Origin of the sequence: uncultured Capnocytophaga sp., from assembly GCF_963525585.1 — a bacterium.
Lineage (GTDB): Bacteria > Bacteroidota > Bacteroidia > Flavobacteriales > Flavobacteriaceae > Capnocytophaga.
In genome coordinates this window covers 1-57671 of sequence record NZ_CAURLX010000008.1, presented here as the reverse complement: position 1 = coordinate 57671, position 57671 = coordinate 1, and the positions used below count along the sequence as shown (strand labels likewise).

Here is a 57671-nt window from a genome sequence, read left to right as displayed (position 1 = left end):
CATTTCAGGAAACAGCCTTAACTACAGTTAAGGTAGAAGCAACTTTCCCTCCTACATTGAGCTTTGGAACAGACGCTAGTACGCACCAAGCTATAGAACCATTTCCTTCGGCTACTCTTCAAGAAATTATTGTTCCAGAAACCGTTACACAAACTTACCGAGACAAAGATGGCTGGCATAACTATGCAAGGCTTATCAATAAAAATAAGGCTTTCAAGCACTTGGAGATTACTCCTAAGGAAGTAACTCTTTTTGTAGATGAAGTAAAGCAATTAGAAATAGTTTCTGGGAATGATGATTATGATTTGCAAAGAGAAGAAGCTACTAAAGAAATAGCTTTTATAGGCATCACAGATAATCAAAAAATATTAGGCATAAGAGGAAAAAAAGCGGGAGCTTTCAAGGTAACTGTCATTGATAAGGTAACTCAAGAGAAAGTAGAACTCTCTATTACAGTACTTAATCCGTTTGTATTATCCCCTAGAATATTGAATATCAATGTTGGAGAAACGGCTACAGTTATTGTAGATGGTAATGGAGAGTACGAAATTCCTACCAATTCCTATGTATCTCTCACCTTGTCCAATGATAAGAAAAAACTTTTTGTAAAGGGAATAAAAGCAGGAGAAACTCAAGTAGAGATTAAAGATAAAAAAGCCAATAGGACTTTAAATCTTACTATTAAGATAGCCGAAGTAGCTCCTTCTGTAAAAGAATTTAGCCTATCACAACAGCAACTTACTCTTAAGGTAGGAGAGGAAAAAACAATTGCCATTCAAGGTAATGACACATATGAATTAGGAACAAGCCAGACCTCTCAACTGACGCTTTCCTCTGATAATAAATCACTTACAATTAAAGCAATCAAATCAGGAGAAGAACGTATAACTATCAAGGATACAAAAGCTAATAAAATAATTTCTATCCAAATAACTGTTTTCAAAAAATTAAAACTTACACCTACAAGTATTTCTTTAAAGGAAGGAGAAACCAAATCAGTTACCATAGAAGGGAATGGAGATTATGTTGTGATTAATGGACAATATGCCAGCGGGAGCCTTTCTGAGAACAAAGAAACACTTCAGATTCACGGAAAGGCGGTAGGGAATGGGAAAGTACTTGTTAAGGATAATAAGAGCAAAGAAGAGGTGTTTGTAGAAGTAACAGTAACAGAAAAAATTAAGGAATTTTCTCTTTCCCCTACAATGTTAAATCTTACAGTGGAAGAAACAGCTATTGTGATTATAGAAGGAAACGGAGAATATGAAATTCCTACCAATTCCTACGTATCTCTTACTTTGTCCAATGACAAAAAGAAGCTTTCTGTAAAGGGAATAAAAGCAGGGGAAACCCAAGTAGAGATTAAAGATAAAAAAGCCAACAAGTCCTTGACTCTTACAGTAAAAGTAGTTCAAGTAGCTCCTCCTATGAAAGAATTTAGCCTATCACAACAGCAACTTACTCTTAAAGTAGGAGAGGAGAAAACAATTGCTATTCAAGGGAATGATACCTATGAATTAGGAACAAGTCAAATGGCACAATGTACTCTATCTTCAGATAAGAAAACACTTACTGTAAAGGCTATAAAAGCAGGAGAGGAGACTTTGAAAATAAAAGATGTAACAGCCAATAAAGAACTTATGGTACAATTGGTTGTTCTCAAGAAGCTGAAAGTTACCCCTACAAGTGTATCTCTTAAAGTTGGAGAAACTCAGTCAGTTACTATAGAAGGAAACGGGCAATATGGGGTAATCAGTGGACAATATGCTGATGGCAATCTATCAGAAGATAAGCAAAGCTTACAAATTAAAGGAAAGAAAGCAGGTCAAGGAAAGATTATTCTAAAGGATAGGCTTTCACAAGAGGAGGTAGAAGTAATGGTTACTGTTGCTGAAAATCTCAAAGAATTCTCGATTACTCCTACTTCTATTACTTTAAATGAAGAAGAAACCAAAACTGTAACAATAAAAGGAAATGGAGATTATGAAATTACCAATGATGAATACGCTGAGGCTATGTATAATGAGGAAAAAGCAGAGGAACTTCAGGTGTATGGAAAGCAACCTGGTAAAGGGAAAATAAAAATATTGGATAAAAAATCAGGAAAGGAAATCTTCCTTCAAGTAACTGTAAAAGAAGATCTTAAAGAATTTGAGATAGATCCAGAAAGCCTAAATATTAAGATAGGAGAAACTGCCACTGTGAATATTATGGGAAATAATGACTATACCATAGGAACAAGTCCTTATTTCTCTACAAAACTTTCTAATAATAAAGAACAACTTATTATAAAAGGAATAAAAGAAGGAAGTGGTACAATTACTATTAAAGATAACAAAGCTAACAAAACACTTCAGCTTACAGTTGCTGTAACGGCTGTACTTAAGCCTTTCAGAATAGAACCCTCTAGGATAGATTTTAAGGTAGGAGAAACCAGATCGGTGGCTCTTGAGGGAAATGGTCAGTATGAGTTTGGAACCAGCTCCTTAGTGGAAGTTCTTTCTTCTACAGAACATTTGGTTATTTTCAGAGCTAAGAAAGAAGGAACAGGAGTTGTAACTATTAAAGATGTAAATGCTAATAAAACACTTGACTTAACTGTAAAAGTTACCAAAGCCTTAGTACCTTTCAGTATTTCTCCTTCCTCTGTACGTGTAAAAGTTGGAGAATCCCAAATAGTAACCATTACAGGAAATGGAAGATATCAACTTAGTAAAACAGAAAATCCTTATGCCGAACTTACTCTTAATGAAGTAGCTGGTACTTTAACCATTAAAGGAGTTAAAAAAGGAGAAATAGAGCTCTACATTCGTGATTTAAATAGTATAACGGAAGAAAAAGAAGGCAAGAAAGGAAAAAATGATGGGGATTCTGAAGATAATAAGGAAGCTGAAAACTATGAATCACGTAAGCTAACCATTACTGTAATTCCTGCTACGGTGGAGAAGCAATATAATTTAAGTTGGGATAAATATTCTATTGATAAATGGTTGGATACAGATGCTCAAGAAGTGGATATGACTCAGATAGATGAATTAAAAAGTATAGGAATGGTAGGAGAAGCTGCCTTCAAAGGACTTACTAACCTCAAAAAAGTGATTCTACCCAATACTATCGAAGTTATAGATAGAGAAGGTTTTGCTAATTGTACAGCCTTAACTTCTATTAAGTTAGGAGGAGATAAATTAGAAGAAATAGGAAATAATGCTTTCTCTGGTTGTACAAAACTTACAAGGATAGATATTCCCAAGAATGTATATAGAATAAGAGGAGGAGCTTTTGATGATTGTAATGCTTTACAGACTATTATATTACGCCATACTGAAGTAGCTCCTTTCCATAACGAATTAGGTTACCTGAATGTTACTATTTATGTACCTGATAATCTTGTTGAGGAATATAGAAAAAATATGGACTGGGAACCTTACAAAGATAAAATTAAACCTATTTCTGAACTTACTGGAAGAAAAATAAGAAAATAATCACCAATAGAGCTTTTCTGGAAGAAATTTATTCTTTCAGAAAGCTCTCTTTAATAAACAACAATGAAAAAAATACTTATACATTCCTTGTCGGTGTTATTACTCTTCACCGCTTGCCAAAAAGAAGCTCCACAAGAAGAAAAAGAGCCCAACATTCCTACTCCTGAGAAGCCACAACCTGCTCCAGCTCCTCCAGTGAAGGGAAAAACAACAGAAGAACAGCTCTTAGGAGAATGGCGACTTCTTTCTATTAAGGATAGTAATGATCCTCTGAATAGAGAAATATCCAATTGTAAAAGGCAATCTTCTATTACTTTTGAAAAAAATTATGAAGCTTCTGAAATTTCCTATTTCTTGGATAAGGAATTAGGAGAATGTAAGCACAAATTGCATCAATATACTGTAAATATTCAAGGAAACAAGCTAACTCTTAAGGAAGGAACACAAGAAGATACTTATACATACCAAATACAAGGAGATATTCTTACACTTGCTTACCCTTTTAAACAGAATGATGGAAATATTATTACTGTAACGACCTCTTATAAGAAAAATTACGAATATAATCCTAAGAAAGAGCTTGTAGGAACTTGGTATATTCATTCTTTGAAGCGTGCTGGATATAATTATAATGATGTATTGGAAAATGGGAATTGTATGACTAAGGAAAAAATTGTATTTACAACCACCGATGTTAAGATTTATCAGTATGATTTAGGAAGTGTCAAGTGTAAGGAAGTTATTTACCAAGGAACCTATGAAATCTCTGATGATTTAACAAGGATTATAGTTACTTCCAAGAGAAATGGAGTAAAAGGATACAGGGAATTCTTTTTAGATAATGGAACCTTAGAGGTATTTGGATATATTTCTAATGGTGATTTAGAACAAAAATTCTATCGAAAGGATAAAAAATATAATGATGAATAGCAGAAATTCTCTGAAAATCCTTTTTTACTTACTTTCCTGTACTTTATGGGCGCAGGAGGATTTAAAGAAAGTAATTGCATTGGACTCAGTGGTTGTTTCAGCACAGATAGAACCTCAATCGGTGCGTAAATCTGTCAAGAATGTACAGGTGATAAGCAAAGCTCAAATTCAGAAAATGGGCGCTGTAAATCTTGCTGATGTACTGAATCAGTATATTAATATCACTGTTCGCCCTGATATAAATACAGGAAAACAGACAGTATCATTCTTGGGACTTGGAGGCAATTATTTTAAAGTCTTGGTAGATAATATTCCTTTAGTTAGTGAGAATGGCTTTGGAAATAATACGGATCTTTCTCAGGTGAATCTCGAAGATGTGGAGCGCATCGAGATTGTAGAAGGAGCGATGGGAGTTACTCACGGAGCTAATGCAGTTACAGGAATTCTTAATATTATCACCAAGAAGAAAAGCAGACTTCCTTGGGAGATAGGTTATACATTACAGGAAGAAAGTATAGGTCAGGAATATAATTTTTTGAACAAAGGGAGACATATACAGAGTTTTAAAGCTTCTCATAGCTTTAATGATAATTGGTATGTATCAGTAGGGACACAGCGTAATAAGTATAGTGGTTTTTGGAGTGATTACAAAGGGAAAAACTATTCCAGAACAGATGGTAGAAGGGGTTACAGAACTTCTCCTTTTGAGACGCTCCAGAGTAACGCCTTGTTGAGCTATCGCAAGGATAGGTTCAATCTGTTATATAAGGCTGAGTATATGAATGAAAGATTTGATTTCTATGATCGTACAGCAGAATTTGTATTTAGTCCTATCTATGGAGGTTATCGCTTTGGAAATGATCGTAGGGATTTCTATCAACGTTATTTTCATCATTTGAACTTGAATGGGCAATATTCTCAATGGTTCTATAATTTTTCTTTTTCTTATCAATATCAAAAAAGAGAAGAAGAAAACTTTCGATATATGATTGATTTTCAAAAAGAAATCAATAACCAGAAGAGGAAAACGCATTCTATGAAGGTGTTCTATTCTACGGGAAGTGTAAGTCATTCTTTTGCAAATAAAAAATATAATTGGCAACTTGGATATGAACTTACTCATAATATAGGCTTTTCTTTGCTTAATGATGAAGGACAGACTCTCAAAAAGGTTGAAAAAGAAATAGATAACTATGATATCTATTCTGTTTTGGAAGTGAATCTTAGTGAACGGTTTTCTCTCCGTCCAGGAGGAAGATTTTCTTATCAGAATCTTTTCAGGAATCAATATGCTTACTCTCTGGGAAGCCGATATTCTTTTGATAATCATTGGGAATGGAGAGCATCAGTAGGAGAGTCCTATAGAACACCAAGTTTTGAGGAACTTTATACACGGAGCGTCTTTATGGGGCACGCATTTTTAGGTAATGAAAATCTCTTGCCTGAGAGAGGAATTTCAGCAGAAACGAGCCTAAAGAAAACTTCCTTATGGGACGAAGATGGAATGCTGGTGAATAATCTAGGAATTAGTTTTAATAATATCAAGGACAAAATTCATAATGTTCTTCTGGATATGAATAATGGAACTCCACACACTCAGTATATTAATATTAGTCGATACCAGAGTTATAATTGTGTTATTTCAAATAACTTAAAACTCTCTCAGTGGGAAATCACCTTGGGAGGCTCTTTTGCTTGGATTTCTCAAAAAATTGATAATCAGAGATATAGAACAGATGATCGTTATCTGTTGAATATCAATGCAAATACGGGTGTTTCCTATACGATTAAAAAATGGGATACTTCTATCTCGGCTTATTACAAATTTATAGGTAAATCTCAGATGTGGCAGATGTCCAGCACAGGTTATGTTATAGGAGACCTAGACCCTTACGGATGGCTTGATATATCTCTTCAGAAGAAATTTTTCAATAGAAAAATAGAACTTACCTTGGGAGCCAGAAATCTCCTCAATACGATAGATGTAGGACTTTATAGGCAGACCCTCTCAGGAGAAAAAACTCGCCTGAATTACCCTATAGGATACGGAAGGAGTTACTTCTTAAAGCTTACTTATAATCTGAATATAAATTATTAATTTTGTATTATTATGAAAAGATATGTTTTGATGTTAGCCCTTCTAGGAGGGGTTCTAGCAAGTTGTTCAAAGAATGAAGAAGAAACCAAAAAGCCTCTAATACCTGAGGTTCCTCAAGCACCTCAAGGAGGTCTTGTAGAAGCGGGGAAAGCCTACACTGTACTCCCTGAAGTAGGGGGAGCCAATCAGCCTAATCAGGTGTATGTGGATTTGAGTTCAGGGAAAATGACCAAAATCAAGAGAGATACTTGGGACTTAGCTTTCTACTGTGGAGAGGATTTTAGGGTGCTACTCAATGCCTCTTTGGCAATGTCGGTAAAGCCAACAGAATATACCGATATCACTAAGTTTGTAGTTCCTGACCGCTCAATTCTTTTTGAGGATGATCCTAGGTTCCCCGCACAGAAGCTCATCTCAAAGCACTTGATTGATGATCCTAGAGGAATTTTGCAAGAGCAAACAGGATTAGAAGGGACTGGTACAGCTATCGCTCAAGTTTCCTCAACAGAAGAAGCGAATAAAGTATATTTGTTAAATATGGGTAGTGAGATAAGCACAACAACTCCAGAGGTAGGAGGGGTAAACTTGCAGGGGGCACATCGAGGATTTATGAAAATCCGTATCACACGAAGTGGAAATGACTATAAGATAGCTTATGCTAAGAATGATGAATTGGAGAAAATAAATACTCTTACAATCACCAAAAATCCCGAATATAACTTTATTTTCTTAAACCTCTCCTCAGGGAAAACAGTGCAAGTACAGCCTAAAAAGAAAGACTGGGACTTGTGCTTTACTCCCTCAACAAGTTGGTTTAGCACACAAAAGGAAAAAATTGCATCTCCTTCTAATAGTGTAACTTATTTTCCTGATATGATTATAAGTAACTTACACGGCGGTACTAAAGCTACCATTTTCCAATCTTCTGATAAGAGTGAAGAAAAACGCAATCAAGAATATAGTGCTTATAATAAAGAAAAAGCCTTAAGAATAGACTTTTCTCAGGAGAAGTATAACAATCAAATGATAATAGGGAGAAACTGGAGAGATAATCAGTTAGGAAACCTTGTAAGGAATGAACTTTATTATTTGATCAAGGATGGAGATGGAAACCATTTTAAGCTTAAGATATTATCAATGAAGAATGATAAAGGAGAACGTGGTTATCCAGCTTTTGAGTACGAATTATTAAAATAATAAGGGAGAGTGGAGCAATCCACTCTCTTTCTTCATAAAATTTATAAATTTTGAACCCATTCCACCAAGGCGTGAGGCTGAATAACGAATTTTTTCCCTGTTTTTAGCTCTTTACACTCATAACGTTTGATTTTTTTATTGCCTTTTTGGAAAATACGCCCATCGTCCGTACGAAAGAGATTGGCAAAAGGAATTTCAAATACATAATATTTTACTCGTTCTTGTTCATCATATTGTCGCATAGCTAAAGTCAGGTGTACATCAGTATCACTACTCGCAGAGGGGTTCTGAAAGTGAATAATAAGGTAAGAAAGCAATTCTGTAGGGAATATCTCAGGACGCAGGAAAGGCTTCATCAGTGCTTGAAAAGTAGTTTTCCACTCATTACCGTGGGGTTTTATCTGCTTACCATATTTGTTAATGGCTACAAGGTGGGCAATTTCGTGAATAAGCGTCATCAAGAAACGATATTTGTTCAGGTTGGCATTAATGGTAATTTTGTGTTGCCCATTAGGAAGTCGCTGATAATCACCGTGCCTACTTTGTCGCTCATTGACAATTTTTAGGTAGATACCTAAGTTCTTAATGAGCTCAAAACACGGAATTACCGCCTCAGAAGGTAAGTATTTGTATAAAATGGCTTCCATAATGAGTGCAAAAATAGTGAATTTTTTTTGCAAAAATATTTTTTTAAGACAAAAAAATATATCTTTGCCATATAAAGATAAAAGAACACTGTAAAAGAGAATTGCAGTGTTCTTTGTTTGTATATTTTAAGAAAAAAATATAGTTAAAGGGAAAAATAATATTTTATACACAAATAAATAAACATAATATTAAATAATACTTGATTTATTGAGAAAAAGTTGTAATTTTGCTTCACTTAATTAACAACAAAAATAAGTAGGAATCAATAATTGACAATTTAATAATAAAAAAATGAAATTCACAGAGTACAAAGCCTTAGAACTGACCAAGATAGCCCAAGAAATATTGCAATTTTGGAAAGATAATGATATCTTCCAAAAGAGTATAGATTTCCGCAATGGGAAGGAACCTTTTATCTTTTATGAAGGTCCCCCTTCTGCTAACGGATTGCCTGGTATTCACCACGTAATGGCGCGTTCTCTAAAGGATATTTTCTGCCGTTTCCATACCCAATTGGGTGAGCAGGTGTTCCGTAAAGCAGGTTGGGATACCCATGGGCTACCAGTGGAGCTAGGGGTAGAAAAGGAATTAGGCATTACCAAAGATGATATTGGTAAAAAAATCTCTGTAGCTGATTATAACAAAGCCTGTAAGGAAGCAGTGATGCGCTATACAAATATATGGAACGACCTTACCGAAAAGATAGGCTATTGGGTAGATTTGGACGATCCTTATATCACTTATAAGCCCAAATATATGGAAACGGTATGGTGGCTTCTTAAGCAATTGTATAACAAAGGTTTGCTCTACAAGGGCTATACCATACAGCCTTATTCGCCTAAGGCGGGTACAGGGCTTTCCTCTCACGAGCTTAACCAACCTGGTTGCTATCGTGATGTAAGTGATACGACCATTACCGCTCAGTTCAAGGTAAAGGATTTCTCTTCTAAAGCGAAGGAGGAACTTGGTTCTCCTGAGGGTACCGTGTATATATTGGCTTGGACGACCACACCTTGGACTTTGCCTTCTAATACCGCTTTGGCAGTGGGTAAAAATATTGACTATGTCTTGGTACGTACCTTTAACCAATATACTTTTGAACCTATACAAGTAGTGTTGGCTAAGGAATTGGTAGAAAAACAGTTTGGAGCAAAGTTCTTCAAAACTTCGGAAGAGGCAGATTTTGTAGCTTATGCCAATGACGAAAACCGAAAGAAGATTCCTTATGAGATATTGGCTGAGTGTAAGGGAGCAGATTTGGTAGGTACTACCTATGAGCAGCTTATTCCTTGGTTCCTTCCTGCAGAGAACCCAGAGAAAGCCTTTAGAGTGATATCTGGAGACTTTGTAACTACAGAGGACGGTACAGGGATTGTACATATAGCGCCTACTTTTGGGGCAGATGACGCCCGTGTAGGGAAAGAAAATGGCATTCCACCTATGTTGGTCAGAGATGAGAATGATAACTTAGTTCCTTTGATAGACTTACAAGGACGTTTCCTCAAAGGAGACAAGGTGCCTGAACTTTTTGCAGAAAAATATATCAAAAACGAATACTATAAGAGTGGGGAAGCTCCCGAAAAATCTTGGGATGTGGAGCTTGCCATATTACTCAAAACAGAAAACAAAGCCTTTAAGGTAGAAAAATATGTTCATAGCTATCCTCACTGCTGGCGTACAGATACACCAGTACTCTACTATCCGTTAGACTCTTGGTTTGTTAAGATGACTGCTGTAAGAGATCGCTTGGTAGCACTTAATCAAGAGATTAACTGGAAGCCTAAGGCGACTGGAGAAGGGCGTTTTGCCAACTGGTTGGAGAATATCAACGATTGGAACCTTTCCCGCTCCCGCTATTGGGGAATTCCGCTACCTATCTGGCGTACAGAGGATACCAAGGAAGAAAAAATCATTGGTTCCGTAGAAGAGTTGATTACCGAAATCAACAAAGCCATAGCGGCAGGGGTGATGAAGGAGAATCCGTTTAAGGATTTCAAGGTAGGGGATATGTCTGAGGCAAATTATGACCTAATAGACCTACATAAGAACATAGTAGATGAGATTACTTTGGTTTCCGACTCAGGCAAACCCATGAAGCGCGAAAGTGACCTGATAGACGTATGGTTTGACTCAGGGTCTATGCCTTATGCGCAGGTACATTATCCTTTTGAAAATAAGGAATTGATAGATAGTGGTAAGGCTTTCCCAGCAGACTTTATTGCCGAAGGGGTAGACCAGACCCGTGGGTGGTTCTATACCCTACATGCGATTGCTACATCAGTATTTGATACTATTTCCTATAAAAATGTGATGTCCAATGGTTTGGTATTGGACAAAAATGGGCAAAAGATGTCCAAACGCTTGGGTAATGCCATAGATCCGTTTGAGACCTTGGACAAGTATGGCGCTGATGCTACACGTTGGTATATGATCTCCAACGCCAACCCTTGGGACAACCTCAAGTTTGACGTAGATGGGATAGAGGAAGTACGCCGCAAGTTCTTCGGTACGCTTTACAATACCTATTCTTTCTTTGCTCTCTATGCCAACTTGGACGGCTTTACCTATGCTGAGGCGGAAGTGCCTTTGGAAAAACGACCAGAGATAGACCGCTGGATTCTCTCCGAGCTCAATACCCTTATTGCCAAGGTTAAAGAAGCCTTCTTGGATTATGAGCCTACTCGTGCTACTCGACTTATTTCTGACTTTGTACAAGAGAACTTAAGTAACTGGTATGTACGTCTTTGCCGTCGTCGTTTTTGGAAAGGAGAATACGAAGAAGACAAGATATCCGCTTACCAAACCCTCTATACTTGTTTGGAAGTGGTGGCTAAGCTCTCCGCTCCAGTGGCGCCTTTCTTTATGGACAGACTCTACCGAGACCTTAATGCCGTAACAGGTAAGGACAAGGCCGAATCCGTACACCTAACTGATTACCCAGAGAGCCAAGCCGCTTATATAGATAAGGCTTTGGAAAGCAAGATGGAGAAGGCACAGAATATCTCCTCTTTGGTACTTTCTCTCCGTAAGAAAGAGATGATCAAGGTACGCCAACCCCTACAGAAAATCCTTATTCCTACCCTTAGTGAAGCCGAGAAAGCCGAGATATTGGCGGTGGCAAACCTTATCAAGCACGAGGTGAATGTGAAGGAAATAGAGTTTATCGATGATGCTTCAGGTATTTTGGTAAAACAGATTAAACCTAATTTCCGTACTTTGGGACCAAAGTACGGAAAGCAGATGAAGGATATAGCGGCGGTGATCAATGACTTTACCCAACAAGATATACAAGCCTTTGAACGCCAAGGTACTAAAGAGATTACCCTTGCAGGACAAACGCTTACTTTAGATCTAACAGATGTAGAAATCACCTCTCAGGATATAGAAGGCTGGCTCGTAGCAAGTTCCTCTACAGGCTTAGTAGTAGCTTTGGATGCTACTATTACCGATGAACTACGTGCTGAGGGTATCGCCCGTGAACTAGTGAACCGTATCCAAAATATTCGTAAAGATACAGGGCTTGAAGTAACTGATAGGATTCGTGTCCTTTTGCAACAGCAAGACACACTTGAGCAGGCTGTTCGAGCCAATGAAACCTATATCAAAGAAGAGACCTTAGCCAACGAAATTCTTTTTGCTGACACTCTACAAGGAGAAGAAGTCGCTTTTGATGATATTGTGACTAAGATAGCGGTGGAAAAGGCTTGATTTGGATTATAGTAACCATTTTCGTGACCTCACAAAAATGGTCTATAATAAGAAAAATTAGTAAATGATATTTCAATCAAATATGATAAAAGTAACCAAAGTAGAAAAGCTCTTTCCGAGTATAGAGGAAGTTTTTGAAGCACCTAAAGAGTGGTTTAAGTATGTTTTCTTTCCTTTATTGACAGTGGAAATAGAGAACGAACAACAGCAAAAAAGCAAAGCACACTTTGTCTCTATGTATGCTTGTGGTTTGGCTGAATATGAGTCAGAACGTACAAACTGTAATTGGTTCTTTGTGCGTTTTGAGAAAGCAGGGGACAAATACCGTTTTGACGGAGAGATGGATTGGTTGCCTAACTTTTCTGAACTGCCTCAGTGGTATCAAAACGCTGTAGAAGACTATGTTGCACACAAAGACCTTTACCTTAATAGCGGAGTAAAACATAGTTATGACCCTTCACCCTATAAGGATAATTTAGAGAAATGGGAAGCAATCAGTGGGGATTATGCCACTTATATGGATACATTGCTAAGCTATTGGGTGACTCGTGATAAATACCAAGAAACGGGCAAGTTTATCGCTGGTAATCACTATACACAAGGGTATAGCGGACACGAACGTGAGATATATGAGCTTACTCCCTATGATGAAGACGAAGAGACTTACGAGGATTTAGATGAATATTTGGAATATCGCTTAGATACAGAATCTTATCTCTGTGAAGAGTATGATATTTCCCTAGATGATAAGGACTATTTAGGCTATGTAATAGGATATAACTATTTACAATATAGTGCTGATACGATTTCTCTTTTTATCTCTTCTGACGAAAAAGAAGTGTATAACTGGTTTAGTTTTACTTAAAATAATATTATGGAACCTACTCAAGAACAAATCAAAGCCTTAGTAGCCACCCTTAACAAGGCTACTCTTAAAGAAGTCATTACTATAGAAACACGAGAGGTAGAAAGCCTTGCCCTTATTGATAGTAAGTTTGGAGGTTATCCCTATGTGCCTAAGGACGGACGTATTCCCAGAGATAGTGAAGGGAATCCTTTCTTTATGGTAGCACAAATCAATTGTGAACAGTTGCCTGAAAATAACATCTATCCTAAGAAAGGGTTGTTACAATTTTGGATTATTGATGGTGACGACCTCTTTGGGTTGGATTTACAAAATCCTTGTAGTAATGCGGGTAAGCGTATTCTCTATTTTCCTAAACCTACCGATGGACTTTCTTTGGACGAGGTAAAGCTCCAGTATGTACTCACTGAGGAATATACCCCTATGACCCCTTATAAGGAATTGGCTTTGACCTTTACCAAGAGAGAAGAGGGGATTACTCTATCAGATGTGAATTTTGACCGTCTTTTTACTGATATGTGGAATGAGACTTTTTCAGATAAGATAGAAACGATATGGGATCTGCCCCAAGAAACCCGAGAACTACTTGGAGAGCTACTTCCTGAAGGAGCAGAACATCGTATAGGTGGGTATCCTTATTTTACACAGCAGGATCCACGGGAGGAGGACTCACCATTTACCGAGCTACTCCTTCAGATGGACTCTGATGGTGATCATATTATGTGGGGGACTATGGGAGTTGCTAATTTTTTTATTAACAAAAAAGATTTACAAAATTGTAATTTTGAGGAAGTTTTGTATAATTGGGACTGTTAATAGCTAAAATTTATAAGTAAAATTAATAATTATTTTGTATCTTTGCACAATAAAAAAATAGTCTTTTGATAAAGTATTAAGAATAAAAATATAATAAGTATAAATAAACTATTTTATGGAGATAAAAGTTCGTTATTCGGATAAGGATTTGCAAGAATTTAAGGGGATTATTGAAGAAAAATTACATCAGGCACAAGCTGATTTGGAGTTTCTACGCAATGCTTATCTCAATGGAGCTGATAATAGTGTAGATGATACATCTCCTACCTTTAAGGCTTTTGAGGAAGGGTCAGAGATGATGAGTAAGGAATCCAATATGGCTCAGGCTACTCGTTTGGAGAAATTCATTCGTGATCTTAAGAACGCACTTATCCGTATTGAGAATAAAACCTATGGAGTATGCCGTGTAACAGGAAAACTTATTGATAAAGAAAGGCTTAAAGCAGTTCCTCACGCTACTCTAAGTATAGAAGCCAAGAATATGCAACAATAATATTAAGAAAGAATCATAAATTCTAGAAAACTTGCTGGTTAATGGATATTATACAAGGAACTACCATACTGATAGATAAGCCTTTGCACTGGACTTCTTTTCAAGCAGTCAATAAAATTAAGTGGGCAGTTATAAAAAAGTATCGCCTAAAGAAGTTCAAGATAGGGCACGCAGGAACCTTAGATCCCTTGGCTACGGGTTTGTTAATTCTCTGTACAGGAAAGAATACCAAGCAGATTCCTTTTTTGCAGGAAACTTCAAAAGTTTATACGGGAGTAATGACTCTTGGAGCAACTACTCCCTCGTTCGATATGGAAACTTCTATTGATGCTCATTACCCTGTAGAACATATTACAGAAGAGTTAGTAGCAGAAGTCTGCGCTCAATTTACAGGAGAACTTATACAGGAACCTCCTCTATTTTCGGCTATAAAGAAAGATGGAAAGAGATTATACGAATGGGCTAGAAAAGGGAAAGAAACAGAAATTCCTCTGAGAAAAATCCTAATTCATTCTCTTAAATTAGAATTGAATGAAAAAAAACAGATTTCTTTTGAGGTTTGTTGTAGCAAAGGGACTTATATTCGTTCACTTACCAATGATATAGGAAAGGCTTTACATAGTGGAGCTTATCTTTCGGAATTGAGACGTACTCAAATAGGCGATTTCCGAGTGGAGGATGCTCTTTCTCCCGAAGAATTTGTCCAATTGTATATAGAAAATGAAAATTTTTCAACTATTTAAAAGAGAAATTCAATCTCTAGGAATGTCGCGTAAGGAAAGTGCTTTTGTGCTTACATTACTCTTTATGCTTATTCTAGTAGTTGCTTTTATTTTTGTTAAAGTTAATAATAGAACTCAGGAAATTTGGATTGAAATTCCACCAAAAGAAGAGCTTACAGAGCTCCTTAAAGAAGAAGAACTCACGCCCAAAGAGGATATAGAACCAGAGGCAGTAACAACTCGTGCTTATAACCAATCTGATGCTTCTATTCGTCATTCGGAAGATTTTAAGACTCTTGATGAACTTCTTTCTCAAAATATGCAAAATCAGCAGGAGGCTTCTCCGCAACAAGAGGAAGAGGGAATAGAAGAAAAGCTTAAGGAAACTTCTCCTAAAAAAATAGATGATGGGCTTTCTTTCAAAGAATTGGAAAAATACAAACAGAACACCTCAGCCACAAAAACAGCTAATAAGCGAACATTGATCTCTTATTTCCTACAAGGAAGAGAGGCTATAACAGAACTTCCGAACCCCGTTTATACTTGTGAAGAATCGGGAAAGGTTGTTATTAATATCACGGTGGATGCACAAGGGTATGTTATTCAAGCAAATTATAACAAATCATCTTCTTCAACTTCTAATGGTTGCTTGGTAGATAATGCTATTTATTATGCTCAAAAAGCACGTTTTGACACAGGGGATAAGCCTAAACAAACTGGAACTATAACCTATCAATTTCAATAATTTAATGATAAGAACAGCAACTCCTAATGATGCTCCATTAGTAGCTCCATTAATCTATCAAGCGATGCCAGAAGTCCTAACTAAACTTATAGGAACAGACAACAAGAAAGAAGGAATTCTTTTCTTAGAAAGGCTCTTTACTCAGGAAAAAAATCAATATTCTTACCAGAATACACTAATTTATGAGAAAAATAATGAAATATTAGGTTCATTAGTTTATTATAATGGAGCTCTTATAGATATGTTATCCCAGTCTGTTTTTGATTTTGTTAAAAAAGAGTATGGACGAACAATTACCTTAGAAAAAGAGACCTCAGCGGGAGAATATTATATTGACACCCTTAGTGTTGTCCCCAAAGCACAAGGAAAAGGAATTGGTTCTTCTTTGTTTTTTCATCTTAAAGAGCTTTTAAAAGGCGAAACAATAGGCTTGCTAGTGGCAATGGATAATCCTCAAGCAGAAAAGTTATATAATAGATTAGGATTTATTTATCAGGATATAAAGCTATTAGGAGGAAGTCCTTATAAACACTTGATTTATAGAGAATAAAAATGTCTATTGTGTTTTTTTAAGATTAAAATATATTTTAATATAGGCTGAAATATTGATAATTAATTTGTACATTTGCATAAGATAATTTTGGATTACTATGAATATACAAGAACTAAGAGAAAAAATAGAAAATGCTTGGGAAAATCGTAAGCTTCTCTCAGATGAGGCTACAATGACGGCAATTGATACGGTTATAGACTTACTAGATAGAGGAGAATTACGAGTAGCTTCCCCTTCGGAAGGAGGCTGGGAAGTACACGAATGGGTTAAGAAAGCGGTGATTCTTTATTTCCCGTTCCGGAAAATGGAGACCAAAGAAGTCGGTATCTTTGAATATTATGATAAGATTCCGCTTAAGCATAATTATCAGGACAAAGGAGTACGAGTAGTTCCTCCAGCAACAGCTCGTAGAGGAGCTTTTCTGGCTTCAGGAGTCGTGTTGATGCCTTCATATGTAAATATCGGAGCTTATGTAGATTCGGGAACAATGGTAGATACTTGGGCAACTGTAGGTAGTTGTGCTCAGATAGGTAAGAATGTCCACTTGAGTGGAGGAGTTGGGATAGGAGGCGTATTGGAACCATTACAAGCCTCCCCTGTAATAATAGAAGATGGAGCATTTATAGGTTCTCGCTCTATTGTAGTAGAAGGGGTACGTATAGGTCAAGAGGCAGTTTTAGGTGCTAATGTGGTATTGACAGCCTCTACAAAAATCATTGATGTAACAGGAGAAAAACCACTTGAAATAAAAGGGTATGTACCCGAACGCTCGGTAGTAATTCCAGGAAGCTATACTAAAAAATTTCCTGCAGGAGAATATCAAGTACCTTGTGCACTGATTATAGGAAAAAGAAAGGCTTCTACGGACTTGAAGACTTCTCTCAATGAAGCCCTAAGAGATTTTAATGTATCTGTTTAATAAATAAGGAGGCTAGCAATTACTAGCCTCCTTTTCTTTGACTAAATTAGTCATCAATTCTTACAAATTTTCCTTTGGAATTAAATTCTAACTCTAATCCTCCTACTAGTTCTACTTCATATCCATAACGCTTCTTTTTTATATCCTTGATAGCCTTGTTAGGATAATTTTTGCTGATATACTGCTCAATAGAGGAAGGAATAATTTTTGTAGGGATGGTAGTTCCTCCTGATTTTACCTCTTTCCAGTCGCCATTAGGATAGAATTCTATTTTTGTTCCATCATTGAATACGGTAGTATAATCATCAACTTTAAGGAACTCCATATCTTTCCATACTGAAGCAATGTCAGCCACAGCATAATGAGTTTTTATAAAGTCTTGTGCTTTCTGAGGTAATTTGTCGAAAGAGATTTGTACATCATCTTGAGCAGAAGCAAAATTAATTGCAAGAAGAGTTGTAACTACAGTTACCATTTTTCTAAATCTGTTCATAAGCTAATAAATTTTAAATTTAATGAGGCAAAGATACTATTAATTTCTGAGATAAAAAAATAAATAGAGGTTTAATTAATGATAGATTCCTGAATAACTCGTTGTATTTTGGCACGAATATTTTCAGTAATAAGTTTTTTATTATCAGAATTAGGAAAAGTACGGTTGGAAAGAAATATATAAATAGTCTGTGTCTGAGGGTCAGCCCAAGCAAAAGTACCGGTAAACCCAGTATGTCCGAAACTCTCAGGAGATACACAATCACAAGTAGGACCTGATTCTCCTTTAGGTTGGGGTTTATCAAATCCTAATGCTCGACGGTTTCTCTCGGAAATAAAATAAGTTTTATTAAAAGTGTCAAAAGCATTTGCTGAGAAATAACGAATACCTCCATAATATCCTTTTTGGAGATAGAGTTGCATCATTTTAGCAACATCATTAGCAGTGCCAAAAAGCCCTGCGTGCCCCGCGACACCTCCAAGCATAGCAGCTCCCTGATCGTGTACATAACCTCGAATGAGCTGTTGTCTGAAATTTTTATCATCTTCTGTAGGAGCAATCTGTGTTTTGGAGAATTGTCGTAAGGGTAAGTAAGTGAGCTGATAAGCTCCCATACTATTGTAAAAATCTTTTCGAACAATTTCATTTAGGGGCTTCCCTTTTTGAGTTTCTATATATTTTTGAAATAGATAATAAGAAAGATCACTGTAGAGATACTTTTTCTTCTTGATTAATTCACTTTGAGCAATAGAGGCAAGAATGGTATCTTGGTAGTTCTCCCTTATAAATAGATTTTCAGCTACTTGTGTTGGGTATTGCTTACTGAGATTACTATTATAGACTTCAGGGGAGAGTACTTTCGTATTTTTATCTATAGTCTTAGTATAAAAAGGTAGCCAAGACTGTAGTTGCCCATAGTGGGAGAGAGCTTCTTTAAGGGTGATATTTTCCTTATTTGTTCCTTTGAGCATAGGAAGAAGCGTGGCTAAGGGAGTATTTAGCTTAATCTTTTGTTTGTCATAGAACTCTATAAGTTCAGGGAGAGTAGAAAGAATCTTAGTAAGGGAAGCAAGGTCATAGAGAGTATTGTTGGTTACTTGCTCAGAAGATGAGTTATAAGTACAACGTCCAAAACTTTTGTTATAGACTACTGTTCCATTTCGAGCTACTAATACCTGTGCAGAAGGGGTCATCTGTTTTTGGATGGCTTCATTTACAATAGAATCTATTTTGTAAAAATGATTGGAATTAATTCCTGCATTTTCAGCAATTCCGTAACCGAGTCTCTTAAGACTTTTGGTAGCGAAATTTCTTCCAAAAAGAATTTCCTTATGAGCAGTAACAGGAAGTATTCCCTCAAAAGGAATTGCCCCATAGATAAGCTGAGCTGCTTTCTGCTGAGCTAAAGGTGTATTCTGGTAAGCCATTACAATAGCTCCTATTTTCTTTATTTCAGAAATGTCAAGTAGAGCATAAGGTTTTACAAAAAAAGTAAGAATAACTTCCTTTTGTTCTACTATTTTTTCAAGTAGCGCAAGTTCTTGAGCTGTGAGCTTATAATCAGCCCAAGGATTAGCATTAGAACGATGTACTCCAATAATAATACGATTATAAGGAGCCATTTCTTTGCTTAAAGCTTCCCAAGAACCACTTTTTAGCTGTACAACATCTTGATAATAACGCAAATGCTTGAAAAATTCCCAGCCACTATCATCTCCGAACTTGATATAAGCCGTTTTCTTAGAATCTAGGTCTTTTAGTGGGAGTATATTTTTGTTATTCTGTACTAGAGTGATTGCTTTTTCATATATTTTCTCACAAAGAAGTTCATCTTCTTTCTTGTTGAGGTCTTTGGTGAGATTTGTTAAGGATATAGGGGTATAATGATGGAGCCCAGCCCAATATTTTCCCTTGAGAATCTTTTTAACAGAATATGCTAAGCGATATTCGTTGATAATACCTGTATTATAGGCATTTTTTATGGCTTCAATTCCTTTGATCGGGTCAGAGGACATCAGCAAAACATCATTTCCTGCTAAGAAAGCCTGCAAATCTACCTGAGCGGTATCAGTATAGTCTGCAACCCCCTTCATACCAAGAGCATCAGAGAATATAAGACCCTGAAAATTCATTCTTTGCTTGAGGATACCCGAAACTATTTTATAAGAAATAGAGGCGGGTTTTCCCTCATCTAGAGCTGGAATATTAAGGTGCCCCACCATAGCAGAAGTTACTCCTGAATGGATAAGCTGTTCAAAGGGATAGAATTCCGTACTTTCTAGTCTTTCCTTTGAAAAAGAGATAGTTGGGAGGGTTTTATGAGAATCTTTTTCTGTGTCTCCGTGTCCAGGGAAATGCTTAGCACAGGCTAATACACCTACACTTTGCATTCCTCTGGTAAAGGCGATTCCTTTCTGAGCAACATTGAATTTACTTTCCCCAAAAGAGCGATTTCCAATGATTGGGTTTTTAGGATTAGTATTAATATCAATATCAGGAGCAAAATCAATATGAACTCCTAATCGCTTGCAATGTTGGGCAATATGTTTTCCTGTTTGTTCTACTAAGTTATTGTCTTTTAGAGCCCCTAAAGTCATATTCCAAGGAAATGCATATACAGAATCTAATCGCATAGCCAGCCCCCATTCCGCATCCATAGCAATGAATAAAGGTATTTTTGCTACGGATTGGAATTCATTAGTTAGTTTAGCTTGTTTTACAGGAGTTCCTTTGGAAAAAATAATTCCTCCAATATGGTGTTTTTCAATGAGTTCCTTTATGGGTTTATTTTGCTTAGATGTTTGATTGCTAAAGGCTTGTACCATAAATAGTTGTCCTATTTTCTGTTCAACACTCATTGATTTATAGATACTATCTACCCAACGAGTTTGAGCCAGTTCATCCTTAGTACGAAGAGGGTCTATATTTTGAGAAAAAGATAGAAAGGGTAGAAGTATAAATAGAGTTAAAAATCTCATTCTTTAAATAAATTATTTATTTGTTCAATAGTAGTTTCTATATCACCTGATGTTGTTAAGGATACAATGCTGGTTCCTATAATAACTCCATCGGCATATTTGCGCATTTTTTTTACATCTTCATTGGTTTTTATTCCAAAACCTAAAGAGATAGGGAGCTGGCTCTTAGAACGAATTTGAGAGACAAAAGACTCCAATCTATCCAAATCTACTTGTTGGCTTCCTGTAACACCAAGAGAACCAATTGCATATACAAAACCATCTCCTAAAGAAGTAATCTGAGAGATTCGTTCTTCAGAAGTAACACTTACCAAAGGAATAAATGCAATATGATGAGCCTTAAGTTTTTCAGAAATTTCTTTTGATTCCTCATAAGGTAAATCGGGAATGATAATCCCTTTGATACCTACCTGAGCACTTTTTTCAATAAATTTATCAATTCCGTAAGCAAAAATAAGATTATAATAAACCAAAAAGATAAGTGGCTTAGAACATTTCTCTTTTACAGAAAAAAGTAAATCAAAGACGGTATCCGTTGTAACTCCTGCTTGAGAGGCTGTAAAAGAAGCCTCTGAGATGAGTTTTCCATCTGCTAGAGGGTCAGAATAAGGAATGCCTATTTCTAGCAAATCAAGGTTTGTTTCACTTAAACGAACTAAAAATTCTTTAGTAAAATCAAGGCTAGGGTACCCTGCAACTATATATCCTATATTGACATTTTCTTTTTCCTCAAAAACTTTTCTAATACTATTCATATTTTTCTCCTTTTAATATTGAAAAAACAGTGTGCATATCTTTATCTCCTCTACCAGAGACATTTACGATAATTGTTTCAGGTCTATCCTTGGAAAGGGTTGGGCATAATTTTTCCAAATAAGCTAAAGCGTGAGCACTTTCTATAGCAGGAATAATTCCCTCTTTTCGTGTAATTAATAGGAGGGCATCCATTGCTTCTTTATCAGTGATAGGTGCATAAGTAGCCTTTTTTGTTTCAAATAGGTAGGCGTGTTCAGGACCTACACCAGGATAGTCTAATCCAGCAGAGATAGAATGTACGGGGCTTATTTGTCCATATTGGTTTTGAAGTACATAAGTTTTCATTCCATGGATAATTCCTTCTCTACCTAAGGATAGGGTTGCCGCATGCATATCGGTATCAATTCCATAACCACCAGCCTCAACACCATAGAGCTTAGTAGTTGAGTCATCCAAGAAAGCCGAAAAGATTCCTATAGCATTGCTTCCTCCTCCTACACAGGCAATTACGTGGTCGGCGTACTTACCTAAGGCTTCTATTTGTTGCTTGGCTTCTTTACCAATGACCGATTGAAAATCCTTAACCATCTTAGGATAAGGATGAGGACCTACTGCAGAGCCAATGACATAGAATACTGTTTCTATCTCTCCAACCCAAGATTGGATAGCGGCAGTAGTGGCTTCTTTGAGCGTTTTAAGTCCCTCTTCCACAGCAATTACCTTTGCACCGAGAAGCTCCATACGAAATACATTTAGCTTTTGTCGTTCTATGTCGACAGATCCCATATATACTTCACATTCAAGACCTAATAAGGCCGCTGCTGTTGCTGTTGCTACTCCATGTTGCCCTGCACCTGTTTCAGCTATTACTTTCTTTTTACCCATTCTTTTGGCTAGCAATACCTGACCTAAAGCATTATTAATCTTATGAGCTCCTGTATGATTGAGGTCTTCTCGTTTTAGATAAATATCGTGATGATAATATTCACTAAGATTTTTTGCATAGTATAGAGGTGTCTCTCTTCCTACATAATTTTTTAGTAGATATGTTAGTTCTTCTTGGAAAGTAATATCTTTTTTGGCTTCCTCATAGGCTTTTTCTAATTCTATAAGGGCAAACATAGCTGTTTCGGGAACAAATTGCCCTCCAAATTTGCCAAAATAGGCTTTTTCATTAGGATGTTGGCTCATTAGATTTTATTTTTAAGATGATTTCTTCAATTAGTTTTCTATTTTTTCGGTTATTAGTCTCTACCTTACTATTGACATCTAATACAGAAGGCGAAAAAGAAAGAGCTTTACAGATGTTTTCTTTATCAATTCCACCAGCAAGGATGAAGGATTTAGCAGGTAAGCTATCAAGTATTTTCCAATCAAAAATAATGCCATTGCCTCCTGCTTGAGTACCTTTTGCATCAAATAAAGGAAATTCAATATAAGGAAGAAAATCTTTTATTTCAGGAAGAGTGTCTTTGACAGGGAAAGCTTTCCAAATTTTTATTTTTTTCTCTTTATACTTTTTAAGTGAAAAGAAAAGCTGTTGGCAATATTCAGGAGTCTCATTACCGTGAAGCTGGACGACATCTATCTGAACATCTTCAATTGCTTGTAAAATACTTTCAATAGAGGCATCTAGAAAAACTCCAACTACTTTCTTATGAGCCTGATGAACAATTATTGCTATCTCTCTTGCAAGCTCATAGGAAATATATCTAGGACTTTTCTCAGTGAAGATGCATCCAAAATAGTTGATAGCTAAGTCTTTGAGTTCATCGATTTCTTCAAGAGAACGAATTCCACATATTTTTAGAGCTGTCTTTCCCATTTTATTAGAATAATAGTCCTTTCATTAGAGCTTCTCCTATAAGAAGTGCATCTACATTCAGGCTTTTAGCGTACTCTATATCTTCTTTTGAAAGGTAACCACTTTCGCTTACAAAGAGTAATTTTTCTCGTTTTTCTTTAGGAATCAAGGCAATAAGGTTTTCTGTGGTTTGCAGAGAAACTTCAAAAGTATTGAGATTGCGATTGTTAATTCCCAAAATCTCAAGATTAGGAATGGCAAGAGCTCTTGAGAGTTCTTGTTGGTTATGTACCTCTACTAATACATCCATTCTTAGGTTTTGAGCCAATTGGTGTAAATAATTTAGTTCATCATTATTTAGCATTCTTACAATCAATAAGATAGCAGAGGCTCCTAAAAACTTACTATGAGCAACTTGAAAAGGAGTATATATAAAATCCTTACGTAAAATAGGAATATGAGAATACTCTTTTGCTACTATTTCTATAAAAGTATTATCTCCTTTAAAATAAGCTTCTTCTGTTAAGATGGAGAAGGCTGCAATATTATTACTTGCATAATGATTCGCTTGCTTTAATAGGTCAAAATTATCAGTTGCTATTTGCCCCTTGGAAGGTGAAGCTCGTTTGATTTCGCCTATAATCTGTAGTCCCTCTTTTTTTAAAGCATCTTTGAAAGAAGGGCGCTCAAATGATTTTTCTTCTTGCTTGAGTTGTAAAGCTCTCTCTTGCTTAATTTTATGTAAAATATCTTCCATAAAGGTCTAGTTTTTAATCATATTATTTATATATTTTTTGTAAAATTCGAATACTTTACCACTACGGATAGCCTCTTCTATCAAAGGTTTAGCTTCAGCAGGATGTTTAACCACATCAGCTGTATATAGAGTAAACATAGCATTAAGAATCACAATGTCGGATTTTGGAGAATGTTCCTCTCCTTTGAGGGTTCTAAGGAGAATCTCAGCATTTTCTTTAGGGCTTCCTCCTTGTATATCCGTATGAAAAGCACGCTTGAAGCCAAACATTTCAGGCGCAATCGTGTATTCCAATATTTTTCCTTCTTTTACTTCTACAATTTTGGTTTCATCACAAAGAGTAATTTCATCTAAGCCATCATTTCCTCTTACTACCAAAGCATGTTTTCTTCCTAATAACTGAAGAGTTTCAGCATATAAGCGTTGTACTGGTTCGTGATAAATCCCTACTAATTGGTACTTAAGTCGAGTATTCGGATGTAAAAGGGGACCTAATATATTGAAAACAGTACGAATACCTAATCGTTGGCGTACTTCTTTTACTTCTCCTACTAATTTATGGAAAAAGGGAGCGTGGAAGAACGCTAATTGTTGCTTCTCTAAAAGACTTAACTGAGATAATAGAGATTCTTCTAGAGGAACTCCTAATTCGTTTAGCACATCAGAGCTACCACTTTGGCTAGTTACAGAACGATTTCCGTGCTTGGCTACTTTAACTCCCATTGCAGCTACAATAAAAGCTACTGTAGTGGAGATATTAATTGTCTTGAATCCATCACCTCCTGTTCCACAAAGGTCTATCATAGGACTATCATCAACAAAGGTAGTGCTATAGTTCAAAATATTCTTTACAAAAGCCGTTAAGGACTCAGGATAAAGACTTTTTTCAGAGATTAAGACTAATAGAGCCCCTAATTGTACAATATCATATTGCTTTGTATGAATCACAGCACAGATTTCCTTGAAATCACTATCTGTTAAAGGGATACTCTCTTGTAACTTTTTAAGAGATTTACTAAAGACTTCATTGGCATATATTTTTTGTGTTTCCTCAAGAGATACTGTTTTCTGCAGAGGTTGAGTATATCGGATAAAATTCTTAATGATATCCTTACCATATTCAGTGAAAAAGGATTCTGGATGGAATTGGATACCATAAATAGGTTTTTCTTTATGTTCTAAAGCCATAATCACTCCATCATCAGATTTGGCAGTAATAGTGAGTTCTTTGGGAAGGTTTTTATCGCTTACATATAAAGAATGATAGCGCATTACCTGAAATGATTTAGGCATACCTTGGAAAAGAAGAGAATTCCCATTCTCTACAGTAAGTAAAGAGGTTTTCCCGTGAAGAGGAACTTCCAGACGTTTAATTTCAGCTCCGTTTATCAATCCAAATGCTTGATGTCCCAGGCAAATACCAAGAATAGGTATATTGTCTATATTTTTAAGAATCTCCAAGCATATACCACTATCCTTAGGGTGCTTAGGACCGGGAGAAAGTACAATCCGTGAGGGTTGTAATCTCTTAATTTCCTCTAAGGTAATGGCATCATTACGCACAGTTTTTACCTCTTCATTAGTAAGTTCTTGAAGATATTGGGCTACATTGAATACAAAAGAATCGTAGTTATCTATTAGTAAAATCATTGTTTGTTACAGTTTTTAGTAAATACATTAATCACAGAAGCTCTTTTGTGGCAAATTTCTTCGTATTCTTTCTCAGGAGAAGAATCATATACAATTCCAGCTCCTGCTTGGACAAAAATTTCCTTAGCTTTCTGATTCTCAAAATTTCTATTCTTAAAAAAAGCACTTCTTATGAGTATAGCCAATTGGATATTCCCATTAAAATGAAGAAAACCAATTCCTCCTCCATAGATATTTCTTTTATAGATTTCTAATTCATTAATGATTTCCATAGCTCGTATTTTAGGTGCTCCACTAAGTGTTCCTGCAGGAAAAACAATAGAAATAACGTCAAAAAGGGAGACATCGGGGAGTTTTATGCCAAATACATCGGATTCAATATGCATAATATGTTCATAACGTAGAATATGCATCATATTTTTTACTACAACAGAGCCTTTTTCAGCAAATTTTCCTATATCATTACGCGCTAAATCTACTAACATTCGATGTTCTGCACATTCCTTGGGGTCTGAAAGGAGTTCTTTTGCTAAATATTCATCTTCGTTGGCATCTTTTCCTCGTGGTCTGGAGCCTGCGATAGGAGCGATGTGAATACGGCTTCCTGTCATTTCTACTAAAATTTCAGGGCTTGAACCGACTACATCGCCATATTTTGTAGGAAAGTGGAACATATAAGGAGAAGGATTGGCAAGAGAGAGCTTCTGATAAAAATCCAAAGAATCCATATCACTTTCCAAGCATAGTTGCTCACTGAGGACAACCTGAAAAACATCTCCAGACTTTATATATTCCTTTGCCTTTTCAATAATTTCTAAAAAATGTTTTTTCTCTTGTTCTACATTTGTTAGAGTTTTATAGTATGGTGTAGTATTCTCTTTTTTATCATCTGAAGAAATATTTGCCTGCTCTAGGAAGTGAAAGTATTTATCTTCATCTCCATAAGAAGAAAATACCTTATTAATCTTTGAATAATGTAAATAGGCTTTTGCATTGGCAAATACAAAAGCAGGAAATTCATATTGAGAGTTACTTTTATGTTCTATTTTTTCAAAAAAATGAATAGTTTCATAGGCAAAAACACCAAATAATCCTGCAAAAGGAGCTATAGAAACCTGTTGCTGGTAATAATTCTCTAAAGAAGAGTAACTATACTGATAAGCATCTATGTAATCACAATCTATTCCAATGATAATCTGGTTATCATCCTCTGCTAGATAAGAATTTTTATATTTTTTACGAATAATATTGTAATAGAAAAGGGGAGACTTTGTTAGCATATTAATTGTCTTTATTAATGATTATTTTCAATGGAATATTCTACTGAAATAAATCGCAAAAATAAGAATTAATAACTAAGAAAGCAAGAAATAAAAGTTTATTTTTTATTAAATATAAATTTATACTTTAAAATGTTCTAGTAAAATAGGCAAATGTTCGTTAAACCAACGGAATCGATTGATGGTCATAATATGTGTTCCTCCTTTTATTGTGATGCAATTTTTTATATATTTAATAGGGAAAACCCAATCTTTATCTCCTTGGATATGAATAATGGGTATAGTAGTTGGGGTAACTTTCCAATTTAAAATAGAAATAACAACCCAAGAAAGGTAATTAGGAGTGGTTATACTTATATATTTCTTATATAATCGTTCATATCTTTTTGTTTTTTCCCAAAGTCGTAAAGAAGCAATCCATTTGATAGGGAAAATATAATGTAATTTCATATTTTTACATATTTTCATCCAAAGCGGGAGTTCTTTTTCTGATTTTATAGTAGAAACGAGAATAATTCCACGGCAATCAGGGATAATTTTTGCTATCTCCTGTACTAAAATTCCTCCAAAAGAAACTCCTAATAGAATAGGAGAGGGGAGAGTGATTTTCTGGGCTATCCTTTGTGCATACTCTTCTAAAGATTCCCTTTCATTGGGTTCTTCCCAATCCAATAAATGCAACTCATATAGTTCAGAATCTTTCCAATGTTCGAAAATACGAGAAGAGGCTCCCATACCAGGCATACAATAGATAGGGGTCTTCATAAAAATATATTTTTAAGATTTTATATTGTTTATGTTAATAAAAAAGTGCTGACATTACCTTGAGCTACCCACTGCATATCATATACCTCATCGGCAAGGGCAGGATCTGTCTCTATCTGTAGACCTTGTGCCTCAGCCTTGATCGCCAGTAGGTTACCAATGGTGAGCTTACTGTTGAGTTTCTCTAAGAGCGTTTTTACGCCACTTATAGAAAGTGCTTGGGCTACCTGTCCTTGGAAAGGGAGTTCCATCCAGATAATCTCCTTAGCCTCTACATCCAACACCCCAAAAAGGAGTCCCTTCTGTAAGGGCTGAGTAATACGCACCTGATGAATCACCGCAGAAGGGTCATAAGCAACCCCTGTACGTTCGGATACTTTCATCTTATGCTTGCTATCCATCCAACCTACGACTAAGTTAGGCGACAAAGCACCATTGGAATACGCATTGCAGGTAAAAAGTACATATTTAGCCTTGTGCTGGCGTAGGGTATTGACATCAATATTGATATACTCGGCCGTACCTACCTTATCAGGAATACTGCGGATATCCCCACTATGCTGGCAACCTAAGGTGGTAAGATTGTGGAAATAGCAGATGTCTGTTCTGTCTTTATAGATAATACGGCAGGACAAGTCCATATCCAAGTCTTGAGCTGGCAGGTCTTTCCCCCATTGCATAAAAAGGCGTATCTCATTACCCTCTAATGGGAAACGAGTACCCATAAGGGTTGCATTGAAGTCATGTACATTATGGCTTCTATCACCTATAGGTAGCGGTATATGGTAGAGTTGTGGGTCTATATAGATAAAATGGTTCTTATTTTCCTCCTTAGCGAACTGATGCTGTATTGTCCATAAGCAAAGATCTTCTATCTTAGCCTTCATCTCAGCCAACTGTTCCTCATTATAGCTTCCCACAACCAAAGGGTGCTTAGGGATTTCTACTCGAGTTCCCAAAATAGTCTGTACGCTGCGTTTGCCCTCTTTGCTAAAGTACAAATCTGCATACATATTTAGGGTAAAGAGTAGGCGACTAGGCACTTGGTCTATGATTTCCTTGAAGGCATTGAGTGTCTCGTCAGCTCCCAGCCAAAGCATACAAGCAAAGAGAGAACGAGCAAAGACCCCAGGACGCTGTTTAAGCAAGGAAAAAGCCTTTTCGCTATCCATATTCAGGTAAGCAGCATTCAGCTCGGCTTGCCATACACTATAACGCTCATTATAGAATACGTCCAAAAGAGTAGCGAGCTTTTCAAAGCCCTTCTTCTTGCTGTATTCCGCCAAGCGTAAGGCACGGATAAAGCGCACCCACATCTCACGCTTAGGGTGCATGATCTCACACGCCTTTTCCGCTGAAAGCGGTAAGGCATTGAGCCAACGCGCTACTCTTGCACATTCTTGGCGAGAGTATTTGAGCTTGAGTCCTTTTTGCGCCCTTTCTTTGGCAGAGAGGCGTTTGTCTAAAATTTTTGTGATATGGCTATGATTTTGCGCTTCTTTCTTGATGATGGTCTTAGGCTCTACAATTTGTAAAAAGCTGGTTTTCTTATACCACAAATAGCGCAATATATCGGTAGGGGAGCTAAAGCAAGCTCCTGCCTCAGCCTCCTTACCCTGAGCAATATAGCTATCTACCACCAAGACAAGTGTCTCCTTCATACCAATATGAGTCTCAGCAGCCAGCGAGAAATAAGGTAACAGCAGCTTAAGGGAATCGGCCTGAGTGGCATCCAAGGCTGTTTTGGAACTTAATAGGTTTTGGAAAAAGGTATTGGCCTCCGCCTCACGCCATAGGTCAAGGATCTTGAGCTTGCTACCCTGCTCGGTATGTTCTATCTTACCAGTCTCAAAAGGGGTTCCACAGAAAGGGCAACCATTATAGCGCCACAGTGGGAAAGTACCATAAGGAATATAGTGTCCACAAGCTAAAAAGCGCTCATGTTTGGGAGTGAAATATTCTCTATTGTAGTCCTTAATATCATTTGCTTCGTAGTAATCATCATAATCATACCAATAGCTGACATAGTTGTCAGACTTTATCAAATCAGGATATTGATTATAGAAAGCAGTGATGAGGTGATCTATGAAGCTTTCCTCTGTAGGCACTTCCCAGTTTTTGATAAGGGGCGCCCAGTTGAGTTTTACATGAAGTACCTCTTTTATCACCTTGACAACAGACTGACGATACTCATTGGTAGTACCATTGATAGCATGCAAAAGGTCTTCAGTAACCCCAAAACCATGTTGGTGTAGGGCAGCTACTAGTTCCAAGGTACCTGGCTGTATGGCTCTTTGTGAGACCATAGTATCAGGAATATAAAGGGCGTTTTGCCTAATGGCAACTTTTTGTATGTTGATTGTTTTTCCCATAGTGTGATACAATAAAAAAGAAAGGTAATCACAGAAGTAAATCTTAACCTAAAAGAGAGAAGTAACTTCTATTTGACCTTTCTTAGTTGTTTTTGTAGGACAGACGGGATTCGAACCCGCAACCAGGGAGTTAGAAGCTCAGAAGTAAATGGTAATTGACCTCACAAGGAAATAATCTTACCATTACCTGCTCTACCCAATTGAGCTACTGTCCTAATATTGTTAAAAATAATTTTATTCTTTCTATGCAGAAAAGATGAATTACTTCTGGTGTAGAGTGTAGAGATCTTCTTCTTCAGGAGTCATCTTTTTATTGGGGTCAGGCAAATAGATGAGTACTTGAGCATCTACCTTGTAATATTCCTTTCCTCCATTTTCTCCTATAAGAGCAATGGTTTTATCAGCACCATTCCATTCGAATTTTCCTTTATAGGTAGTAGGTTTATGATCAGGGAATATTACAGTTTTGGTATATTCATTATTGTTACTCAATATGATAGTTGTATCAACCAATTCCTTAGTTTCTGTTTGTATAACTCCTTCATAACGAATACCTTGTTCGGCGGAGGTATTGGATTGCACAGAGGTTTCTTCCTTTACCTGAGAAGATTCCTTGGGAGTATTGTTACAAGCAAATAAAGAAAATAATGAAAAAATATAAAAATATCTCATATTTTGAAAGTTAAATTAATTAATAGTTTTTCGAATAGAATATCTTTTTTCGGGATCTTTGTTTCTTAAAATAAGCTCAGCTAGGAAGCCGACAAGGAAAAATTGTGTTCCAATAATCATTGTGGTTAGGGCTATAAAAAACTCAGGTCTGTCGGTAATAAGCCGATGAGTAGGATTGATAAAAAGTTTATCCACTCCTAGGTAAAAGGCAAAGTAGAACCCAATAAAAAATATCAATATTCCCAAAGCTCCAAAAAGGTGCATAGGACGCTTGCCAAATTTAGATAGGAAAGCAATAGTAAGCAGGTCTAAAAAGCCATTAATAAATCGTTCTATCCCAAATTTGGTATGCCCATACTTTCTAGCCTGATGTTGTACGACTTTCTCTGTAATTCTTTCATATCCAGCAGATTTTGCCAATACAGGAATATACCTATGCATTTCTCCTCTCACATCTATATTCTTGATAACATCTCTTCGATAGGCCTTTAGCCCACAATTAAAGTCGTGTAGGGAGAGTCCAGATACTTTTCTAGCAGCCCAATTAAAGAGTTTTGAAGGAAGATTTTTTGTGAGTTTATGATCATAACGCTTTTTCTTCCATCCCGAAACAAGGTCAAATTTTTCTTCTGTAATTATTCGATAAAGCTCAGGAATTTCCTCAGGACTATCTTGCAAATCAGCATCCATTGTAACTACTACTTCTCCATTAGCTTCAGCAAAACCTGCATTCAAAGCCTGTGATTTTCCATAATTTTTAAGAAAACGAATACCTCTTACATTTTTATCCTGCTTACTTATATTTTCTATAACTTGCCAAGAGGAATCAGTACTTCCATCATCTATGAATATGATTTCATAAGAAAATTTATTAGTAATCATCACTTTTTGAATCCATTGATGTAGTTCTAATAAAGATTCTTCTTCATTGAATAGAGGAATAATGATAGATAATTGCATCTTATTTTCTTTGAATAATCTTAAAAAATGAGCTTCCTAAAAGAGATATAATTAACCCAAAAAGTATATTTCTCATTACAGAAGAGTTAAATTGCACCCAAGCAGACTTGTTCTCTTCCATACTGACCTTCATATTTTCTAATTCTTGGATCGAGATATCAGGGTTATTCTTGCTAAAAGCTTCTAACTGAATCTGATTAAGTATATCCAAAAGTTCTGGATAGATATATTTTATCATAAATATCCAAAATATTCCTGTGATAATAGCAAATAAGATAGAAATACCTAATCCTATTTTCATCATTTGTCGAAAACTTCTGTTTTTACTCTGATAAATACCCATAAAAACAGAAAAAACAAGTAAAAAAATAGGGATAACCCCAAAAAGAATTACAGATAAGGGGCTTCCATTATAAGAATTGGTAAAATATTGTAATAGAGTAAGTCCAATACTTATAATTCCCGAAAGAATCCCATAGAAAAGCATAATGGATCTAGCATTTCTCATAGAGATTTTGTTTTTTCAGCCATTGTTTCTAAAAGTTTAGTAATGGGTGATTTCACCATTAAGGCAACCATAGGGTTAAATTCTCCTTCAAAACTATATGAAACACTAGTCTCCTTATCATTAATAGGAGAAAAAGAAATGTTAAGAGCAAAAGGAAGTTTTCCTTCTTTTGCTCCATAGGTAATCTGGTTATATGGATTTACCAACTTCTTCTCTAGAAAAATTTCAGGCATTCCCTTTAGAGAGAAAGAGAAAGAATTTTCATCAGGTGAAGAAAAATGAGCCAGATTATCAGGCATTAGGGATTCAAAGAGAGAAGGATTTTCTAATTTTTGAAAAATAGAGGCTATCTCTTGTGAAACGATAATAGTAGGGGCATTTATCTTCATAATTAATTCCATTTATCAGGAGCCAATCGCCAGTGAGAAAGCGTTTCTATATCCTCTTGTGATATATATTTTCTTTCTTTAGCTTCCTCCAACAGATATTCATACTGACTAAGAGGGTATAATTCTACTTTTTCTTTGGAGAAATTCTCTGAAGCAATAGAGAACTGATAGAAGAAAATTGCTACCATTCCTAGTACTTCTAATTCACTATCTCTCAGGGCTCTTACAGCATTGATGCTACTCATTCCTGTACTGATAAGATCCTCTATAACAACTACTTTTTCTCCTTTAGAAAAACTACCTTCTATTTGATTCTGCCGTCCGTGTTTCTTAGGTTCTGGACGCACATATACAAAAGGTAGATTTAACCGATCTGCTACCAACATTCCTATTCCAATAGCTCCTGTGGCAACACCCGCTATAAGCTGAGCTTCAGGATATTGAGCCTTGATATAAGCAACCATAGCATTGGCTACCCTTTCTCTTGCATTCGGGTAGGAAAGTAGGATACGGTTATCACAATAGATAGGAGATTTCCATCCAGAAGCCCACGTAAAGGGCTCCTTAGGACTTAGCTTAATTGCATTAATTTCTAGCAATAAACCAGCTATTTCTTTTGCTATTTCTATTTGAGATTTCATAAGAGTTATATTTTTTTCTTAACAGCTACTTCTTGATAAGCTTCGATAATGTCTCCTTCTTTGATATCATTATAGTTCTTTATTTGTAATCCACAATCATATCCTTTGGAGACTTCTTTCACATCGTCTTTGAAACGCTTGAGAGAGGTTAGTTCACCAGTGAATATAACCACACCTTCTCGGATTAGGCGTATTTTAGAGTTGCGGAATATCTTACCATCGGTAACCATACATCCAGCAATGGTACCCACTTTATGAATTTTAAATAATTCACGAATTTCTACGGTTCCTGTAACTTCCTCTTTCATCTCAGGGGATAGCATACCTTCCATTGCTGATTTCAGGTCATTAATAGCATCATAGATAATAGAGTAAGTTCGGATATCTATTTCTTCTTTTTCAGCTAAAGCACGTGCATTGGTCATAGGACGAACATTAAATCCTACAATAATAGCATTAGAAGCTGAAGCGAGAAGAACGTCAGACTCTGTAATAGCTCCTACTCCTTTGTGAATAATAGATATCTGGATTTCCTCAGTAGATAATTTTTGGAAAGAATCTGTAAGAGCTTCTACAGAACCATCCACATCCCCTTTGAGGATAATATTGAGTTCCTTGAAGTCTCCTAGAGCAATACGACGACCAATTTCATCAAGGGTAATATGTCTTTGAGTACGAACTGATTGTTCGCGAAGTAATTGGGTACGTTTAGCGGCAATCTGTTTTGCTTCTTTTTCATCTTCAAAAACATAGAACTTATCTCCTGCTTGAGGAGCTCCATCAAGTCCTAGTATAGATACAGGAGTAGAAGGGATAGCTTTCTTAACAGCTTTTCCTCGTTCATCGTGCATTGCACGGATTTTTCCAGAATGTGTTCCTGCAAGTACATAATCTCCTACTTTTAGGGTTCCTTCCTGTACTAGAACTGTAGAAACATACCCACGTCCTTTGTCAAGGAAAGCTTCCACTACAGTACCCAATGCGTGTTTGTTGGGGTTTGCTTTTAGTTCAAGCATTTCAGCTTCAAGAAGTACTTTATCTAGTAGATCACTTACTCCAATTCCTTTCTTAGCTGAAATATCTTGTGATTGGATTTTTCCACCCCATTCTTCCACAAGAAGGTTCATATTAGCCAGATGTTCCTTTATTTTTTCAGGATTAGCTGTAGGTTTGTCTATTTTATTGATAGCAAAAATAATAGGAACACCAGCAGCCTGAGCGTGGCTGATAGCCTCTTTGGTTTGAGGCATAATATCATCATCAGCAGCGATAACAATAATTGCAATATCAGTAACTTGGGCTCCACGTGCACGCATAGCTGTAAAAGCCTCGTGACCAGGAGTATCAAGGAAAGTAATATGTTTCTGACTTCTCTTTAATGTTACAGAGTAAGCCCCAATGTGCTGTGTAATTCCTCCACTTTCTCCTGCAATTACATTTTCATTTCGGATATGATCTAGGAGAGATGTTTTTCCATGGTCAACATGTCCCATTACAGTAACAATAGGAGCACGGGTAACCAAATCCTCTGGACGATCTTCTTCTACAGGAATAGCTTCTTCTATATCTGCAGTAGAGAATTCTACTTGGAATCCAAATTCATCAGCCACAATGGTAAGTGTCTCAGCATCTAATCGCTGGTTCATTGTAACAAAAATACCTAGAGACATACAAGCTCCAATTACTTTATTCACAGGAACATCCATCATTACAGAGAGTTCATTCACTGTAACAAACTCTGTTACTCTTAGGATAGAGCTTTCCTTCTCTTGTAGAGCTATTTCTTCTTCAGTTTTAAGTCTGTGGCTATCTCGTTTCTCTTTACGATACTTAGCTCCTTTAGATTTTATAGATTTACCTTGTAGTTTTTCAAGAGTTTCTCTAACTTGCTTTTGAACTTCTTCTTCAGTGGGTTCTGTTTTTACAAAAATCTTATTTTCCTTCTTAGGTTTTTTGTCTTTTTCCTTGTAGTTGTTTTTTTGAGAAGGAGAATTAGATATATTCTCTTTGTCCGACTGAATACGTTTTCTTTTTTTCTTTCCTTGCTTATCACCATTAGTGGTGGTAGCAGTAGCTTCTTTTTTATCTTTTTCTTTTGTTTTCTTCTTCTTGGGACGATCAAATTGAGACAAATCAATTTTTTCTCCTACGAGCTTAGGACCTGTTAGTTTGGTATATTTGGTTTCAATAATTTCAGGTTCAGGAAGTTCTTTTTTCTCTTCCTTTTTAGGAGTTTCTTTATGGGAGGATGGAGCTTTTCCAGAGAGGAGTTCTCTGTTTTTGTTTATAAGTTCTTTATCTTGTTTGGAAAGAGAATCTTTGGTTTCTTTCTTATCTTTTTCCTTTTGTTTGTGTTTTTCTTTCTTGGAATTTTTGTCCTCAGAGGTAATGATTTCATCCTCTAGAGTTTTTTTCTCTACTTTAGGAGTCTCTTCAGCTTGAATAGACGTTTCTTCAGGAGTAATAGAAATAGGAGCTGGGGTTTCTTTCTTAGGTTGCTCTAGATCTATCTTTCCGACAATCTTAGCACCTGCGATAGAAGCCTTAGCACGAATGATTTCCTGTTGTTCTCTTTCTCGCTTTTCTTTCTCGCGTTTTTCTTTTTCTAATTGTTCTTGGCGGATAGCTTCTTTTTCCTTACGCTGCTCCTCGCTAATCTCCTGAGAAGTTTCACGACTTTTCTTATCTGAACCAAATTCTTTATCTAGCAGAGAGATAAACTCTGCTGGAATTTTTGTATTAGGTTTAGACTCAATAATATGTCCTTTTGATTTGAGAAATTCAACTACTCTTTCCAAAGAAATGTTGTATTCTTTTACTACTTTATTTAATCTTTTGTCCTCAGCCATAAAATTTTTAAGCTCGTTTTATTTATTATTTTGTTGTGGTTTTGTGAGAAATGGTTAAGTTTGTTAGTTATCAAATTCTTCTTTGAGAATTTGTAAAACCTCTTCTATAGTTTCACGTTCTAAATCAACTCGTTTTTCAAGTTCTTCAGCACTATATTCTAATACACTCTTGGCTGTATCAAGCCCTATTCTACGGAATTCTTCAATAATCCAAGGTTCTATTTCATCTTCAAACTCAGAGAGTTCAATATCTTCTTCAGCTCCTTCCCTGAATACATCAATCTCATAACCAGTTAGTTGGCTAGCTAATCTTATATTACTTCCTCCTTTACCAATAGCTTTGGAAACTTCTTCAGAGGCTAGTAAAACTTCAGCGTGTTTGTTTTCTTCATTTATTGAAATAGAAGTAATTTTAGCAGGTGCTAGTGCTTTAGTAATAAATAGACTAGGGTTATTAGAGAAGCTAATTACATCAATATTTTCATTACCTAATTCTCTTCCTATTCCACGAATACGAGCTCCATTCACACCTACACAAGCTCCCACTGGGTCTATACGATCATCATAAGTATCAACAGCTATTTTGGCTTTTTCCCCAGGGATACGGGCTACTTTCTGAATGGTAATAAGTCCATCAGCCACTTCAGGGATTTCTTGCTCAAAGAGGCGTTCTAGAAATAGAGGAGAAGTACGGGAAAGAATGATAACGGGTTTATTTCCTTTGAAATCAACTGATTCAATAATTCCTTTTGTATTTTCTCCTTTTTTAAAGAAATCAGATGGAATTTGTCTGTCTTTGGGAAGTAATATTTCATTTCCTTCATCATCTAGTAGAATAACAGTTTTTCCCTTGATATGATGGATTTCAGCGGAATAGATACTTCCTATAAGATCTTTGAACTTTCTATATACTGTATTATTATCGTATTCGTGTACTTTTGACATTAAGTTTTGGCGCAAAGCCAAGATAGCTCTTCTTCCTAATTGGCTGATTTTTACTTCTTCGGATACTTCTTCGCCTACTTCAAAGTCTGATTCTATTTTTAAGGCTTCACTCAATGGAATTTCGGCATTAGGATTTTCGACCATTCCATCATCTACAATGATGCGATTTCGCCAGATTTCAATATCTCCTTTGTCAGGATTAATAATAATATCAAAATTCTCGTCAGATCCATATTTTTTCTTCAAAGCAGTTTTGAACACTTCATCTAGTATGGACATTAGTGCTTCTCTGTCAATGAGTTTGTCATCTCTAAATTCTGAAAAGGATTCAATCAAATCAAGATTATTTTCCATAGAGTATTTAAAATTTTAATTTTAATTTTGCTTCTTTAATATCTTTTATAGGAAAAAGGAGGGTTTCAGTAATTGTAACTTTTCCTTTTCCATTGGGTTTGGGTTGTTTGGAAGTAACTATAAGAGAAAGAATACCTTCTTCTACTTTTTCAATAGTTCCTATATGTTTTTCATTAAGGGTCTGTATTTCTATTTCTCTTCCTTTATTTTTAACATATTGTCTTTCCAAAGTCAGAGGAGCAAGAATACCACAAGAACTTACTTCTAAGGAAAAATCCTCTTCTTCTCTATCCAAATTATGCTCAATGGCTCGGCTTAAGGCTACACAATCCTCAATAGAAACTCCATTGTCACCATCAATTATTACCTTAATAAGGTTATCTTTTCCTATTGAAAAATCAATAAGAAAAAGGCTTGTATTTTGTTCTAATCCCTTGTCTATAAGTTCTTTTACTCGTTCTTTTAAGTTCATAATTTTATAAAAAAAGAGGACTTAACTGCCCTCTACCTCTTCTAATTACCATTTCCGACTGCAAAAGTATAATATTTTCTTCTAAAAAACAAATTTTTCACAAGAAAAAAATTATAGAATACAAACTTTTTTTAATAGGAAAAAATACACCCAAAATATTTTTTTGGAAAATCAGATGAATTAACGTATTTTTATACTTTTTACATCATATAAAATTTGTAATTTTGAGCCGAATTTTTGAACTCATCGGATGAAGTGTAAATTTGTAGAGAAAGTACTATTATTAGTCCTTTTTATTGGTGTTTTAGGGTGTAATTCTACAAAGAAAGTACCTCAGGGTGCTCTTCTTCTACGTAAGAATGATATTACTGTAGATGATAAAAAACCTAAGAACGCTCATATCTATGGTTATCTTCAGCAGGAACCCAATTCAAGGATTCTAGGAATTCCTCTGGGATTATATATTTATAATCTAGCAGATGATAAGGCAGAAGAGAATTATCAAAAATGGCTCGAAAACCATCCCAAATGGCATCGTTTTCTCAGTAAATTTCTATCAGAAAAACAAACACAACGCCTAGGGAAGTCCTTTCTGATATCAGGAAAGGATAGAATGTTACAGCAAATGGGACAAGCTCCAGTATTATTGGATACGCTTCTAACACATAAATCTTCTCAGACACTCAAAGCATATTTCAATAGTATAGGTTATTTCAATAGTAAAACCCATTATGATATACTTCCTTTGGAAAAAGAAAAGCAGGTGGCTGTTATACATACTATAGATAAAGGTATGCAATATCATATAGATACACTTTCTACGCGTATTCTCTCTCCTGAGGTAGATTCATTATATAATCAACATTTATCAGAAAGGCTTGTAAAGGCAAAAGAACCCTATTCATTAGAGAAATTTGCTAATGAACGTGCGCGTATTACAACTCTTCTCCGTAATAATGGATTTTATAATTTCCAACAGAGTGCTATAGAATTTACTATTGCACGTGATACTGTAGCTTCTGTAAGGGATTCATTAATCAATGTAACAACGACTATAGCAAATGCTACAGATCGTTCCGTAGACCCACCCAAGGAAACACCCTATCAAGTCCATCATATTAAGAAAGTATATCTTTATACCGATTATAATACGGCACAAGAAACTCCTTATGATTCTATCCAGTACAAAGGAATTACTTATTATTATCGAAATAAATTACGTTATCGAAAACAGACACTTTATGATGCTATAGCCTTACGTTCTAGTACTATTTATAGAGATATAGATCGTAATAATGCCTATAGGCAGATTAATAACCTCAGAACATTCAAATATCCTAATATTCAGTACCATTATCTTCCTTCTGATTCTTCACAAAAAACACTTGTTGCTAGTATCTATTTGGAGCCTCTTTCTAGGTTTTCTATAGAAACTAATACAGAGCTCTCTCGCTCGTCTATTCAGGAATTTGGTATAGGGTTCAGTACTTCTTTTCTAGCACGGAATGTGTTCAGGGGAGCTGAGACACTTGAATTTACTCCAAGAGTTACAATGGGGGCACAAGAGTTTTTAGATGGTTCTTCGGCTTTCTTTAATGTTTTTGAATATGGGGGAGGATTACGCCTTACGATTCCCCGAATTTGGTTCTTTGGAGGAGTAGAATCTCTTATTCCTTATTCTAAAACGCCACAGACAATCCTACAATTCTCCACAAGTACTCAGCAAAATATAGGTTTAGATAAGCAAAAAACTTCAGGAGTGCTCCGTTATACTTGGAATCCTAATACAGTTAATAAAAATATATTAGAGCTCCTAGATATAGAATATGTACATAATAGGAATCCAGAAAATTATTTCCGTATATATCGTTCCTCTTATTTAGCTTTGAATACTCTTGCTAGGAGGCATAATGCATCCTCATTTTATATGGATGCCAATGGAAACTTGGATGATACCAGAGCTGCCCTTTATGCTATTTTTACATCTTTACAAGGAGGATATCCTGGTTATCCACAAGATACCAATGAACTTTATAATATTTTCCAACGGTTTTATCGATTGACAAAGAATGATTTGGTTTTGGCATCTAGTTTTACCTATATGTCTAATAATACGATGAACTATTATGAGCCAACATATGAACAATTTCGGGTAAAGGTAGAAACAGCAGGGAATATTCCTCATCTTTTTAACCTGATTAGGAAGCTCCCGACAGATGAGCAAGGGGAGCGTAAGTTCCTAGATGTGGCTTATGCACAGTATGCTAAGGCAGAATTGGAATATATAAAGCATTATCCTGTATCTCTGAGAAAAAAGAATACAGATGTCTTTGCTTTTCGTGCTTTTGTGGGATTTGCAATGCCTTATGGAAATGGAAAGAACATTCCTTTTTCTCGTAGTTATTTTGCAGGAGGATCTAATGATAATAGAGGTTGGAGAGCTTATTCACTGGGTCCAGGTCGTTCAGGATCATCTCTGGAATTCAATGAAGCTAATTTCAAATTTACAGCCAATGCCGAATATCGTTTTACTCTGATGGGAGCATTAAAGGGAGCATTATTTTTAGATGCAGGAAATATTTGGCACTTACTTGATGATGAAAAAGACACTAATTATAAACTAGATAGTTTCTCAGATATCACAGATATAGCCCTAAGTACAGGGTTTGGTTTGCGTTATGATATGAATTATTTTGTAATCAGAGGGGATTTCGGGCTAAAGCTCTATGATCCTTCTATGTATGCGGAATCTCACTGGAAGAATAAAGTGAAATTCTCGGATTTTGTTATCAATATTGGGATAAACTATCCATTCTAGTAGTTTTTTAGTCTATTTGATAAATAAGAATAAATTTTTTAACAATGAATAAAGGTCCAGTTTCTCAATTTATTGAGAAGAATTTTTTACATTTTAATGCAGCATCCTTAGTAGATGCAGCCAAAGGTTATGAACAGCATTTGCTAGAAGGAGGTAAAATGCTGATTGCTCTGGCAGGGGCTATGAGTACAGCAGAATTAGGTATTTCATTAGCAGAAATGATACGTCAAGGAAAGGTGGATATTATTTCTTGTACAGGGGCAAACTTGGAGGAAGATGTTATGAACTTAGTAGCTCATTCTCACTATAAGCGAGTGCCTCATTATCGAGATCTTACTCCTGAGCAGGAGAGAGAACTCTTAGATAGTCACTATAATCGTGTTACTGATACTTGTATCCCTGAGGAAGAAGCTTTTCGTCGCTTACAGAAGCATCTGGAAGAAGTATGGCATAAGGCAGAAGAAAAAGGAGAGCGTTATTTTCCTCATGAATTTCTTTACCAAGTTGTAAAATCTGGAGTATTAGAACAGTATTACGAAATAGATCCTAAAAATTCTTGGATATTAGCAGCAGCAGAGAAGAACTTACCTATTGTTTGTCCAGGTTGGGAGGATTCTACCACAGGAAATATCTTTGCAGCAAATGTAATTAAAGGAAACCTCAAAGCTTCTACAGTTAAGTCTGGAATTGAGTATATGATGTACCTTACAGAATGGTACAGGAAGAATGCTACAGGGAAAGGAGTAGGTTTCTTCCAGATAGGAGGAGGAATAGCTGGAGATTTCCCTATCTGTGTGGTGCCTATGATGTATCAGGATTTGGAATGGGAAGAAGTACCTTTCTGGTCTTATTTCTGCCAAATATCTGATTCTACAACAAGTTATGGTTCTTACTCAGGAGCTGTTCCTAATGAAAAAATTACTTGGGGTAAGCTAGATATTGATACACCAAAATTTATTGTCGAGTCCGATGCTACCATCGTTGCGCCTCTTATTTTTGCTTATTTATTAGGGCAGTAGAATACTTAGATTCATTATAAGCCTTTATGTAAATGAAGGCTTATAATGATTTTTTGTAAAGAAATTTACGGAAATTTTGGGAAAAATTTGGGTGTAAGAAAAAAATAATGTACTTTTGGCATTTATTTGAAGAATAAAAGCATAGAATGAAAAAGCAAATTACAGATACTGTCTTGATGATTCGTCCAGTTCGTTTTAGGACAAATGAAGAGACAATGGTCAATAACTACTTCCAGAAAGGAATAAATATTACCCAAGAGGAAATCAATCATAAAGCTCAGCAAGAATTTGATGCTCTTGTGGATAAATTACAAAAAGTAGGCGTAAAAGTAATTCAGGTAGAGGATATTTATGAAAATGATACTCCAGATTCGGTATTTCCTAACAATTGGATTAGTTTTCATAATAATGGAGATGTAGCTCTCTATCCTATGTTCGCAGAGAACCGTAGGAGGGAGCGCAGGGAAGATATTCTTGATATAGTAGAACAAGAAGGTTTTCTCATTGAGAATGTATTTGATTATACCATTGCAGAACAAGAAGCTATTTTCCTAGAAGGTACAGGGGCAATGGTATTAGATAGAGTTCATAGAAAGGCTTATTGTGCGCTTTCTCCAAGAGCTAATGAAGAGCTTTTTATTGAATTCTGTGAAGATTTTGAATATACACCGGTTATTTTTACTGCGATTCAGCAAAAGGAAGGAGAAAACAAGCCCATTTACCATACCAATGTGATGATGGCAATAGGAAAGGACTTCGCCATTATTTGTCCAGAGGTTATTTCTGATAAAAGTGAGCGTAAGAATGTACTTTCTCACTTGAAAAATGACCATAAAGATATTATAACCATCAGTAGTGAGCAAGTGGATTATTTTGTAGGAAATATGTTGCAGGTCAAAGGGAAAGATCACACTTACCTAGTGATGAGTGAGACCGCTTATAACGCACTTACTCCTCAGCAAATAGAGGCTATAGAGAAGCATACTCAAATTATCTATAGTAATCTCTCCACTATAGAGATATGTGGTGGTGGAAGTGCTCGTTGTATGTTAGCAGAAATATTCTTACCTAAAGCACAATAAAATAACTTCAAAATAAGATGATATGAGAGTAATCCGATTTTTTAAATATCAAGGAACAGGAAATGATTTTATAATGATAGATAATCGAATGAAAACATTTCCTAAAGGAGACCCTAAATTGGTGGCTAACCTCTGCCATAGGCGTTTTGGAATAGGAGCTGATGGGCTGATTCTCTTAGAAGAAGACAAAGAGAATGATTTTGCAATGGTATATTATAATTCAGATGGGAATCCTAGCACAATGTGTGGTAATGGAGGACGTTGTATTGTTGCTTTTGCCTACAAATTAGGGCTTATCCAAAAAGATGAAACTACTTTTTCGGCTCCCGACGGGCTCCATAGAGCACTTTTTAAAAATGGAATGATTCATCTACAGATGCAGGATGTTAATCAGATAAATAAGGTAAAAAAAGGATTATCATTGAATACAGGCTCTCCTCATTATGTAGAAATAGTAAAAAATCTTCCTGAGCTTGATGTAAAGAGAGAAGGAGCAAAAATCCGTTATGGAACACCTTTTAATATAGAGGGTATTAATGTCAATTTTGTAGAGCCTATTGCTGAAAATCGCTTTAAAGTACGTACTTATGAGCGAGGAGTTGAGGACGAGACTTATTCCTGTGGAACGGGAGCAGTGGCAACAGCTATTGCGATGCACAAATCAGGGAAAACAAAAGCTGAATATATTATACTAGAGACTCAAGGAGGAAATCTAGAAGTGACTTTTGAAGTTAAGAAAGAATTTTTAGGATTAAAAATTAAAGAATATACTAATATTTGGCTCATAGGAACAGCAGAGTTTACTTTTGAGGGGACAATTAGCGTATAAAAATGGTTAGTTTAAGAGCTCTTGAGCCTGAAGATATAGATTTCTTATATGAATTGGAAAATGATAAGGCATTATGGGAAATAAGTGAGACACAAGCTCCTTTTTCACGTTATTTGTTAAGGGAATTTATTAGTAATGCTCATTTGGATATCTATCAGACTAAGCAACTACGTTTGGTAATCGTTAGTGAAGGTCAAGTAGTAGGTTGTGCAGATTTATATGATTTTAATCCAAAGAACAAGCGGATTTCGGTAGGAATTGTTATATTAAGTTCTTATCGTAATAGAGGGATAGGAGCTAAAGCTTTATTTCAGGTATGTCAGTACGCTTTCACTTTTTTAGCTATTCATCAGGTAATTGCTTATGTACCAGAGGATAATGTGCCAAGTCAAAAGCTTTTTGAAAAAATAGGCTTTGTGAGAGAAGCTGTTCTAAAAGATTGGATTTTCTCGCAAGGAATCTTTAAGAATATATTTTTATATCATTATCTGAAATAAAAAGGATATTTTTTCCTGAAAAATATAAAAATCATTATTATATTGTCTATATCACATTTTTTTCGTAACTTGCGCCTTAATTCGTAAGTTGCTTTTCGCATCTAAAATTTATAAATAATTATGACAAAAATTACAGCTGCAATTACAGGCGTAGGAGGTTATGTTCCTGATTTTGTGTTATCAAATCAACTCTTGGAAAAGATGGTAGATACCACAGATGAATGGATTACAACTCGTACTGGTATAAAAGAAAGGAGATTACTAAAGGAAGAAGGAAAAGGAGCTTCTTACTTAGGAATAAAAGCGGTTGAAGATTTGTTTAGAAAAACAGGAACCAACCCTGAAGAAATTGACTTGATTCTTTTTGCAAGCGTTACTCCAGATATGCCAGTAGCTATCTCAGGGGCTTATTTGGCTACACAAATAGGAGCTGTGAATGCTTTTGCTGTTGACCTACAGGCGGCTTGTTCAAGTTTTCTTTATGGAATGTCTGTTGCAGCCAGATACATTGAATCTGGAAAGTATAAAAAAGTACTTCTTATAGGAGCCGACAAAATGTCTTCTATCATAGATTATACAGATCGAGCTACTTGTATTCTCTTTGGAGATGGGGCAGGGGCAGTTCTTTTTGAACCTAACTATGAGGGATTAGGTATTCAGGATGAATATCTTCGTAGTGATGGTGTGGGAAGGGATTTCTTGAAGATAGATGCGGGAGGCTCTATCCTACCTACTACAGCAGATACAATCAAAGAAGGTAAAAATAATCTCTATCAGGACGGAAAAACAGTGTTCAAATACGCAGTTTCTCGTATGGCAGATGTTACTGATATCCTAGTAGAAAGAAATCACCTTACAGCAGAAAATCTTAATTGGCTTGTTCCTCATCAGGCGAATAAGCGTATAATAGATGCTACCGCACAGCGTATGGGGCTTCCTATGGAAAAGGTAATGCTTAACATACATCATTATGGGAATACCACTTCAGCAACACTTCCATTGGCTCTTTATGACTATGAAAATCAGCTAAAGAAAGGTGATAATGTTATTTTTGTTGCTTTTGGAGGAGGTTTTACTTGGGGAGCAATCTATCTTAAGTGGGCATATGACCCTAAAGGAAAATAATAAATCATAGAATAAGACTTGCTATTTCTTAAAGAAGATTAAGAATCAGCAAGTCTTGTTTTTACAGTATATTTTAGGGAATTAGTTTGAAAAATATTAAAATCTTACCTTTATCAGATTGTATGTAAAATTAATTTAGTATTTTTGTCCCCTTAAACGAAGATATATTTTACTAATTATAAAAAAATAATATTCACAATTGAAATATAAATTGTTATGGATTTAAGAGATATTCAAAACCTAATCAGATTTGTAGCTAAGTCAGGAGCTAGTGAGGTGAAGTTAGAAATGGAGGATGTAAAGATTACCATTAAGACTTCAGGAGAAGAAGGAAGACCTGAGACTGTATATGTGCAACAACCTGTTGTAACACAGGGAATTCCACAAGCTCAGCTTCCTATAGCACCAGTGATACCTGTTCCTGTAAGTGATCCAGCTTCTCTTGTTGCTAAAAATCAAGATGATGATGAGAATGGGAAATATATTACAATAAAATCACCAATTATTGGAACTTTCTATCGCAGACCAGCTCCTAATAAGCCTTTATTTGTAGAAGTTGGAGATAATATTGTACAAGGACAAACACTTTGTGTGATAGAAGCAATGAAACTTTTCAATGAAATAGAGTCCGAAGTCTCTGGAAAAATAGTAAAAGTATTGGTAGATGATTCTTCTCCTGTAGAGTATGATCAACCACTATTCTTAGTAGATCCTTCATAGTTTCTTCCATAAGTTAATGGTTTATACACTACTATATATAATTTTATATAGTAGATTGTTTCATTTGTTAGGATTCCAAAATATAAAAAGATGTTTAAGAAAATATTAATAGCTAATCGAGGTGAAATTGCCCTTAGGGTAATACGTACCTGTAGAGAAATGGGGATTAAGACAGTAGCAGTGTATTCTACTGCAGATGCTGAAAGCCTTCACGTGAGATTTGCAGATGAGGCTGTCTGTATAGGACCTGCTCCTAGTAAGGATTCTTATCTGAAAATTACTAATATTATTGCAGCGGCAGAAATAACAAATGCAGATGCAATACACCCTGGGTATGGTTTCTTATCAGAAAACGCTAAGTTCTCTAAAATTTGTGCTGAAAATGGAATAAAATTCATAGGGGCTTCTGCAGAAATGATTGATAAGATGGGTGATAAGGCAACTGCTAAAGCGACAATGAAAGCTGCTGGAGTGCCTACAGTTCCAGGTTCTGATGGACTCCTAAAGGATGTGGAAGATGCTAAAAAAATAGCTAAAGAAATGGGATATCCTGTAATGTTAAAAGCAACAGCAGGAGGAGGAGGAAAAGGAATGCGTGCTGTGTGGAAAGAAGAGGAGTTAGAAAAAGCTTTTGAAAGTGCTACTCAGGAAGCCGCAGCTGCTTTTGGTAATGACGGGATGTATATGGAGAAACTTATAGAAGAGCCTCGCCATATTGAAATTCAGATTGTAGGAGACCAATTTGGAAAAGCTTGTCACCTCTCTGAGCGTGATTGCTCAGTACAACGAAGACATCAGAAACTTACAGAGGAAACACCTTCTCCTTTTATGACTCCTGAACTTCGCCAGAAAATGGGAGAAGCAGCTGTTAAAGCAGCTGAATCTATTAAGTATGAAGGAGCTGGAACAATAGAGTTTTTGGTGGATAAACATAGAAACTTCTATTTTATGGAGATGAATACTCGTATTCAAGTGGAGCATCCTATTACAGAACAGGTTATTGACTATGATTTAATACGAGAACAGATATTAGTAGCTGCAGGAGTGCCTATTTCTGGTAAAAATTATACACCCAAATTACACGCAATTGAATGTAGAATCAATGCGGAAGACCCTTATAATGACTTCAGACCTTGTCCAGGGAAGATTACAGCTTTCCACGCACCAGGAGGCTTTGGAGTACGATTGGATACCCACGTATATGCAGGATATACGATTCCACCCAATTATGATTCTATGATAGCTAAACTTATTACTACAGCTCAAACCAGAGAAGAAGCTATTGCTAAGATGAAAAGAGCTCTAGATGAATTTGTTATTGAAGGAATTAAAACAACAATACCTTTCCATAAACAACTAATGGAGAGTCCTGATTATATTTCAGGAAATTATACAACTAAGTTTATGGAAACCTTTGTAATGCAACCTAAAAATGAAGATGAGGATTAGGTAACTTTTTCTAATCAAATTAATTATAAAAACTTATACTATGTCAATAGAAAGAATAAAATGCTTGATTATAGGATCAGGTCCCGCCGGATATACTGCAGCTATTTATGCTTCAAGAGCTAACTTGAAACCTGTTCTATACCAAGGAGAACAACCCGGGGGACAGCTTACTACTACCAATGAGGTGGAAAATTTTCCAGGTTATCCGCAAGGAATTACAGGAACAGAGATGATGATGCAGCTTGAAGAGCAAGCACGTCGTTTTGAGGCTGATATTCGTTCTGGCTGGGTTACCAAAGTAGATTTCTCTGCCAAACCCCTCAAAGTATGGGTGGAGGATAAGGAAATTCATGCCGATAGTATCATCATTAGTACAGGAGCTTCAGCTAAGTATTTGGGGTTACCTTCTGAGCAGCACTATTTGCAAGTGGGAGGAGGAGTTTCTGCCTGTGCTGTATGTGATGGTTTTTTCTATAGGAATCAGGAAGTGGCTATTGTAGGAGCTGGAGATTCAGCCTGTGAAGAAGCATTGTATCTTTCTAAAATCTGTAAAAAAGTAACAATGATTGTACGTCGCGATGCTTTCCGTGCTTCAAAAATAATGGAAAATCGTGTACGTAATACAGAAAATATTTCTATTTTATTCAATACAGAAACAGAAGAAATCATTGGAGATGGACAACTTGTATCCTCTATAAAGGTACGTAATAATGTTAATCAAGAAGTTACAGAATTTTCTATTACAGGCTTTTTCGTGGCAATAGGTCATAAGCCCAATACAGATATATTTGCTCCATATCTTACTTTAGACAAGGAAGGGTATATTGTAAATATCCCAGGCTCATCGCGTACCAATGTAGAAGGTGTTTTTGTTGCGGGAGATGCTGCCGATAAGCATTATAGACAAGCTGTCATAGCCGCAGGAAGTGGTGCTATTGCAGCATTAGATGCAGAACGATATTTGGCTACACTAGAGAATTAAAATGGAAGTTCGTATCGCTCCCTCTTGGAAAAATTTACTTTCAGGAGAATTTGAAAAAGATTATTTTCAAAAACTGACAGATTTCGTTAGGAAAGAATATACAGAACATATTTGCTATCCTAAGGGTAAGGATATTTTTCTAGCTTTTGATGCTTGTCCTTTTGAAAATTTAAAAGTAGTTCTTCTGGGGCAGGATCCTTATCACGGTGAAAATCAAGCAAATGGACTTTGTTTCTCGGTTAATGAAGGAATAGCTCATCCTCCTTCTTTGGTGAATATATTTAGAGAAATTCAGGAAGATTTGAATTTGCCTTATCCTGAAAGTGGTAATTTAGTTCGTTGGGCAAAACAAGGAGTTTTGTTACTCAATACAACGCTTACTGTTCGAGCTAATCAGGCAGGAAGTCATCAACATCAAGGTTGGGAAACCTTTACAGATGCTGTAATTGAGGCTATTTCCAGTAATTGCCAACAAGTAGTTTTTCTTCTATGGGGTGGATTTGCTAAGAAAAAGGTGTCATTAATAGATACAAACAGACATTATGTCTTAACCTCAGGACATCCTTCCCCATTGAGTGCTAATAGAGGGTATTGGTTTGGGAATAAGCATTTTAGTAAGACAAATGAGTATCTTCTCTCAATAGGAAAGTCTATAATTAATTGGCAATAATACTGACAATTTGTCGCAAAATTCATTTTGGCACAATCATTGACAATAATGAATTGTAATAACAAAATAAGATAAAAGATAAATACGATTATGAGTAAGATTATTGGAATAGATTTAGGAACCACGAACTCGTGTGTTTCTGTAATGGAAGGTAATGATCCTGTGGTGATTACCAATGCAGAAGGGAAGCGAACTACTCCCTCTGTAGTAGCCTTTGTAGAAGGAGGCGAGATAAAAGTAGGAGATGCAGCTAAACGACAAGCGGTTACCAACCCTAAGAAAACGATTTATTCTATAAAACGTTTTATGGGAAATAAGTTCTCTGAATTAGGCAAGGAAATAGGACGTGTGCCTTATGCTGTAGAACAAGGGGATAATGATACACCTCGTGTAGATATTGATGGACGACTCTATTCTCCTCAAGAAATCTCTGCTATGATTCTTCAGAAAATGAAAAAAACTGCTGAAGACTTCTTAGGACAAACCGTAAGTCGTGCGGTAATTACCGTTCCTGCATACTTTAATGATGCACAACGTCAAGCTACTAAAGAAGCGGGAGAAATCGCTGGGCTAAAAGTAGAACGTATTATTAATGAGCCTACTGCTGCAGCCTTAGCTTATGGACTAGATAAGCAACATAATGATCATAAAATTGTAGTGTTTGACTTCGGGGGAGGAACTCACGATGTTTCTATCCTTGAATTAGGAGATGGTGTTTTTGAGGTGCTTTCTACAGATGGAGATACACACTTAGGAGGAGATGATGTGGATGAGAAAATCATTAATTGGCTTGCTGAAGAATTTGAAAAAGAAGAAGGCTTAGACTTACGTAAAGATCCGATGGCTCTTCAACGTCTTAAGGAAGCCGCTGAGAAAGCAAAAATAGAGCTTTCTTCTTCTATGCAGACAGAAATTAATTTACCTTATATCACGGCTACTGCTACAGGTCCTAAGCACTTAGTGCGTACCCTTACCCGTGCTAAGTTTGAACAACTTATTGAGGATTTGGTAGCTCGTACTATCGAACCTTGTAAAAAAGCTCTTGAGAATGCAGGTCTTGAAGTGAGTGATATCAATGAGGTAATCCTTGTAGGAGGTTCTACTCGTATCCCAGCAGTTCAGGAGGCAGTAGAAAAATTCTTTGGTAAAAAGCCAAATAAGAGTGTAAATCCTGATGAAGTAGTAGCTATAGGAGCTGCAATCCAAGGAGGAGTTCTTACAGGAGATGTAAAAGATGTATTATTGTTAGATGTTACCCCCCTATCTCTTGGTATTGAAACTATGGGAGGAGTAATGACAAAGCTTATCGAAGCTAATACCACTATCCCAACTAAGAAATCACAAATATTCTCTACTGCAGCGGATAACCAACCTAGCGTGGAAATCCACGTACTACAAGGAGAGAGACCTATGGCTGCGGACAATAAGACTATTGGACGTTTCCACTTAGATGGTATCCCACCTGCACCACGAGGAGTTCCTCAAATTGAAGTAATCTTCGATATTGATGCTAATGGTATTATCAATGTATCTGCTACCGATAAAGGAACAGGTAAAACTCACGATATCAGGATAGAGGCTTCTTCTGGACTTACTCAAGAGGAAATTGAAAGAATGAAACGTGATGCAGAAGCTAATGCCGAAGCAGATAAGAAAGCTCAAGAGATAGCAACAAAGATGAATGAGGCTGATGCTCTTATTTTCCAAACAGAAAAACAATTGAAAGAGTTTGGAGATAAGCTTCCTGCAGATAAAAAATCTGCTATTGAAAGTAGCTTGGAAGAACTTAAGCAAGCTTATGAAAGTAAGGAAATTTTAGCGATTGATACAGCTTTAGAGAATATCAACAACGCTTGGAAGAGTGCTTCAGAGGATATTTATAAAGCACAACAAGCAGGAGGATCTAGCTCAGGAGCAGAATATCAAGATAATACTAATCAACAACAAGGTGGAGGAGATAATAATGTTCAAGATGTAGATTTTGAAGAAGTAAAATAAGCGTTGATTAGCAACGATTAGTAAATATTAAAAACTACTATAAACACTTGGTTTATAGTAGTTTTTTTATTTTTAAATTAATCCATACTATTTGTTTTTCTCATTTTTTAATTATAATTTTGTACCATATTTGTATCGGGTCATAATTTACCACAATGTGAGTCTTAAAACGCTTATTAATCATTAATAGCAATAAAATGGGGTTTAGTAAATTGAAAATACCAAAGGTTTGTGAGCAATGTCATAAGCCCTTTGAAGCTAAAACAATAACAACTCGTTTTTGTTCAAATTCATGTGCAAGTAAAAATGGAAAAGAACGGAAAAAACAAGAAAAAGAATTGCAGGAAAAAGAAAAGATTTTAGAGAAGTACGCAAATAAAATTGCTATTCTTCAGCATAGAGAATTTATTTCTGTAAGTGAAGCTGTTGTTTTATTTGGAATTTCAAAAAGCACTATTCATAGATTGATTAAGCAAAAACTCATCCATAGTGTAAATCTTGGTGAGCGACTTACAAGAATAAATAAAATAGAATTGGAAAAACTTTTCTCTCCAATTATTATCGATGAAAATGACAAACAAGAGAAAGAGTTTCCTAAGAAATATAAAAAAGAAAATTGCTATACGCTTTCACAAGTAAGTGAAAAGTTTGGAGCAAATCCTTCAACAGTGACTAGTATTATTAAAAAATTTAATATCCCAAAAGAAAAAATAGGGAAATTTGTATATGTTCCAAAGGTTGAAATTGATAAAATATTTATTAGACAATGAAAGTAAAACCCACAAAATGTACAGTAAGACTTCGTAAGGCAGAATTTAAGAAAGAATGGTATGTCTATATAGAGTGCTATCCCGTTTATGAAGCAAATAAAGAAACACCTAAAAGAGTCAGAGAATATCTCAATAGAAGTGTTAGTTCTGTAGTTTTTGACAAAACTCACTCAGCAAAAACTGATGATAAGGGAAATGTTTCCTATAAACCAAAACGAGATGAAAATGGAGTAATCATTTGTAAAAGTGATTTGGATAAAGAAACAATGTTATTTGCTGATGCAATTCGTAGAAAATTGCAAAAAGAATATGATGAGCAAATTTTATTAGGAGATAATCAACAATTAAAACAAAAAGAATTATTAAAAGAAAATTTTATTTCTTATTGTGAAGAGTTACTGAAGAAAAAACATAAAAACAGTTCGAACACTATTCGTGTAAATTGGAAAAGGGTAATAGAATTTCTAAAATTATTTTCAGGTGAAGAAGTAAAATTTGCACAGATTGATATGAAGTTTTCAGAGAATTTTAAAAATTTCTTATTATCTGCACCTTGTGGAGGAAATAAGAAAGGAACTATCTCTGTCAATACCTCAGCCACATATTTTTCTATTTTCAAAGCTATTCTAAAACAAGCCTTTATTGATGGATATTTTTTATCAGATTTGTCTGGAAAAATAAAAGGTATTGCTGATAGAGAATCAAGAAGAGAGTATCTCTCAGAAGAAGAATTAAATATTTTAGCAAAGACACCTTGTGATAATGATATTTTGAAACGAGCTTCACTTTTCTCTGCTCTCACAGGATTAAGGCTCTCAGATATTCAAAGGTTAAGATGGAAAGAAATCATAGAAGATAATAACAAAATAGAACTCCACTTTACTCAGAAGAAAACCAAAGGTGTAGAATATAAACCCATTTCAAAACAAGCCTTGGAATTATGTGGAGAGAGAAGAGACTTAGAGGATTTAGTTTTTGAGAATTTACCTGATCCTGCTTGGATTTCTCGCCCTTTGAAAAAGTGGATTGCAAAAGCAGGTATTCACAAAAATATTACCTTTCATTGTTTTAGACACACATTTGCCACCTTACAATTAGCTAATGGTACAGATATTTACACTGTAAGCAAAATGCTGGGACATACAAATGTAAATACAACACAAATCTATGCAAAAATAATTGATGAAAATAAAATAAAAGCAGCAGAAGTTATTAAGTTGAATTTTTAAAAATAGTAAATTATGAATATGGTACAAAAGAGAGATTTAATCGGAAAATCAGAAAAATTAGCTATTATTATAATCACATTATTAGAAGTAACATATCTTATGGTGAAATTTGGAGTTTATGAAGTTAAAACGATTTACACTATGATTATCATTGTATTCATATTAACAGTGTTTTTTGTTTATCTCAATGTTCCGCCATTACTAATGTCATTACTTTTCTTTATCAGAAGCAAAGTAATTCTTACTAATACTACTCCTACGGACACTACTCACATAGAGACTACTACCACGGATATTCCTCACATAGAGACTACTCCTATGGATATTATCACGGAGACTACTCACATAGAGACTATCTCCATGGATACTACTCCCATGTATACTCACACGAATACTACTACCACGGATACTGCTCCCATAGAGACTATTGATAATAATATAAATAACACCTATATAAAGGTAGATTCAACTAATAAAGATAACTTTTTAGGGAACAAAAATAAAAACAAAGAAAAAAATAAATTAAATATTGCCGAAAAATATATAATAGAAACTTTTACTGGGCTTTGTTCAGAGGAGGAAATTAAAAATATTTATGCCGCGATAAAAGCCTATTCTAATGGAGAGACCGATTTTTTGAACTATTCCTCCATAAGTGTCAAAAATCTAAAAGTTCTTGATTTATATCACTTTGGTTGGAATATTTGGAATCACTTTAGAGTTGGAGAACAAGATGTAATTGCCAAACTTTTGAAGATAATTTTTGCAGAAAAATTCTCAAGAACCAGTATAAAAACAATAAAAAGTCATTTGAAAGACGATGAGAAAAAAGGAAGAATTATAATCAAAGAAGATTTATCTAAGCTCAATGAGTAAAAAAGAATGTTTTTCATTATGTGATTCACTCGTGATTTCTGTGATTCACTTGTGATTTCTGTGTTTTTTCTGTGTTTTTATGTGTTTTTATGTGTTTTTCTCATCACAAAGGATACATTTACTAAGTTTGCACCATAATTTTAAATATAAAATTATGGATACAAATAACATCTCATTTGAAAATCTGCCTAAAGCAGTTGCTTTTCTATCTCACCAGATAGAAGAATTAAAAACTATTGTAAAAAATAAAGATACAATAGAAATCAATAACAAGAAGAATCCTATAAGTATAGATCAGGCCTGCACAATTATAAAAAAGGCTAAACCTACAGTCTATACTTTAGTTAGAAAGCGACAAATTCCCCATTACAAAAATGGAAAAAAGCTCTATTTCTACGAAGATGAACTTTTGGATTGGATTGCTCAAGGAAAAAGAAAGACAATTCAAGAAATAGAAGAAATGGCTCACAAAGCTAAAAAAAAGGTCAAGTAATTTAAACGTAAAAGTGTATCAAAATGGGAGAATTACTTATACCTTACATTCGTGTGGGTACTACCTATTACAAAATTATAGAACGTCCACAAATCTCTGGCGACAAAATCACTTCACTCGTTAAGTGGTCAAGAGAAACCATTATCCAAGACCATGGTAAGAAATATATCTACGAAATTCCTAAATATGATGGCTTCTGTTGTATTCCTAATCATCTGAAATACCAAAAAACTATAGAGAATTTTTATAATATATACAATGAAATTCCCTATCAGCCGAGTATTTCGGTAGTACTGTCAGATGAAATTCCTTTTTCTATTTCTTTTATGCAACATATTTTCGGAAATCAAGTAGATTTAGGTCTAGATTATCTGAAGATTTTACTGGAAAATCCTACTCAAATTCTTCCTATCTTATGTTTGGTAAGCAAAGAAAGAGCTACAGGAAAAACTACTTTTCTCAAATGGCTCAAAGAGATTTTCGGAAGAAATATGACTTATATCAAGGGAGATTCGTTCAATAGTCAATTCAATTCTGACTGGGCTTCAATGTTGATTATAGCCATTGACGAAGTGTTTTTTGATCGAAAGGAAATCACTGAACGACTAAAATATCTCTCCACTACCAATAAGGATAAGTTAGAGAATAAAGGTAAAGACCGAGAGGAAATTGATTTTTTTGGAAAATTTATCCTTTGTTCTAATAACGAAGACAATTTTATTCAAATTGATGAAAACGAAATTCGCTTCTGGGTTTTGAAAATCAATCCAATAAAATCTGAAAACACTGAGTTTCTTCAAAATTTAATTACAGAAATTCCTTTATTTTTAAGTTTTTTAATCCATCGAAAATTCCATTCTGAAAAGAAAAGCAGAATGTGGTTTGCTCCTGAAGAAATAAAAACAAAAGCACTCCAAAAGCTTATTCTTAAAAATTCAAATAAGTTGGAATGTAAGATGATAGAACTTCTTTATGAGTTTTTTGAATCAACAGAGGAAACAGAAATAAAAGCTGTTCCTCAAGATATTTTGAATATGCTCAATAGAATATTCCGTCAATTGTATTATTCCCGAAATGATGTAAGGAATGTACTGAAAGAAAAATGGAATTTAGAACCTCAAAAAAACGGATTAACCTACACCCGCTACGATACTGACTATTCTGGAAATTTTTATAAGAGTAATTCTGTGGGAAGATACTTCAATATTTCCAAAGATTTTATTCTTGAAAAATATGTTGATTTGTCGAATTAAGCTACAAATAATTGAATTTTAATTAAATACCCATTCAACGAAGTATTCAACAAATTTTAAAACCTTGAATTTTGTTGAGCTATTGTTGAACAATCATAAACCTATTTTGTTGAATTGTTGAGTTTTTGTTGAGTGTATAAAATACACTTGATAAGATAGTTACATCCTTCTTTCAACAATTCAACGAAAAACAAACATATAAAACTCAAAAAATAAGATATGAATTGTAAACAAGCAAATACTCAGATATCTATTAGAAATGTTTTAGAAAGTTTTTCTCTTTTCCCAAGCAAAGGTAATTCTAAAACAGCATTTTATTTTGCTTTTGATAGAGAAGAAAAAACACCCAGCTTATTGGTCAATTTCATCAAGAATATTGCTTTTGACTTCGGAACGGGAAAGAAATACGATATAGTCTCATTGGTTCAGGGCATCAAGTTATGTTCTGTATCTGAAGCCTTAGAATATCTGTCTCAATTTGATTTTTCTTTTAATGAGCAAATATGTAATATAACTAAGGACGAAAGTAGATATGAAATATTATCTATTTCAGAGGTAAAACACAATGCCTTAATTCAATACTTAAAGGAAAGAAGAATTGAAAATAATATGCACTTACTTAAAGAAATCCATTATAAAATATCAGATAAAAAATATTTTGGTATTGGTTTTAAAAATGATACTGGTGGTTATGAAATAAGGAATAAATACTCTAAAATTTGCATTGGGAGAAAAGATATTACTACGATAAAAAATAATTCAAGTATGCTTAGGATTTTTGAAGGATTTATGGATTATCTTTCTTTTATACAAATGAAAAAAACACCAGAAGAACAACTATCAGATTATGTCATTTTAAATTCTGTTTCAATGATTTTTAAAATTGAAAAAATTATTGATAGTCATGAAAAAATAGAACTATATTTTGACAATGATGAAGCAGGAAATAGAGCGACAAATGAAATAAAACAATTAAATCCTCATGTAGAAGATTATAGAGCTTTATATCAAAACTACAAAGATTTAAATGATTTCATAATGAGTGAACCTATTTGCTACGATATTAGTGCAAAAAGTACCCATTGTTTACAATAAGCGTGTGGCTTAATGTAAATAATGGAACTTTTTGGTTTTTTCCTGTCGTCAAAAACATTAAAAAAACACAGATAATAAAAAAATGGAACAAGATTTTTTAACGAATTTCATAACAAAGATTCAAGAAGAACAAGAAGAAAAAAATGCAGAAGAAAAAAGAAAAAATTATTTCAAAACTATTGGTAAAAAAGGTGGTTTAGCCAGGAAAAAATCTGCTCTTTTTTCTAAGACAATTTCTACAAAACTTACAGAAAAAGAATTCGAAACTCTCAAAGAAAAAGCAAAAAAACTAAACCTCAAAATTTCTAAATATGTTCGACTAATTCTAACGGAAAGAGAACTAAAAATTAATGAATTTAAAACAGATGAGGTACTTTTATCCTATGGAAATAACTTTAAGAGAATAAAAAATCTATTACGAAATCATGAATTTTCAAATCTAGAGAATAAAGCTGAAATCATAAAAGAGATAGAAGAAGTTACTAAATCAATTTACAATTATTTATACCAAAATAGAATACGAGATGAATAATTCTGCAACTACAAGACGTATTTCCCAAATTGCTTTGCAATACAATGGAAATGACAAAGGAACAGCTGAAATGGTATATTCCAGTAATTTGTTATCAGATACTACTGAAAATCAATTCCAAGAAATGAAAGCTGTAGCTGACCGAAATAAAAATGTAAAAAATTGGGCTTTAACAGGATATATCTCCCCTGAGAGAAGTGAAGAAAATGAAATTTCTAATGATGTCTTGGTAGAGCTTACTCTAAAAGCTCTGGAAAAAGTTGGTGTTACAAAAGACAATCAAATTCGACTAGATATTCATAATTCGACAAAACACAAACATATTCATTTTATAGTCAATAGAGTAAATACACACGGACAAAATACAATAACGGCTCATAAAATAGGAGAATTATTTGGACAAGCTGTAAGAG

At 35.2% G+C, this 57671-nt stretch carries 50 protein-coding genes and 1 tRNA gene (1 of these 51 running past the window's edge); 31 read left to right on the top strand and 20 right to left on the bottom strand.

The genetic code is table 11. From position 1 onward, the window contains the following. From RYK20_RS03475 to RYK20_RS03460, 4 genes are all read left to right on the top strand, one after another. On the top strand, nt 1–3482 hold the 3' portion of the coding sequence (locus RYK20_RS03475; protein ID WP_314894434.1) for a leucine-rich repeat protein. Its footprint begins 889 nt before the window's first position; only the last 3482 of its 4371 coding nucleotides appear in the window; its start codon lies beyond the left edge, outside the window; its stop codon occupies nt 3480–3482. A 63-nt stretch (nt 3483–3545) separates the two neighbouring features. Continuing rightward, the gene (locus RYK20_RS03470; protein ID WP_314894433.1) at nt 3546–4412 is read left to right on the top strand and encodes a lipocalin family protein; all 867 of its coding nucleotides are present in this window, start codon (nt 3546–3548) and stop codon (nt 4410–4412) included. Beyond that, entirely contained in the window at nt 4405–6510 is a 2106-nt protein-coding gene (locus RYK20_RS03465) for a TonB-dependent receptor (protein WP_314894432.1), read from the top strand. The genes RYK20_RS03470 and RYK20_RS03465 overlap by 8 nt, the downstream gene beginning before the upstream one ends. 12 nt (nt 6511–6522) lie before the next feature. Continuing rightward, nucleotides 6523–7707, top strand: a complete 1185-nt coding sequence (locus RYK20_RS03460; protein ID WP_314894431.1) for an HmuY family protein — start codon at nt 6523–6525, stop codon at nt 7705–7707. A gap of 41 nt (nt 7708–7748) precedes the next feature. On the opposite strand, the gene RYK20_RS03455 is transcribed toward RYK20_RS03460, so the two are convergent. After that, on the bottom strand, nt 7749–8354 hold the full coding sequence (locus RYK20_RS03455) for a SprT-like domain-containing protein (RefSeq protein ID WP_314894442.1): 606 nt from the start codon (nt 8352–8354) through the stop codon (nt 7749–7751). A gap of 292 nt (nt 8355–8646) precedes the next feature. Here RYK20_RS03455 and ileS point away from each other — a divergent pair, with 292 nt between their 5' ends. The 8 genes from ileS to RYK20_RS03415 all read left to right on the top strand — a co-directional run bounded on the left by ileS (nt 8647) and on the right by RYK20_RS03415 (nt 17176). Then, the gene (ileS, locus tag RYK20_RS03450) at nt 8647–12063 is read left to right on the top strand and encodes an isoleucine--tRNA ligase (protein WP_314894430.1); all 3417 of its coding nucleotides are present in this window, start codon (nt 8647–8649) and stop codon (nt 12061–12063) included. A 64-nt stretch (nt 12064–12127) separates the two neighbouring features. Beyond that, nucleotides 12128–12928, top strand: coding sequence for a hypothetical protein (locus RYK20_RS03445; RefSeq protein ID WP_314894429.1), 801 nt, complete (start codon nt 12128–12130; stop codon nt 12926–12928). Nucleotides 12929–12937: 9 nt separating this feature from the next. Then, entirely contained in the window at nt 12938–13744 is an 807-nt protein-coding gene (locus RYK20_RS03440; RefSeq protein ID WP_314894428.1) for a DUF1963 domain-containing protein, read from the top strand. Nucleotides 13745–13859: 115 nt separating this feature from the next. Beyond that, entirely contained in the window at nt 13860–14237 is a 378-nt protein-coding gene (locus tag RYK20_RS03435) for a TraR/DksA C4-type zinc finger protein (protein ID WP_297978068.1), read from the top strand. 41 nt (nt 14238–14278) lie between these two features. After that, nucleotides 14279–14980: a tRNA pseudouridine(55) synthase TruB gene (gene truB / locus RYK20_RS03430; protein WP_297978069.1), complete on the top strand. Its 702-nt coding sequence runs from the start codon at nt 14279–14281 to the stop codon at nt 14978–14980. After that, nucleotides 14958–15704, top strand: a complete 747-nt coding sequence (locus RYK20_RS03425) for an energy transducer TonB (protein ID WP_314894427.1) — start codon at nt 14958–14960, stop codon at nt 15702–15704. The genes truB and RYK20_RS03425 overlap by 23 nt, the downstream gene beginning before the upstream one ends. 4 nt (nt 15705–15708) lie before the next feature. Continuing rightward, nucleotides 15709–16254: a GNAT family N-acetyltransferase gene (locus RYK20_RS03420; protein ID WP_314603114.1), complete on the top strand. Its 546-nt coding sequence runs from the start codon at nt 15709–15711 to the stop codon at nt 16252–16254. A gap of 106 nt (nt 16255–16360) precedes the next feature. Further along, the gene (locus RYK20_RS03415; protein WP_314603139.1) at nt 16361–17176 is read left to right on the top strand and encodes a 2,3,4,5-tetrahydropyridine-2,6-dicarboxylate N-succinyltransferase; all 816 of its coding nucleotides are present in this window, start codon (nt 16361–16363) and stop codon (nt 17174–17176) included. A gap of 46 nt (nt 17177–17222) precedes the next feature. On the opposite strand, the gene RYK20_RS03410 is transcribed toward RYK20_RS03415, so the two are convergent. The 19 genes from RYK20_RS03410 to rimP all read right to left on the bottom strand — a co-directional run bounded on the left by RYK20_RS03410 (nt 17223) and on the right by rimP (nt 37821). Continuing rightward, nucleotides 17223–17669 carry a PepSY-like domain-containing protein gene (locus tag RYK20_RS03410; RefSeq protein ID WP_314894426.1) on the bottom strand — a complete coding sequence of 149 codons (447 nt, stop codon included), beginning with the start codon at nt 17667–17669 and terminating at the stop codon, nt 17223–17225. Between the two features lie 71 nt (nt 17670–17740). Then, nucleotides 17741–20647, bottom strand: coding sequence for a glycoside hydrolase family 3 N-terminal domain-containing protein (locus tag RYK20_RS03405; protein WP_314894425.1), 2907 nt, complete (start codon nt 20645–20647; stop codon nt 17741–17743). Continuing rightward, a complete protein-coding gene (gene trpA / locus RYK20_RS03400) occupies nt 20644–21402 on the bottom strand; it encodes a tryptophan synthase subunit alpha (protein ID WP_297978074.1) in 759 nt (252 codons plus the stop codon). The genes RYK20_RS03405 and trpA overlap by 4 nt, the downstream gene beginning before the upstream one ends. Then, nucleotides 21395–22594, bottom strand: a complete 1200-nt coding sequence (gene trpB, locus RYK20_RS03395) for a tryptophan synthase subunit beta (protein WP_314894424.1) — start codon at nt 22592–22594, stop codon at nt 21395–21397. Before trpB ends, trpA begins: the two co-directional genes overlap by 8 nt. Further along, nucleotides 22578–23228, bottom strand: a complete 651-nt coding sequence (locus tag RYK20_RS03390; protein ID WP_314894423.1) for a phosphoribosylanthranilate isomerase — start codon at nt 23226–23228, stop codon at nt 22578–22580. Before RYK20_RS03390 ends, trpB begins: the two co-directional genes overlap by 17 nt. A 4-nt stretch (nt 23229–23232) precedes the next feature. After that, nucleotides 23233–23964: an indole-3-glycerol phosphate synthase TrpC gene (locus RYK20_RS03385; protein ID WP_314894422.1), complete on the bottom strand. Its 732-nt coding sequence runs from the start codon at nt 23962–23964 to the stop codon at nt 23233–23235. A 6-nt stretch (nt 23965–23970) separates the two neighbouring features. Further along, nucleotides 23971–25614, bottom strand: coding sequence for an anthranilate phosphoribosyltransferase (trpD, locus tag RYK20_RS03380; RefSeq protein ID WP_314894421.1), 1644 nt, complete (start codon nt 25612–25614; stop codon nt 23971–23973). Then, entirely contained in the window at nt 25611–26894 is a 1284-nt protein-coding gene (locus RYK20_RS03375) for an anthranilate synthase component I family protein (RefSeq protein WP_314894420.1), read from the bottom strand. The genes trpD and RYK20_RS03375 overlap by 4 nt, the downstream gene beginning before the upstream one ends. A 120-nt stretch (nt 26895–27014) precedes the next feature. Beyond that, nucleotides 27015–27659, bottom strand: a complete 645-nt coding sequence (locus RYK20_RS03370; protein WP_297981062.1) for an alpha/beta fold hydrolase — start codon at nt 27657–27659, stop codon at nt 27015–27017. Between the two features lie 29 nt (nt 27660–27688). Next, nucleotides 27689–30031 carry a hypothetical protein gene (locus RYK20_RS03365; RefSeq protein WP_314894419.1) on the bottom strand — a complete coding sequence of 781 codons (2343 nt, stop codon included), beginning with the start codon at nt 30029–30031 and terminating at the stop codon, nt 27689–27691. Between the two features lie 95 nt (nt 30032–30126). Then, nucleotides 30127–30246, bottom strand: a tRNA-OTHER gene (locus RYK20_RS03360). Nucleotides 30247–30292: 46 nt separating this feature from the next. Further along, nucleotides 30293–30703 carry a copper resistance protein NlpE N-terminal domain-containing protein gene (locus tag RYK20_RS03355; protein ID WP_311456031.1) on the bottom strand — a complete coding sequence of 137 codons (411 nt, stop codon included), beginning with the start codon at nt 30701–30703 and terminating at the stop codon, nt 30293–30295. 15 nt (nt 30704–30718) lie between these two features. Continuing rightward, complete coding sequence (locus RYK20_RS03350; RefSeq protein WP_311456030.1) at nt 30719–31663, bottom strand: glycosyltransferase family 2 protein; 945 nt, start codon at nt 31661–31663, stop codon at nt 30719–30721. Between the two features lies 1 nt (nt 31664). After that, nucleotides 31665–32171, bottom strand: coding sequence for a DUF4199 domain-containing protein (locus RYK20_RS03345; RefSeq protein WP_314894418.1), 507 nt, complete (start codon nt 32169–32171; stop codon nt 31665–31667). Further along, the gene (locus tag RYK20_RS03340) at nt 32168–32560 is read right to left on the bottom strand and encodes an SRPBCC family protein (protein WP_314894417.1); all 393 of its coding nucleotides are present in this window, start codon (nt 32558–32560) and stop codon (nt 32168–32170) included. The genes RYK20_RS03345 and RYK20_RS03340 overlap by 4 nt, the downstream gene beginning before the upstream one ends. Nucleotides 32561–32562: 2 nt before the next feature. Continuing rightward, entirely contained in the window at nt 32563–33201 is a 639-nt protein-coding gene (gene pyrE / locus RYK20_RS03335; protein WP_314894416.1) for an orotate phosphoribosyltransferase, read from the bottom strand. A gap of 5 nt (nt 33202–33206) precedes the next feature. Further along, nucleotides 33207–36050, bottom strand: coding sequence for a translation initiation factor IF-2 (infB, locus tag RYK20_RS03330; RefSeq protein ID WP_314894415.1), 2844 nt, complete (start codon nt 36048–36050; stop codon nt 33207–33209). Nucleotides 36051–36113: 63 nt separating this feature from the next. Continuing rightward, nucleotides 36114–37349, bottom strand: coding sequence for a transcription termination factor NusA (gene nusA, locus RYK20_RS03325; RefSeq protein ID WP_297981404.1), 1236 nt, complete (start codon nt 37347–37349; stop codon nt 36114–36116). Between the two features lie 7 nt (nt 37350–37356). Beyond that, the gene (gene rimP, locus RYK20_RS03320) at nt 37357–37821 is read right to left on the bottom strand and encodes a ribosome assembly cofactor RimP (RefSeq protein WP_297981401.1); all 465 of its coding nucleotides are present in this window, start codon (nt 37819–37821) and stop codon (nt 37357–37359) included. A 250-nt stretch (nt 37822–38071) separates the two neighbouring features. Between rimP and RYK20_RS03315 the strand changes: the two genes are divergently transcribed. The 19 genes from RYK20_RS03315 to RYK20_RS03225 all read left to right on the top strand — a co-directional run. Further along, entirely contained in the window at nt 38072–40639 is a 2568-nt protein-coding gene (locus RYK20_RS03315; protein ID WP_314894414.1) for a BamA/TamA family outer membrane protein, read from the top strand. Nucleotides 40640–40683: 44 nt separating this feature from the next. Next, a complete protein-coding gene (locus RYK20_RS03310; protein ID WP_297978314.1) occupies nt 40684–41658 on the top strand; it encodes a deoxyhypusine synthase family protein in 975 nt (324 codons plus the stop codon). 146 nt (nt 41659–41804) lie between these two features. Beyond that, a complete protein-coding gene (gene ctlX, locus RYK20_RS03305) occupies nt 41805–42740 on the top strand; it encodes a citrulline utilization hydrolase CtlX (RefSeq protein ID WP_297978315.1) in 936 nt (311 codons plus the stop codon). 22 nt (nt 42741–42762) lie between these two features. Next, complete coding sequence (gene dapF, locus RYK20_RS03300) at nt 42763–43569, top strand: diaminopimelate epimerase (RefSeq protein ID WP_297978316.1); 807 nt, start codon at nt 42763–42765, stop codon at nt 43567–43569. A 2-nt stretch (nt 43570–43571) separates the two neighbouring features. Then, nucleotides 43572–44066, top strand: a complete 495-nt coding sequence (locus tag RYK20_RS03295) for a GNAT family N-acetyltransferase (protein WP_311456015.1) — start codon at nt 43572–43574, stop codon at nt 44064–44066. Between the two features lie 120 nt (nt 44067–44186). After that, entirely contained in the window at nt 44187–45191 is a 1005-nt protein-coding gene (locus tag RYK20_RS03290) for a beta-ketoacyl-ACP synthase III (RefSeq protein WP_297978318.1), read from the top strand. A gap of 216 nt (nt 45192–45407) precedes the next feature. Then, nucleotides 45408–45911, top strand: coding sequence for an acetyl-CoA carboxylase biotin carboxyl carrier protein (gene accB, locus RYK20_RS03285; RefSeq protein WP_311456013.1), 504 nt, complete (start codon nt 45408–45410; stop codon nt 45909–45911). 90 nt (nt 45912–46001) lie between these two features. Continuing rightward, nucleotides 46002–47360: an acetyl-CoA carboxylase biotin carboxylase subunit gene (accC, locus tag RYK20_RS03280; protein ID WP_297978320.1), complete on the top strand. Its 1359-nt coding sequence runs from the start codon at nt 46002–46004 to the stop codon at nt 47358–47360. 40 nt (nt 47361–47400) lie between these two features. Beyond that, nucleotides 47401–48342 carry a thioredoxin-disulfide reductase gene (trxB, locus tag RYK20_RS03275; protein WP_314894413.1) on the top strand — a complete coding sequence of 314 codons (942 nt, stop codon included), beginning with the start codon at nt 47401–47403 and terminating at the stop codon, nt 48340–48342. 1 nt (nt 48343) lies between these two features. Further along, complete coding sequence (ung, locus tag RYK20_RS03270; RefSeq protein ID WP_314801869.1) at nt 48344–49012, top strand: uracil-DNA glycosylase; 669 nt, start codon at nt 48344–48346, stop codon at nt 49010–49012. Nucleotides 49013–49102: 90 nt separating this feature from the next. Next, complete coding sequence (gene dnaK, locus RYK20_RS03265; protein WP_314894412.1) at nt 49103–51010, top strand: molecular chaperone DnaK; 1908 nt, start codon at nt 49103–49105, stop codon at nt 51008–51010. Between the two features lie 197 nt (nt 51011–51207). Beyond that, on the top strand, nt 51208–51780 hold the full coding sequence (locus tag RYK20_RS03260; protein ID WP_314894411.1) for a helix-turn-helix domain-containing protein: 573 nt from the start codon (nt 51208–51210) through the stop codon (nt 51778–51780). Then, entirely contained in the window at nt 51777–53009 is a 1233-nt protein-coding gene (locus RYK20_RS03255; protein ID WP_314894410.1) for a site-specific integrase, read from the top strand. The genes RYK20_RS03260 and RYK20_RS03255 overlap by 4 nt, the downstream gene beginning before the upstream one ends. Before the next feature lie 12 nt (nt 53010–53021). Beyond that, nucleotides 53022–53885 carry a hypothetical protein gene (locus RYK20_RS03250; RefSeq protein ID WP_314894409.1) on the top strand — a complete coding sequence of 288 codons (864 nt, stop codon included), beginning with the start codon at nt 53022–53024 and terminating at the stop codon, nt 53883–53885. Nucleotides 53886–54039: 154 nt separating this feature from the next. Then, nucleotides 54040–54378 carry a helix-turn-helix domain-containing protein gene (locus tag RYK20_RS03245; RefSeq protein ID WP_314894408.1) on the top strand — a complete coding sequence of 113 codons (339 nt, stop codon included), beginning with the start codon at nt 54040–54042 and terminating at the stop codon, nt 54376–54378. A gap of 23 nt (nt 54379–54401) precedes the next feature. Beyond that, a complete protein-coding gene (locus tag RYK20_RS03240) occupies nt 54402–55631 on the top strand; it encodes a DUF5906 domain-containing protein (protein WP_314894407.1) in 1230 nt (409 codons plus the stop codon). A gap of 219 nt (nt 55632–55850) precedes the next feature. Further along, entirely contained in the window at nt 55851–56726 is an 876-nt protein-coding gene (locus tag RYK20_RS03235) for a toprim domain-containing protein (protein ID WP_314894406.1), read from the top strand. A gap of 82 nt (nt 56727–56808) precedes the next feature. Further along, nucleotides 56809–57258, top strand: a complete 450-nt coding sequence (locus tag RYK20_RS03230) for a special sigma factor (protein WP_314894405.1) — start codon at nt 56809–56811, stop codon at nt 57256–57258. Next, nucleotides 57251–57671: relaxase/mobilization nuclease domain-containing protein (locus tag RYK20_RS03225; RefSeq protein ID WP_314894404.1), on the top strand; the 421-nt coding region annotated here is incomplete at its 3' end. The genes RYK20_RS03230 and RYK20_RS03225, both read left to right, overlap by 8 nt.

Bases quoted from the DNA above. Each gene is read 5' to 3' on its own strand.
- RYK20_RS03470 (WP_314894433.1), top strand. From the start codon at position 3,546: ATGAAAAAAATACTTATACATTCCTTGTCGGTGTTATTACTCTTCACC.
- RYK20_RS03465 (WP_314894432.1), top strand. From the start codon at position 4,405: ATGAATAGCAGAAATTCTCTGAAAATCCTTTTTTACTTACTTTCCTGT.
- RYK20_RS03460 (WP_314894431.1), top strand. From the start codon at position 6,523: ATGAAAAGATATGTTTTGATGTTAGCCCTTCTAGGAGGGGTTCTAGCA.
- RYK20_RS03455 (WP_314894442.1), bottom strand. From the start codon at position 8,354: ATGGAAGCCATTTTATACAAATACTTACCTTCTGAGGCGGTAATTCCG.
- ileS (WP_314894430.1), top strand. From the start codon at position 8,647: ATGAAATTCACAGAGTACAAAGCCTTAGAACTGACCAAGATAGCCCAA.
- RYK20_RS03445 (WP_314894429.1), top strand. From the start codon at position 12,128: ATGATATTTCAATCAAATATGATAAAAGTAACCAAAGTAGAAAAGCTC.
- RYK20_RS03440 (WP_314894428.1), top strand. From the start codon at position 12,938: ATGGAACCTACTCAAGAACAAATCAAAGCCTTAGTAGCCACCCTTAAC.
- RYK20_RS03435 (WP_297978068.1), top strand. From the start codon at position 13,860: ATGGAGATAAAAGTTCGTTATTCGGATAAGGATTTGCAAGAATTTAAG.
- truB (WP_297978069.1), top strand. From the start codon at position 14,279: ATGGATATTATACAAGGAACTACCATACTGATAGATAAGCCTTTGCAC.
- RYK20_RS03425 (WP_314894427.1), top strand. From the start codon at position 14,958: ATGAAAATTTTTCAACTATTTAAAAGAGAAATTCAATCTCTAGGAATG.
- RYK20_RS03420 (WP_314603114.1), top strand. From the start codon at position 15,709: ATGATAAGAACAGCAACTCCTAATGATGCTCCATTAGTAGCTCCATTA.
- RYK20_RS03410 (WP_314894426.1), bottom strand. From the start codon at position 17,669: ATGAACAGATTTAGAAAAATGGTAACTGTAGTTACAACTCTTCTTGCA.
- RYK20_RS03405 (WP_314894425.1), bottom strand. From the start codon at position 20,647: ATGAGATTTTTAACTCTATTTATACTTCTACCCTTTCTATCTTTTTCT.
- trpA (WP_297978074.1), bottom strand. From the start codon at position 21,402: ATGAATAGTATTAGAAAAGTTTTTGAGGAAAAAGAAAATGTCAATATA.
- trpB (WP_314894424.1), bottom strand. From the start codon at position 22,594: ATGAGCCAACATCCTAATGAAAAAGCCTATTTTGGCAAATTTGGAGGG.
- RYK20_RS03390 (WP_314894423.1), bottom strand. From the start codon at position 23,228: ATGGGAAAGACAGCTCTAAAAATATGTGGAATTCGTTCTCTTGAAGAA.
- RYK20_RS03385 (WP_314894422.1), bottom strand. From the start codon at position 23,964: ATGGAAGATATTTTACATAAAATTAAGCAAGAGAGAGCTTTACAACTC.
- trpD (WP_314894421.1), bottom strand. From the start codon at position 25,614: ATGATTTTACTAATAGATAACTACGATTCTTTTGTATTCAATGTAGCC.
- RYK20_RS03375 (WP_314894420.1), bottom strand. From the start codon at position 26,894: ATGCTAACAAAGTCTCCCCTTTTCTATTACAATATTATTCGTAAAAAA.
- RYK20_RS03370 (WP_297981062.1), bottom strand. From the start codon at position 27,659: ATGAAGACCCCTATCTATTGTATGCCTGGTATGGGAGCCTCTTCTCGT.
- RYK20_RS03365 (WP_314894419.1), bottom strand. From the start codon at position 30,031: ATGGGAAAAACAATCAACATACAAAAAGTTGCCATTAGGCAAAACGCC.
- RYK20_RS03355 (WP_311456031.1), bottom strand. From the start codon at position 30,703: ATGAGATATTTTTATATTTTTTCATTATTTTCTTTATTTGCTTGTAAC.
- RYK20_RS03350 (WP_311456030.1), bottom strand. From the start codon at position 31,663: ATGCAATTATCTATCATTATTCCTCTATTCAATGAAGAAGAATCTTTA.
- RYK20_RS03345 (WP_314894418.1), bottom strand. From the start codon at position 32,171: ATGAGAAATGCTAGATCCATTATGCTTTTCTATGGGATTCTTTCGGGA.
- RYK20_RS03340 (WP_314894417.1), bottom strand. From the start codon at position 32,560: ATGAAGATAAATGCCCCTACTATTATCGTTTCACAAGAGATAGCCTCT.
- pyrE (WP_314894416.1), bottom strand. From the start codon at position 33,201: ATGAAATCTCAAATAGAAATAGCAAAAGAAATAGCTGGTTTATTGCTA.
- infB (WP_314894415.1), bottom strand. From the start codon at position 36,050: ATGGCTGAGGACAAAAGATTAAATAAAGTAGTAAAAGAATACAACATT.
- nusA (WP_297981404.1), bottom strand. From the start codon at position 37,349: ATGGAAAATAATCTTGATTTGATTGAATCCTTTTCAGAATTTAGAGAT.
- rimP (WP_297981401.1), bottom strand. From the start codon at position 37,821: ATGAACTTAAAAGAACGAGTAAAAGAACTTATAGACAAGGGATTAGAA.
- RYK20_RS03315 (WP_314894414.1), top strand. From the start codon at position 38,072: ATGAAGTGTAAATTTGTAGAGAAAGTACTATTATTAGTCCTTTTTATT.
- RYK20_RS03310 (WP_297978314.1), top strand. From the start codon at position 40,684: ATGAATAAAGGTCCAGTTTCTCAATTTATTGAGAAGAATTTTTTACAT.
- ctlX (WP_297978315.1), top strand. From the start codon at position 41,805: ATGAAAAAGCAAATTACAGATACTGTCTTGATGATTCGTCCAGTTCGT.
- dapF (WP_297978316.1), top strand. From the start codon at position 42,763: ATGAGAGTAATCCGATTTTTTAAATATCAAGGAACAGGAAATGATTTT.
- RYK20_RS03295 (WP_311456015.1), top strand. From the start codon at position 43,572: ATGGTTAGTTTAAGAGCTCTTGAGCCTGAAGATATAGATTTCTTATAT.
- RYK20_RS03290 (WP_297978318.1), top strand. From the start codon at position 44,187: ATGACAAAAATTACAGCTGCAATTACAGGCGTAGGAGGTTATGTTCCT.
- accB (WP_311456013.1), top strand. From the start codon at position 45,408: ATGGATTTAAGAGATATTCAAAACCTAATCAGATTTGTAGCTAAGTCA.
- accC (WP_297978320.1), top strand. From the start codon at position 46,002: ATGTTTAAGAAAATATTAATAGCTAATCGAGGTGAAATTGCCCTTAGG.
- trxB (WP_314894413.1), top strand. From the start codon at position 47,401: ATGTCAATAGAAAGAATAAAATGCTTGATTATAGGATCAGGTCCCGCC.
- ung (WP_314801869.1), top strand. From the start codon at position 48,344: ATGGAAGTTCGTATCGCTCCCTCTTGGAAAAATTTACTTTCAGGAGAA.
- dnaK (WP_314894412.1), top strand. From the start codon at position 49,103: ATGAGTAAGATTATTGGAATAGATTTAGGAACCACGAACTCGTGTGTT.
- RYK20_RS03260 (WP_314894411.1), top strand. From the start codon at position 51,208: ATGGGGTTTAGTAAATTGAAAATACCAAAGGTTTGTGAGCAATGTCAT.
- RYK20_RS03255 (WP_314894410.1), top strand. From the start codon at position 51,777: ATGAAAGTAAAACCCACAAAATGTACAGTAAGACTTCGTAAGGCAGAA.
- RYK20_RS03250 (WP_314894409.1), top strand. From the start codon at position 53,022: ATGAATATGGTACAAAAGAGAGATTTAATCGGAAAATCAGAAAAATTA.
- RYK20_RS03245 (WP_314894408.1), top strand. From the start codon at position 54,040: ATGGATACAAATAACATCTCATTTGAAAATCTGCCTAAAGCAGTTGCT.
- RYK20_RS03240 (WP_314894407.1), top strand. From the start codon at position 54,402: ATGGGAGAATTACTTATACCTTACATTCGTGTGGGTACTACCTATTAC.
- RYK20_RS03235 (WP_314894406.1), top strand. From the start codon at position 55,851: ATGAATTGTAAACAAGCAAATACTCAGATATCTATTAGAAATGTTTTA.
- RYK20_RS03230 (WP_314894405.1), top strand. From the start codon at position 56,809: ATGGAACAAGATTTTTTAACGAATTTCATAACAAAGATTCAAGAAGAA.